Genomic DNA, 57372 nt, shown 5'->3' on the forward strand with positions numbered 1-57372 from the left:
GGAAATAAAGTGGCGCACTTGATCCGCCAGGGTTAAATCACGACCGGACTCTGCCTGTTGCAGCAGTCCGCTGAGCTCGTCACCTGATTCACAAACGATTGCTGAAACAACTCAACCGGCTCAGATCTGTGCAGCAAAACCAAGGAGACTTTCCGGACAGAAACTTAACTGCTGCGCCAGTACAACGCCCGCGATCCGAGCAACAATACAGCCATCGCAGGCTTCGAACGCGGAGTTGAACCCCGAGCGTGGCAACAGCGTGAAGACCGTGGCCAAAAGGCGAAGGCCCAGACTCTTGGGGATAGATAGATGGGGCCGAGAAAGCCGAGCTTGAATGCTCTGAGCAAATGTACCTATCGACCATACGTAAGCATTGCTGTCAAAGCCTCAAACTCCCTCAAATCGTCGGAAGGCCAAGGCAATTAAACCGGCGATGGCCATGTAAACCAAAGCCAACAACAACAGGGGCTCGTAGACCACAAATGTGTCTGCTCGAACCCGGGACGAAACCGCATATATCTCGACCACTGTGATCGTTGCTACGAGTGGCGTTGCTTTGAGCTGCAAGATGGTTTCTCCGCCCAAGGTAGGTAGAACATTGCGTACGGCTTGGGGTAGCCAGATCCGGCGGAACATCGTGAAACGTGGCATCCCGAAAGACTTTGCTGCCTCCAGCTGGCCTTTTGCCACACCGGAAAACGCGCCTCGCATGACCTCGCCTTCATATCCCGCAAAGGACAGTGTCAGTGCCAGGACGGCGTAGGGCCAAGCCTGACGCAGGTAAGGCCAAAGCTCAGACGACCGTATCCAGGGAAACTGCGGAAATAACGAACCAAGCCCGTAGTATAGCAACCAGATCTGCAACAACAGCGGTGTGCCTCGAATAATCGTGCAGAAAACCCGGGCGGGCGTAGCCAAGTACCACGGACCCACTGCCTGCGCCAATCCTAGAGGCACAGCCATTAGAAAGCCTAATACGGTTGTGACCACCAAGAGCCAGATTGTGGTCCAGAGACCTTGCAACGCCAAAGGGGCATATTTTGGAATCCAATCCCAACGCAACGAGAACGCACACCAGATCACCAATGCTGCAAACAGCAACATCATGACGATACGGTGCGGTTGCATAAGAGCTTTTACAGTGATCATGCCGAGCCACCCTTCAACGAAGGTTGACCACGCCGCGCCCATTTCTCGATGCGGGCAAAAACGACCCCTGAGAAAAGGGTCACCATAAGGTACAAGAAACCTGCAGCCAAAAAGAAGGTGAAATAAGCACGGGTACTGCTAGCCGCTTGGCGTGTTTCCAGCGTCAACTCACTGAACCCGACGACAGCAAGCAAGGCCGTGTCTTTGGTGGCGATAAGCCACAGATTGGCCAGCCCGGGCACCGCAAATCCCATCATTGCCGGTATGGTCACCCGACGCATGATCATGAAAGCGGGCATTCCATAGGACTTCGCCGCCTCGATCTGCCCGACGGGCACCGCCTTTATGGCACCTCGCAGAACCTCGGTGGCATAGGCCCCTTGTACAACGCCCAGCACCCAAATACCGGCGGCTACACCGTTGATCTCAACCCGGCCGCCTCCGACCGCTTCAGAGATCTTGTTGATGATATCACTGCCGACATAATACAGGATCAGGATCAGCACCAATTCGGGTACAGCCCTGATCACTGTTGTGTAGATGGCAAGAAGGTCACGCGTGACCTTCCCGCCGTAGAGTTTTCCGTAGGCCCCGAACAGCCCGATAACCAGCCCCATTCCAAATGCGCCGAAGGCGATTTGCAGGGAATTGGCAAGCCCGCGCAACAGGTTGCCACCCCAACTAGACAGCGACAGCAACTCCATGCTGGTGCCAAGGCCCAGTGTCTCTAACAGTCCGGTCACAGCAACGCCTTAGTAGATGCTGGTGGTGAAATAACCCGAGGTGATTTTCTCGTGGGTCCCATCCGCCAAGATCGCAGCGATCCCTTTGTTTAGCGCTTCAAGAAGTTCGGTGTCACCCTTGCGCACACCGGCACCGACGCCACGGCCCAAGATTGCCGGATCATCCGCGACAGCGCCTTTGATCTCGCAACAGCTGCCATTTTCCGAATTCACAAAATCCGCCATGGCAATGCTGTCCGCCTGAGTAGCATCGATGCGACCCGCGAAAAGGTCTTGGTTGGCCTCATCCTGAGTCTGATAGACTTTCAGCTCTGAATCCTTGAAGTACTCCTGCGCATAGGCCTGGTGGATGGTCGAGGCTTGGATCCCGATGATCTTGCCAGCAAGGGACTCTGCGGTGGGTTCGATGTCCATCGACTTGTCCGCCACAATCACTGCGGGTGTGTTGTAATACGCATCACTGAAGTCGATGGTTTTCAGACGCTCTTCGGTGATCGACATCGACGCCATGATCGCGTCGATCTGCTGGCCGGTCAGCGACGGAATGATACCGTCCCAGGCGACAGGGGTGATTACACAGTCAAGCTCGGCTGCGGCGCAGACGGCATTGATCACCTCGATCTCCCATCCGACCCAATTGCCCGAGCTGTCTGGTGACGCAAATGGGGGATAGGGTTCTGCGGCGATACCGATCTTAACTTGTTCAGCTGCGGCCGCGCCTGCAGTTAGAACGGCTGCGGCTGTTGCTGCAGTCAGAAGTGCTTTCAGTTTCATTAGGAGTCTCCCGGTTGGTTTTATTTGGTGTTTTGATGCTATCCGACGGATCTGAGGAATTGCTTCAGCCGTTCTGATTGTGGATTTCCAAAGAGGTCGGCAGGTGGTCCCTGCTCTTCAATGCGCCCCTGGTAGAGGTAGACGACATGGTTCGCCACTTCGCGCGCGAACTTCATCTCATGAGTAACCAATAACATGGTTCGCCCTTCGGCAGCCAGATCACGGATTACCGTCAGCACTTCGCCCACGAGTTCTGGATCCAGTGCGGATGTTGGCTCGTCAAAGAGCATGGCGGAAGGATCAACCGCCAGTGCCCGAGCAATAGCGGCCCTCTGCTGTTGGCCCCCGGATAGATATGCTGGGAAGGTGTCCTCTTTGCCGCCCAGGCCAACCCTGATCAGCAATTCGCGCGCGCGTCCGATCGCCTCGGATTTTGGCACCTTCAAAACATGTACCGGAACCTCGATCACATTCTCCAGCAGAGTGCGGTGGGTCCACAGGTTGAACTGTTGGAACACCATCGCCAGCTTTGTCCGAATGCGCTCTATCTGCTTTTGGCTGGCCGGGCTGCCATCCGCCCGCATGGCCACTTCCTCGCCTCCGATTACGATTTTGCCGGAGGTCGGCGTTTCAAGGAAATTGATGCATCGCAGCATGGTCGACTTGCCAGACCCCGAGCCACCAATGATCGCTACGACATCGCCCTGATGTGCAGTGAGGTCTACGCCTTTTAGCACCTCGAGATTTCCAAAAGACTTATGCAAGTCTTCAACGCGGATCGCCTCTCGGCGCGTATCCGGTCGTTCAGCGACTGCGTCAGCGGCGGCTGTGTCCATTTTTCTTTGACCCCAACTTTCTGATTGCAGTAAGCCGTGAGCATAGTAATTATGCAAGTGTATAATTACGGCATCCGCAAAAAAGGACCAATCGTGAGCGAAGACCGCAAGAAATTTAAGCGTGAGTCGGCCGAAGCCAGACAGCACGCACTGATTCTCGCGACGCTTGATTTGGTGGCAGAACAGGGCGTCCGTGGCGCCACAGTGCGGGGAATCGCAGACCGCGCAGATGTTACGCAGGGGCTCATCCGTCATTATTTCAACTCCAAGGAGGAGCTGATCGTCGCGGCGTATGAGCACCACATGAACTCGATGACAGATCAGACATTCGCACCCGCGAGCCAAGTCGAAGCCAGCGCCCAAGCCAAGTTGGCAGCTTTCGTGAAGGCGTCGTTGACGCCCCCGGTTGTCGACCCCCGTGCTATCGCTCTTTGGGCCAGTTTTTTGAACAAAGTTCAGCAGGACCAGCAAATGAAGGCGACCCACGAACGAACATACGGCTATTTTCGGGACCAGCTTGAAGGGTTGATCGCGGCTTCGCTGAAAGAAGCGAACCGTTCGGCATCGTCTGCCCAATTGCGCCAGCTGGCTATCGCTTGCAACGCGGTCATCGACGGTCTGTGGCTGGAAGGCGGCGCCTTGCCCGATGCCTTTGAGCAGGGCGAACTGGTTGAAATCGGGCTGCAATCCGTTTCTGCCATTATCGATTTGGATCTAACGCAGGAGAGCGAGCCCCTATGAGATTGACAGCAATTACTGACCGGCTGGCCGGATTGGGTGGTGGCAAGTGGGAAGTACACTTGAAGGCGCGCGCCATGGTTGAGGCAGGTGCTGATCTGGTGGAAATGACAATCGGCGAGCCGGACGTGCCAACGCCACAAGAGCTATGCGACGCCGCTGCCTTGGCGTTGCAGGCGGGCCGTACCGGCTATTCCAACGGCCGCGGAGAGGCCGGGCTTTGCGCAGCCTTGGCAGAGTCGTATACAAAAAGCCGCGGCCGGCAGTTCTTGCCCGAGAACATTCTCTGTTTTCCCGGCACACAGACCGCGCTTTATACGGTGATGCAAGGCGTCGCCGAAGCCGGTTCCGAAGTGTTGGTCGGTGACCCGATGTATGCCACATACGAGGGCGTGATCCGCGCATCAGGAGCCGAACCCGTGCCGGTGCCACTCCGCCCTGAAAACGGTTTCCGGTTGCAGGCCGAAGATATTGCCGAGCGCATCACCCCGCGCAGCCGCGCTATACTTCTGACGACTCCGCATAATCCGACAGGCGCGATCCTGACCGCTGAAGATGTACGGATAATTGGCGAACTTGCGATCAAGCACGACCTCTGGATCATCTCGGACGAAGTGTACGAGCATCTGGTGTTTGAAGGAGCAGAATTTGTATCTCCGCTTTCGGACCCGGACCTGGCCGATAGGGTCATCGCCGTGTCGTCGATTTCCAAATCTCACGCAGCCCCTGGCTTCCGCAGCGGTTGGTGCGTTGGCCCAGCCGCGTTCTGTACTGCGTTACTACCGGTCTCGGAAACGATGCTGTTTGGCAACCAGCCCTTTATCGCAGACATGACTGAAAAAGCTGTGCGACACGGATCTTCGGTCGCTGCAGGCATGGCGTCTCGTTTTGCGGCTCGCGCTCGTGTTCTGGAGCGCCGCCTTCATAGTGAAACGCCTCTGACCGTCCACCAACCGGATGCGGGCATGTTTGCGCTGGTCAACGTATCGGGCATTGGAATGGATGGTGACGCCTATGCTTGGGATCTTTTGGAGCATGGCGTTTCAGTGATGCCGGGCTCGGCCTTTGGTGAAAGCCTCAAGGACTGGGTTCGGGTCGCCCTCACCATCGACGACAGCCAATTCGCGACGGCGCTGGACCGCATCGTCGCCCACGCAAACCTCAGCAAACGGAATGTTGCATGACCAAACAAACAGTGGGCGAGGCACTGGTCGCCGAATTGAAGCAACGGGGCGTATCCTGCGTGTTCGGCATTCCCGGCGTGCACACCGTTGAGCTTTATCGCGGGCTTGCCGCCTCGGGCATTCAGCATGTGACCCCAAGGCACGAGCAAGGCGCAGGTTTTATGGCTGACGGCTATGCGCGTGTTTCAGGCAAGCCGGGCGTTGCCTTTGTCATAACAGGACCCGGCCTGACAAATACGCTGACGCCGATGGCGCAGGCCCGGGCGGATTCCGTTCCGATGCTGGTGGTTTCCGGCGTCAACGAGAAGAGCACACTAAACAAGTTTCTTGGCCACTTGCATGAACTGCCCGACCAACATGCGCTTTCCAAGACCGTTGCGCTGGTGTCCGAACATGTGGACCAGCCCAGTGATCTGAGTGCCGCTTTGGATCGCACATTTGCACCCTATTCCGTTGGACGACCAGGCCCCACCCATATCCAAATCCCGCTGGATGTGGCGGGACTCGTCGCTGAAAGCGCCCTGACGTCAGAAGACTATCCCCATCAGGCATTGGACCGCGACTTAATCCAACAAGCCGCAGACCGGCTGTCAGCCGCGCGAAAAGTCGTCATCTTGGCGGGTGGCGGAGCGAAAACGACCGGAGAAGATCTACAAACTCTGGCAGAGCGTCTCGATGCGCCTGTCGTGCAAACCGTAAATGCGCGCGGTCTGATGCATGGGCACCCACTGACTATTCCCGCTAGTCCGAGTTTAAAATCTGTCCGGACATTGATCGAAGAAGCCGATTGCGTCCTCGCTTTGGGGACCGAGTTGGGCGCTACGGACTATGACATGTATGCCACCGGAGATATGGCCTCTATGTCGGGGCTCATACGCGTGGATATTTGCCCGGATCAACTGACCCGTCACGAAGCCGCAATAGCCATAGAGGGTCGCACCGATCAGGTTGTTTCGTCCTTGCTGTCGGCCTTGCCCGGAAAATCCAACCAGCGAGACGGAATGGACCGCGCTGAAAGAACCCGCGCTGCGGCGTTTGAAGAGATAGGGCCGGACTACCGCGCTCACGTCGGGATTCTCGCGGCCATGCGCGCCGCAGTCCCGAATGCGCTCATGATCGGAGATTCCACCCAGCCGATTTATGCGGGCAATCTCTACTATGATCACGACCGTCCCGGTGGTTGGTTCAATGCGGCCACCGGATACGGGGCGCTTGGCTATGGTATTCCGGCCGCCATCGGTGCCGCGATTGCCGACCCTGAAGCGTCCGTGATTTGCATCGCCGGAGACGGTGGTGCCCAATTCTCACTGCCCGAAATCATGGCCGCAGTGGACCAAAACCTGCGCATTACCTTTGTTCTTTGGAACAATCATGGCTATGGCGAAATCGCCACGTCCATGGAGGGCGTGGGGGTCGAGGTGATCGGTTGCGACCCAACCCCACCTGACTTTGCGGCCACTGCTGCCTCGTTTGGCATCCCCTACAAACGCGTCCCCCAAGATCCAACAGCTGTTGCCGCTGCACTGGGAGACGCCGACGCCCAAAACGGCCCCTCTATTCTGGAAATTAATGCTGCCGGGCGTCGCCCGGATCAGGAGTGACTCATGCGAAACCCGACCTTTGAATTTACCCGTGCCATAACGCGCAAGCCTGCCTCGACCATTGCAGACGGCCTGCGTGCCGAAGATATCGGCAATCCCAGCCTCCAGGGTATGCTGGCTGCGCATTCGGCCTATGTCAGCGCGCTGCGGAGCACTGGAGCAGAAGTTATTGAGCTACACCCGCTGGAAGCCTACCCGGACGCCCAGTTCGTCGAGGACACCGCGCTGTGCCTGCCGCAAGGTGCTATCCTGATGCGACCTGGCGCGCCGTCCCGCGTGGGTGAGGTGGCAGAAATTTCGTCGACGATCCGTGCCTGTTACGACGACGTCCGCGAGATCAAAGGCCCGGGCCATGTCGAAGGCGGCGACATCTTGGTGACCGGAAAGGAAATCCTCGTCGGCCGCTCGGATCGAACTGATGCTGCAGGCGTGGCCGAACTGGCAGAAATCGCCAATGAGTGGGACTATGCTTTGCGCGAGGTGTTCACGCCTGAAGGCGTGTTGCATTTCAAGACCGATTGTTCGCTGATGGATGCCGAAACCATCCTTTCAACCAAGCGCCTGGATGCGTCCGGGTGTTTTGAAGGCTACCGGGTTCTGCATGTTGCCGACGGTGAAGAAGCGGCCGCCAATGCAATACGTTTCAACAATCTGGTGCTCATGGCGGCCGGTTTCCCGCGTACTGCAGATGTATTGGACAATGCTGGGTATGAAGTCGTCCAAATCGACAACACCGATTGCGCCAAGTTGGATGGCGGCATGTCATGCCTTTCGCTGAGATTCTGATCGCAAACAAGCTTTCGGGCATAGGGAGAGAGTTCGCTCAGGTCAGAGCACAATGTGCCCGCTTTCCGTTGTAGGGTCAGGACGCAATGAATTCCGCCGGATGACACGATTCACGTTTCGTACAATGAGCGGTGCAAATGTCTGATCTTTTCTGGTTGAGCGACGCACAGATGGCGCGCCTTGAACCTTTCTTTCCAAAGTTGCATGGCAAGCCCGGTGTCGATGATCGACGGGTGTTGAGGGGAGTTGTCTTCCACAATCGCAAAGGTTTGCATTGGCGAGGTGCATTCAGGGAGTAGTGTCCGCAAAAGACGCTATAAAACCGCTGGAAGCGATGAGCGACAAAGGCATCTTTGCACTGATGATGACCGATCGGGATTCTGTTGCGAATTTTTAGTTGTATGACAAAAACGCGCTTTGGCAGCTGGTTTATTCTGACGGCTTACAAGCATAAAATCTAGCGTTTTCATGTGTTTGACGACGACTCGATAGAGGCAAGCCCACGCGTCTTTCACATTGCTGTAGGTCTCGTCTATCCACCAGGAGCGATCACACAATCCATTGCGCCTGCGTGCTACTTCGGCAATTGCACTAGCGTATTTTGTTACCCGGTGGTTCAGCGTCGTGTGATCTACCGCGAAGCCATGCTCGGCCATGATCTCTTCAAGATCACGATATGACACACCATATAGAAAGTAGAAGAATACAGCGAACAGGATAACGTCCTTGGGGTATTGCGCGCCTGCAAATTAGATCATGGTCTGACTTTAAACTTGATATTTTCGATAGTTATTCACCCGCTTGGGGCGAGCGCGTCAATTGCCGATAACTTGCAACAGAGCCCCATCCGCTAAGTGAGCGGCAACTTTGATAGCTCCGTTTCGATCGACCTATGCCTATCGAAAAACTTGGTTGCTGTCGGGATCGGGTCTCTGTCAGGAGTTAGCATGAACCTATTCGGAATGCCGGCGCGATGAGCTGCGATCATATCGCTTTCACTGTCTCCCACGAACACGCTCTGCGACAGGCTGAGAGATAAATCTTCCGCAGCCTGTAAGATCATGCCTGGGTTTGGTTTTCGGCAAAAGCAATCACGCTTGTATCGACCTATTCCATGTTCAGGGTGGTGAGGACAGAAGTAAACGGCGTCAATGTTCGCTCCACGCTTGAGAAACACGCCGCGCATCCACGCCATGTAGCCTTCAAAAACCTCCTCCGAGTAGTACCCGCGCCCAATTCCAGCTTGATTGGTAGCCACAACAACAGCGTAACCCAGGTGGTTCGCACACTTTACAAGTTCGAAAATTCCATCAATGAAATCCGTATCTTCGGCCTTGTGTACATACCCGTGGTTTACGTTGACCACCCCGTCACGATCCAAGAAAAGGGCTGGGCGCGATGAGCCCGTCATGACCTAGACGTTCCCAAACCCTGATTTGCTGATCATACGCAAACCTTTTACAAGCTCTCCCAATCCTGCATCCAAAGACACCTCAGGCTTAAATCCCGAAGCTTCAATTTTTTCGTTTGAAACTATGTAGTTTCGTTGATCCGGGTCTTTGCCGACTTCGGCTTCGATGAATACAAAGTCAGGCACATGCTTTTTGATGCGTTCGCACAATTCCCACTTGGAGACATTGGCGTTCGACAAACCAACGTTGAAGATTTCGCCCTTCATCGCATCGAAATTGGCAATTCCGTGCTGGAAGACTTGGCTTACATCCCGCACATGAACATAGTTTCGTTTGAAGTGACTTTCAAAAAGAACGATAAAACGGTCGTTTAGCGCACGATATGCAAAATCGTTGACCAAGAGGTCGAGCCGCATCCTCGGCGACATGCCAAAAACAGTCGCAAGCCGGAAACTGATCGCATTTGGATGATCCATAAGGCGTTTTTCGATTTCGACTTTGTCTATCGCATATTTGGAGATCGGCCGCAGCGGACTTTCTTCGGTGCAGTAGTTGTTCTCGTCACCGGTTCCGTAGGCACTGTTGGTTGTCGGCATCAATATCCGCTGATCTTTTGATGCCAGTTGGAGCATCAAGTTGATCGCGTCGACGTTAACACTTTGGGCGCCAATTGGATCACGTTTGCACAGGGGGGCCCCCACGTAAGCCGCTAGTGGAATGATTACGTCGGCCTTCTTGATCAATGGGGCGACTGTTTCTTCAAGACGAATATCCCCTTTAACGATATCAAAATCAGGATAACGGCATGCGTGATTTAGGCTGGATTGCCCAAACATGAAATTATCCAGAACAGTCACTTTATGGCCTTTTGCCAGAAGCTCTGGCACCAAGGTCGAACCAATGTACCCGGCACCGCCGGTAACTAGGATATTGTGTGTCACAGTTAGTTTCCCTTATCTCGTCTCTACGGCCCAAAGAGCTCTTGTTCAACGCATTGGCACAAGGAATGAGCAAGAACAATATGCATCTCCTGGATGCGCGCAGTATCACGGCTCGGCACGATTAATGAGTGGTCTGCCAATTCTTTTGCGACGCCACCGTCACCACCCAAAAACGCAATAGTGGCGATGCCGATTTCACGCGCCGCCTTCAGAGCTTGGATGATGTTTGGGGATGTACCCGACGTCGTTATAGCCAGAAGAACATCATTTTTTTGCGCTTTACCGAGCAATTGGCGCGCAAACAATTGTTCAAACCCGTAGTCATTTCCAATGGCAGTCAGAATAGAGCTGTCTGTAGTCATCGCTTCTGCCGGAAGTGGTGCCCGGTCCCGAGCAAGTTTACTGACAAACTCTGCCGCCAGATGCTGTGCATCTGCGGCCGAACCACCGTTCCCAGCGATGTATAAGCGTCCACCCGCCTTGTATCGTGCCACAAGGACCTTCGCGGCGGTCTCAAACTCGGCAAGTTGGCCAAGGTCCGCGACGTACGCAGTTTTAACTTCTGCCGAGGCCGTTGCATTCGTCTTTAGGATGTCTGAATAGCTCATAGTTTTCTGGTCTCGCCCTTCAACAAAAGCCAATATACTCCTGCACTCAAGTTTTCGCGGATTGGATGCCTAGTGATCATCTGACACGTCCGGTAGGAACGTCTGAGCATACTCAAAATCCTTTGGTACGCCGATATCGATGAATCTGCCTTTTTGTTCGAGCCCGAATAGTCGAGCCTTGTTCTGTAAAAGGCTCGGAAATATCTCGGCCTCCAGAGAAACCGGTTGCGTAACCGGAAAGAAGGGGTCCAAAACCGCAGTTTCGATTAAATAGACACCACCGTTTACAAGAAAACTGGAATGCTTTGGGGCGCTTCCGAACGCGGATACCCGACCGTCTTCACTCAACTCGATCGCCATGTAGCGCGCTGAATCATCCGAACGAAAAACAGAAAATGTGACGGAAGCATTGTTTTCTTCGTGCACACTTTCAAGTTTAGGCAGATCGACGTCAAAATATGTATCGCCATTGAGCAGCAGAAACCGCTGCTGATCTTGAGGTGCACTTAGTAGAACCCCCCCGCCGGTGCCCATCAAACTTGGTTCGACATTGTAGGTGATTTCCGCACCTTCAAATTGCGAGCGATAGCGTTCCTGGATCATTTCGTGTTTGTAGCCGACGGACAAAACAAAGTGATTGATACCTTTTTGCCGCCAATGGCTCAGCAGCCGGTCAAGAAACGGTCGGCCGCGAATGGGCGCAAGTGGCTTTGGAACGCCCGGCACGGCCGAACGCAATCGCGTGCCAAGCCCTCCTGCCAAAACAACTGCTGTGCGAACAAGCATCAGTTTACTGCATTCAATACATCACAAATTTGATCTACCTCTGCGAGGCTCAGGTCCGGGAAGTTCCCAATATAGAAGCCAAAGAAGTGAACATGTTCAACTTCAGGATAATCCCGATAATCACCGATATCCAAGTTCTGAAGATAAGGCTGACGCATTTGGTTTCCGCCGCCGGCACTGCCACGACGGAACTCGATGCCTGCGTTTCGCATGGCTTCCATCAAACGTCCGGCCAGATCCATATCCGCCTGTTTCAATACCAGATTGAACGCATAGTTGGAGGAACCTTCCACAGCGAAATCAGTTCGGTAGAGGTTTGGATCAATGCGCTCCAGAAAGTGCAGAAAATTCTCGGTTCTGCGCGCATTGTTCGCATCCAACCGCTTTAGTTGCGAGCGCCCCAAAATGCCGCCCAACTCATTGTTGCGCGCATTGTAGGCTGGAACGGCGAAAATGAAGTCGGGGTTGAGTTCCGGATTGTCAGCTACGTATCGCGCTTTCATGTCTGGATCTGTCAGTTCGCGCACCATCCCGTGGGAGCGGAACATCCTTGCAGCCTGATATGTCTCGGGATCGTTGGTGCACACCATTCCGCCTTCGATCGTGCTCATGTGATGTGCATAATAAAAGGAAAAATTGGACATCCACCCAAAAGAGCCGAGAAGCTGTCCGTTGTGTCGCGCCCCGTGGCTTTCACAAACATCTTCGATCAACGGAATTCCGCGTGCTTCCAACTCTTGCAGAACGGTGTCATCCAATCCGCTGAAACCCTGGCAATGAGTCACGAATACTGCACGGGTGTCATCAGTCATTTTGTCCAGTGTCTGCTTTGGATCCATTGAAAGGGTTCGTGGATCGATATCCACGAAAACGGGTTTGAACCCATGAGCCAATACGGCCGAAACATCTGAAACCCAGGTTAGAGGCGGCAATAGCACCTCGCCGCCCTCAGGGTGGCGCTGCTTCAGGATCGCGAGGCTGATCATGTTTGCCGAAGACCCGGAGTTCACAAAGACTGAGTATTTGACGCCTAGCCACTCAGACCACTCTTTTTCGAACTCCCGGCAGTTGGCCCCATTGGTCAGAATGGGATCATCTCCCTTAAGGTGCTCAATGACCGCATCCAGATCTTCGCGGGAGAAATTGTTGCGCATTAGTGGGAATTTCATGTCTTTCTCTCTCGATATGTGCAGTTGTCTGGATCGACAGTCCGTATTAGCACGTCGTCAAAAAGCCGTTTATCTGGTTCAGGACGGAGTGTTCACCTATACCGACCTCTTCATGCAATTCTTGACGCGTGCCAAGCTCAAATCTGTAGCCGCCGGTTACGCCCAGGTTGAGATGTGGTTTGCCAGGTAAATTCTCGCGCAGGATATCTGCTATCAACGCGTCCAAACCGCCGCGCGCGCGAAAGCCTTCTTCAAGTGTGGCGACGCTTTTTGCAGGCTCTAGGATTTCCTTCAACGCCGACACGTCAAGGCCAGAAAAATCGACCAGATCGATCAAGCCCACGGACCGCCCTTGCTCATTTAGATTTTGCGCCACCTTTTGGGCCGTGTGGACCATATATCCGGTTGCAACCAAAACGATATCGGTACCTTCCCCGAGGACCCTGAACCCTTTAGTTGGATCATAGGGTCTGTCCGCATCCACGATAGGCAGAACCTGTGCATCCAGCCGTAGGTATTTTATTCCGTTTCCTTGAATACATCGATCAAACAAAGCGGCAGAACTTGTGTGATCCGCAGGGGATAAAACCTGCATGTTCGGCATCGCCCGCATGACGGTCAGGTCTTCATAGCATTGGTGAGTAGGACCAGACACTACGTAACTATAGCCTGCACCCACACCGATTAGATTGACATTCATGGGCCTGACTTCACTCAGCAGTGCAAGACTGACACGCACTTGTTCCAAGCAGCGCATGGTGATGAACGGTGCAATTGCGTAAGAAAACACCTTGAACCCCTCGAGCGCGAGCCCTGCCGTAACATTGATAAGGTTCTGTTCAGCGACACCAACATTCATAAAACGTGTTGGATGATCAGCTCGTATCTTGTCCAGAACTGGTGAACCAAAATCTGCGGTTACAAAGTAGATGTCATCTTGCGTGCCCATGGCTTGCCAGATGCGTTCGAGCAGTGCATCCCGCATAGCCCTCGGTTTCTCGGTCATTTTGCTTTTCCCAGAAGAGAATCAACCGTTTCAGGCTTTGGGTTTAGAATATGGCTGAGGGGTTCACCCTCCAGCCCCGGTACTCCGCGTCCCTTAATCGTGTGCGCTATGAGCGCTTTGGGTTTGCCGGATTTTTGCGACTTCTTTTTGATGAGTGCTTTTCGAACGGCGATCACATCATGCCCATCAACTTCATCTACATCGAAATCGAACGCAGAAAGCCTTGGATTCAAATTTGCCATGGACAAGATATTGTCGGTGAAATCCAGCATTGAGGTGGCATTGTTGTCGACAATCAGCGTCAGATTGTCCAAGCCATGTTGCGAAGCAAGCATGATCGCTTCCCAGTTGGCGCCTTCGTGAAGTTCCCCGTCTCCGCACACTACAAAGACGTCCCGCTGGACACCCTTGCTTTTTAGTGCCAACGCCATTCCAGTCGCCACACCTAAACCATGCCCCAAGGAACCGTTCATGGTTTCGTATCCCGGGATAACCGGATCCGGAATCCCACCCAAAATTCCACCAGCCCGACAAACGCGATCAAGCTCATCTTTGGGAAAGAAGCCCAGATCTGCCAGGATCGGATACATGCAGATCGAACCATGGCCTTTTGAAATCACGCACCGATCACGCTCTGGGTGAAGAGGTTCGTCAGGAGCAAACCGCAATACACCCCCGTAGTAGAAAGCGACAAAGATCTCGATAGAAGACAGGGACGATGCAAGGCGTACCTCGGGAGCGCCCCGAAACACTCCCAGGGTCTCTCGCCACACCCAATCGGCTTTGTCCACAAGGGCATTGTCACCTAAGGATAGACTGTTTGCCATAAGGTCTCCTGTCCGTCAAAAGCCTTTGGGTTGATAAACCACGACTTTGCTGCCGGTGTTGTCGAAACGGAATTGCACGGGCACAAAGTCCCGCAGTCGATCTTTAATTGCCGCGTGGTGTTGCGGTTGAGCGAAGACCAGTAAAAAACCTCCGCCGCCTGCACCTAGGATTTTACCGCCGATCGCACCAGCATCATGCGCGGCTTCCATCGCGGTATCGATATCCTCGGTAGATACTCTGTCCGACAACTCACGCTTCAACAGCCAGCTATCATGCAACAAGTTCCCGAATTCCTCTATTGGAGTCGAGTCTGATGCGAGTATTTGGATGGCCTCATCGACCATTTCGCGCATGCGGAACAAACTGTCCTGCTTCTTTTTGAGGTTCGCAATCTTAGACTTTGCGATGTCGGCAGCAATTCGAGATTTGCCTGTGTAAAACAAGATCAAATGATCATTCAGGCTTGCCAAACGCTCTGGCGGAGCGATCAAGGGTGCGACTGTCAGGCTGTCATCCCGGTGAAACTCGATTTTGTTGAAGCCCCCAAAAGCAGCTGTTGTCTGATCCTGAGCCCCCACTGCTTCCTTAATGACGTTTTGCTCTACATGAATCGCACTTTCAGCCAGTTCTTGTTTGGAACTGTACCGACCTTCCAAAGCACGCAGGGCGTGTATCAAACCAACTGTAAACGAAGAACTGGAGCCCAGCCCGGACCGCGCCGGCAAGTCACCGTCATGGTGTATTTCGAGCCCTTCGTTAACCCCTGCCCATGCCAAAACCTCGCGTACTGCAGGATGCGCAATTTCGCTGATTTCCCGCACGTTTTCGATGGCCGAGTAAACGATCCGAAATCGGTGGTCAAAAAAGGGAGGCAAATGACGGCAAGAGATGTAACAGTACTTGTCAATCGCAGTTGCAAGAACCGCACCGCCGTGCTCGCGGTACCAAGCGGGATAGTCCGTGCCTCCTCCGAAAAAGGAAATTCTAAAAGGCGTGCGCGTGATGATCATTTAGTCCCCCAAAAGCTTACGTTTCAGGCGCACTTTGGACATTTCCTCGACGTTCTGACGCTCCTGCTTGCCAAAACTCTCTTCGACTAACGCGAGGTACTTGGGATTGGTGAAATAGGTCTGCCATGCCTCGTCCCGAAACCGCAGCACATCTGCAGAAGACAAGGTCTTTGTCGGCAGAGGCTTCGATTCGTACGATAGAAATGCAAACTCTTCCGCAGTTGTCGGAAGATCTTCACCACGTTTAACTGCATTAGTATACATAGGCGATCCTGGCAGTGCCTGACAGGGGTACATGTTTGCCATTTCTGTATTCAGCTCGAGCGCTAGATCCAGCGTCTGCTGCATAGTTTCAAGCGTATCGTCTGGAAAACCGAATATGTAGTTTGAGATTATCTTGATGTCCGCTTCGCGCACGGTATCACATATCTCTCGAATGTTTACATCTCGGAAGCTACCTTTTGAAACCTCCTGCCGGACATCCTGATTTCCAGCTTCAATGCCAAGCGCCAGCCAATTGATTCCCGCTTTCTTGAACAAAGCCAGCTGGTCTTCGCGGACAGTATCAACCCGTGAGTAGGCCCACATATTCAGGTCGAGACCTCTGTCGATAATCCCTTCCAGCAAAGGTTTGTAATACTTGCGATTCAGGAAAAACATCTCATCGCTGATGCGTAGGGTCTGAACCCCCATTTCCGCCAGTTTTTCCATTTCCCGCAGAACCCAATCCGGGCTCCAGAACCGCATTCCCTTGCTGTCGGCTGCGCTGATAAAATCATCGTTGTTGTTGCGGTTGACAATGTTGATCATGCAAAAATCGCAAGCAAACTGGCATCCCAAAGATGTGTAGATCGCCGCAAAGGGTGTGCGTTTTGCATGGTCGAAATCAGCATGCCAAAAATGGGCGCGGTACAGATCCAACGGCTTTTTGTCATACGGCAAAAGATCCCAGGCATAGCCTGGCAAGTCGCTGTCCATAAGGGCGAGCGGAACCACACGCTGTGGGGCATTCAAAACCAAGTTCGCTTCGCCGCCGGGCCCACGTTCCTTGTATCCAATGCCCTTGATCGTCGCTAAATCGCTGGACAAGTTGCTGTCAGACAATTCGTGCAACGCATACACACCTTCGTTCAGCAGAACGATATCGACACAATCCTTGGCCAGAACCTCTTTTGGGAGCGCTGACACGTGCGAACCCACAAAACAGATTTTTGTGTCAATTGCTGCCTCTCGTACCGCATCGGCCAGCGCGTAGGCACCGATCATTCCTGTAGTCCCGGAGTTGGGATTTTGCCCATAAACAACCATTACGACCAGGCGCGCTTTGCTGTCTGCGATGCGTTGAGTGGCGGCGTCGATATCCAGACGTTCTGCGTCAACATCAAGAATACCAACATCTTTCCCGCGGGACCGGCACGATTGCGCCAATAGCAACGCCCAGGTCGGGGGTTCAATCGCAGCGAAAGTTTTTGCGAGATCCTGATACGCCTTGGCTGCGGAGCTTGGGTTTACAAAAAGAACATCCATTGAAGCTACCTGCCGAATTTGTTTCCACTTACTGGCATGAATCAGAATTTCGATTCAATCGAAAATCGCAGTCTTCGCAGCTTCTTGCCAAAGTTCTCTTTAATGACATTGACGGCCCACGAAAATGCGACTGAACCTACTTTAGGTACAGTGATGATTTCACTTTGTGGCGCGACATTGTGCATACGGCGGCGGAACGACTTCACCTCACTTACCACAAGTCCAAAGTGTCGGGTTCTGTACTTGGACAGCCTGCCAAGTAGTGACGCCAATTGGTATGACTTAGGCAAAAGTAACTCGTTTTCTCGCCTTTTTGCATGTGCCAGCTTCTCTGTTATTTCGCGCATTTGCTCAGAGTCCTCAAACTTGGCGCAAGCCAGCTGCAAACGCAAAGCATGCTCTTGGCGTAGGTTTTCGTTGGCTTGGTACTTTCTGATCAATGCTACCAGTTCTTGGGTTGTCCTGAACATCGGCACCTCACCATCCGGAAACAGCAATTCCAGTGCAGGTGTATACTCGGACACACACAGTGTTCCGCATAATCCAGCTTCTATCACGCGGCCCTTGAACTGTAACAAATACGGTGCACCGCTTTGGTCAACGGGTGAGCCTGACTTTGCAAAGTTTAGGACGATTTTTGAACGCCCGATCAGCTTAGTTAGATCCTCGTAGCTCAGAAACCCATCTTCGCGGGACGTCATGTCCACATGCAGATCTGCTTTGACCAGAGCATCGACAAAGGATTGGCGATCTGCCTTCGTGATATGCCCAAAATGAAATAGGTTATAGTTGCGGTCCAATTGACGATCGAAAAGCAACGTCTTGCTCGCCTCCAACGCCAAAAAACAGCTTGGGATGTCGCGCTCTAGGTATTTTAGAACAGAAATGGGATCTGAACTAAGTACAAAGTCGCATGCTGAAGCGGTAACCCGATTGAAATCGTGCTGAACAAGGTCGTCAAACGTAACCATGACTCGAAGGCGTGCTGCTGTTGCGCTTTCGCGTATCAACGAGGCGTCAACGGCTCGGTCGAAGTCAACGTCAAAAAAAACGATCTCGCAGTTGTGTTCACGAATGCTTCGCTGAATTTCATCAACGACCTTATTTGTTCCTCCCGCCTTGAAGAGAGGGTGCGTTTCCAGAAAGTGCGTGTCGTAAGAGACATTCAACTTCCGAATGAAATGGTCGTGACGGATCCCTTGGGCGGATGCGACCAAAAGAATTGACGGTTTCTTGGCCATATGCGCTCCCGCTGGATGCAATTTAGACACTGCGTTCAGCCAATAGATTTAATGGCCCAACACGCGTTGTAAGCCAAGCGCGTATCATCTTTTTGGGCTTTGTTGTCAACCTGAGGCGTTGTCGCGCCCGTTGTTTGAAAAGTTGTGAAGTGCGAATCCGACTGAGTATTGATTTGAGTTGTTTCTGACTGTAGAGCCAGCAGTGTTTCACAGCAAAAGGTATCGCAATGACCAAGGTTTTTGTTGCCGGTCATCGGGGGATGGTTGGCTCTGCGATCGTCCGAAAATTGCAGACAACCGGAGAGTGTGAGCTTGTCACTCGAAACCGCGATCAGTTGGACTTGACGGACCAATCAGCTGTTCGTGCGTTCATGCAAAAAGAGCGTCCGGACCATGTTATTCTGGCTGCTGCAAAGGTAGGCGGGATACATGCGAACAACACATATCCTGCCAACTTTATCTACGAAAACCTGATGATTGAATGCAACATTATACATCAAGCATTTGATGCAGGAGTACAGCGTTTGTTGCAGCTGGGATCAAGTTGCATCTATCCCCGCCTTGCCGACCAGCCTATGTCAGAAGAGGCACTGCTGACCGGTACTCTGGAGCCTACCAACGAGCCTTATGCTGTTGCAAAAATTGCCGGAATTAAACTTTGTGAGAGTTACAACAGGCAATATGGCGTGGACTACCGCTCTGTAATGCCGACCAACCTTTACGGACCAGGTGACAATTTTCACCTTGAGAACAGCCACGTACTGCCCGCCTTGATCCGCCGCTTTCACGAGGCAAAAATGCACGGGGCTGAACGTGTTACCATTTGGGGTAGCGGTCGTCCCAAACGCGAGTTTTTGCACGTGGATGATATGGCAGACGCAAGTTTATTCGTTCTGAACTTAGATACTGCAAAATACAAAGCGAACACTTCTCCGATGCTAAGCCATGTGAACGTTGGTTGTGGTGAGGACATCAGCATTTTAGACGTAGCCAAACTCGTCGCTGAAGTAGTTGGATTTGACGGCCAAATTGATACAGATCCGACAAAACCCGACGGTGCTCCTAGAAAGTTGCTGAACGTCCAAAGACTGAAGGCGATGGGTTGGGAAGCGCAGATCTCGCTCGAAGATGGTCTGCAGGATGCCTACTCGTGGTTCCTCAAGCATCATGTGAATTCGACTGAAAAGGACTGAACCATAGACAGCGAGTGCTCTGCCCTGCCGCCGATCCGCAGATCTGCCATCGGGGTGAAGACGTTGTGACAGGGTCTTTGGGCGGATCGGCTATCAGAGGGCGATGAGATTCGACAACGGCGGCAAATTTTTCTCTCGCGAATTCGATCTTTAAGCCTATACCAATGGGTTCGATGCGAAGTTTCTTGCTGAGTGCGAATGGGTTCTATTGAAGTCTTGTGACCCTTGACCTTCGTAGCTTTAGCGCCTGTGTGGCGACCGGCCAAATCCAGTTGAAAGCCATCCGCCTGCAGCATCTGCCCTCGTCAATGGCCAAAAGTTTACGAAAGATCCTGAAAATACTAGGCGTCGGTACACTAGGATCAACTTGTAGGCGCGGGGGTCAAGGATCGATAGTCCCAAAAGTGACTGCATCCCCCAAGGCGAAAGGGAAGGACCTTCCGGGTGAACCTGCGATGAACGTGAGCTGCATACCAGTTAGTTGCGTTGTCTAAATCCAGCAACAGCTCGATATTCAACTAAGACCGGAAGTTCGCTCAGTGACCCTTTGCCCTACTGAACCAAATTCAGGGTGAAACAGGGAATAAGATCCCGTGTTTGTTCGATTTACCGTAACTGAAGTTTCCTTATGCTTTTGCAACTATTTCGACGCTGCAATTTTTCGATCTATTCCGATACCTAGACTGATCATGCCCTCAGTCAGCGGAACTTCGCAATTCTGATGCAGTCGCGCAAAATTTGTTCCGGTGAAAGTTGTTCAAAACATTTCCCGAATTTATTTCAGAACCAATACGTCCTTCAGTCACCACTCGGCGCCTTCTTGAGAACATCTTGAACGCAGCTTAACATCCTGACCAACAATATGTTTGAACAAATTTGATCATTAAGGGTGGGAATACATGCTGTTTGGGTCAAGGCGCTTTAACGTGTTGCTTGTTTCATTTGTTTTTCTTGTGTCGATAGCGCTTTTATTGCGGCGTCTGATTTATTTGACCAAAGCTGGTGGTGGCGAGTTTCAGCACGCGGATTGGTTGGTGAACTTTTCAAGTGGTATCGTTCGACGGGGCATTTCGGGTGAGTTCTTTCTGAAACTTTCCGAACTGTCGAATGTCAGTCCCCTGGTGTTGGTAAGCCTGGTACAAGCGGCTTTGACAATTCTGATAATTGTGGTGCTTTTCTGCAAAGGCCTTTCACTAAAAATGCCGGATGTGGTTGTGATCCTTTTGGTCAGCCCTGCACTCGTATTATTCTGGGTCAACGATACTACGTCCGCGTATCGCAAAGAGCTGATTGGTTTAGCCGCGTTCCTTCCATTGCTATTTGCCAGAAGTAGCGGCTTTATCGGAAGTATGACCGCCTTAATTCTCTATGGCGTATCTGTCTTTTTTCATGAAGGAAATCTAGTCTTGGCTCCGGGCTTGAGCGTCGCGTTTTATTTGCGTCACGGAAAACAAGCGTCGCTTGGTCCGATTGCATGCCTATGCATAATCTCGCTGACAGCAGCCGTGTTCTCCACAGTTTATGTCAGCGTTCCGGATACCGACGCTATGTGCTCGCGTCTGTTGGCCGCCGGGCTGTCGGACCGGTTGTGCGGCGGGATATTTCCATGGCTTGTAGACGGATTTGGAGGTACGACCTCGGCGGTCAAGATCATAGTGTTGGATCGTGTGAATGTTCCTGTTGTAGTGTTGATGACTATACTGTTAATGCTGCCTTGTTTGTGGACAGCGACCCGGGTGTTAAGTGGCGGCTTTGAATGGAGTCTGTTTCTGTTGAGTGCTTGCACTCCATTTCTGCTTTATCCGATCGCCACTGACTGGAGCCGTTGGTTGTCGATGCAGGTATTTGTAATGACCTTTTTACTTTTGATCCTTGCAGAGACCCGGGATGGCCTGAAACTTCCAATGCACAAGTTGCCCTATGCTTTGGTTTTGTGTTTTTGCTTATTGATCGGGATCAACCAGATTGCGCCTGAACCAATTGAAGGCTTTGCCTTTAATTTCGTTCATGCCCTGTTGGTTGTACTGTGATGGGGATTTGCGTTGAAATACGGGTTGCAGCGGTAGTTACTTTTTTGTGGACTTAGCGTTGGACTTCGTGACGGCCTAACGAAGTATGCGCGATCTTTGCTTTACCGCTGCTCAAGTTGGTCGTGTTGTAAGTTTTGGAACCCGACCGCCCCTAAAAGAAAGAGTGGACTGGCTGTTCAGTCAACACGGTTTCGCATCTGGCCGGCTCTAAGGCGCCATCTGACGAACGGCTATGCTCCATCAATCCTGGTTTCCGGCAATGTTACAATAAGGCTGCCTTTGTCTTACGCCGACCAAGATGCGAAGGTCAGACTTGGACTTACGATGTCATTCCAGAGACTTGTGGTCTGTAGACTACTATTCAGGGGAGGTCTGTCACTCGTTTGCAGCAATCAAACTCTGGCCTTTTCGAACTCTGCCCATGCGGTTTCAAAGGTTTCAAAATCAAACCCGGATTGGCGTGCGGCATCCAGGACGATACGCTCTGTCACAAGCAGTTTCTGGATTGCCGCTTCCAGTTGCACCGTGATATCCTCTGGTATCACCAGTGCTCCGTGACGGTCAGCATGTACCAAATCACCTGGGCTTACCGTCAGGCCAAACACGGAAACCGGGGTATCAATCTCGCGTATGTGGACGAAGCCATGGCTCGGGCCGACCGAACCGGCGACAACCGGAAATCCTACGGGTAGGTCCCCAAGATCGCGCATCACGCCATTGGTGACGACCCCCGACATACCGAACCCTTTGTGGACCGATGTGTTGATCTCACCCCAATAGGCGCCGATACAGTCCGGGTAGTCTACATCCTCAATCACCGCGACAGATGGCTCTAGTGCCTCAGCCATATATTTGTAATAGGCCATGCGCCGCGCCCGGATCACATCTGCTGGCTCGGTTGGTGGATGAATAGCAGCGATCTTGGCGGTGCGTGCATAGCCGACAATTGCTGGCTCATCGGGGGCAGAGCACAGCATGGTGCCCCGTGTGAACTGATCAAAGCCTCGTTTGCCCTGCGCCACTTCAATGGCGTTGCATACGGTGGGCGTGTCGACCTTGCGAAGCAGAGACAGAAGCGATGGGTTCATGTGTCCTCCAGCCAGCGGATCAGGGCCGCTGTGGTTTCTTGTGGTTGTTCCAGTGTGGGCAGGTGCCCTGCGTCTTCAATGATCGTCAGCGCGCTATTAGGCAGAAGATCGTGCATGAGTTGGTGGCGTTCGACAGGGCAAAGACCGTCGGCACGCCCGCACAGAACCAGCGTTTTGCCGGTATAGGCCGACAGGGTCGCGCGTTGGTCGATGCGATCCATCAGCGCTTGCGACTGACGTAGAAAGACGTCCGGCCCCAGATCCGTGGCCATAGCCATGCAAAGATCCAAAATAGCGCCCTGTCGTGGACCGTCCGCCAGATAGTTGGGTTTCATCTCATCGCGCATAACCTGCCGCAAGCGCCCCTCGCGCACGGTGGCCATCTGCGGTGCACGGCGGGCTTTGACCTCGGACGCCTCTGCCAGCGGATTGGTATCCAGCAAAGCCAGCCGTTCCACCCGGGCCGGGGCTTGACGCAGCACTTCCATCGCAACAATTCCGCCCATAGACAGCCCCGCCAAAGCGAAGCGGGGAGGGGCATTTTTCAGAATCTCGGCGGCCATGGCCCCGACGCTGTCCTGCTGGCTTAACGGAAAGCTCATCAACGGCACCCTGTTTGACATCGCGTCGATCTGCGGACCAAAGAGGCGCGCATCGCACATCATGCCAGGCAACAAGATCAAAGGCGTCATGACGCAGCCAGCTTTGCCCCTGCCGACAGCGCCGCCAATTTGGCATAGGCTATCTGCGGATCAACCGCGCCGAAGCCTGCGAAAGTGCCAAAACCGCAATCGCTGCCTGCAATCACCCGATCCGCCCCAACGATGCCCGAGAACCGGTCGATACGCTGCGCCACAAGCTCAGGGTGTTCGATGAAGTTGGTGGTGGTGTCAACAACGCCGGGCACCAGTACCTTGTCATCGGGTATCTCATCTTTCCGGTCGCGGAACACAGTCCATTCATGGGCGTGTCGCGGGTTCGAAGTTTCAAACAGCACATAGCGCGATTTGGTCGCCATCAGAGTGGAGAACACCTTGTCCATTGCGATGTCACAGCAATGCGGGCCCTCGTAATTGCCCCAACAGATATGCACGCGCACACGGTCTTGCGGGACGTTCTGCAGAGCATGATTCAGGGCCTCGACATGCATATTGGCGATCTTTACGAACGCGTCGTCCGACAGATCGGTGAACAACATATGGCGCGAAAGGGCCAGATCGGGGCAATCCAGTTGCAGGTCCAGACCGGCGGCCACGATGGTTTCGTATTCTTCTTTCATCGCATCGGCCAGCGCGGCCAGATACGCCTCGCGCGTTGGGTAGTGGTCATTCTGCAGAAACAGCGAAATCACCCCTGGCGACGCGGCATTCATGAAGCCTCGGTCGATCCCATGTTGGGACATCGCCGACTTAAGGTTTTCGATGTCCTTTTGTAGCTCGCCTTGCCCTTTTGAACGCACCTCGCCTGTACACATGGGTCGCGCATATTTCGGGGTGCCGCCATCATCAGCCAGGCGCTGCAAAAAGCTGGGAAACATCTTCAGATCCGCAGGTGCATTGCGCGGGCTGTCACCGGAAAAACCGGTATAGCGGTCCTTGACGTAAGTGGCGTAGGAAATCTTCGAGGTCTCGCCATCGCTGACGATATCCACCCCGGCTTCGACCTGTTTGCGCACCGTCTCGGAGACCGCTTCGGTCATGCAGCCATCAAAACCCGCGGCATCATAGGGCTTGCCGTTTTCACGGGCGAAGATGTAATCCACCACGTCCTGCGAGCGGGGCAGGGATCCAACATGCGTGGTCTTTACGGTCATCGGGGCCTCCTCAGATTTTGCGAGCCATCAGGATTGTGTGGCTTTGGGTTTCAGGGTCTTCGGCCAGAAACCCGGTCAATTGCAGCCGGTTCTCTTCAAGGCAAACAGCATAACCTGCCGGAGACAGCGACGCGTGATAGACACGTTCCGATCCAACGGTACCACTGTCCTCTCCTGCGCGGGGACCGACGGTCAGCATCAGCATTCCACCGGGCCGCAAGTGACGGGACATACGGGCGATGCAATCCCTTTGCTCGTCCGCTGTCAGATGGAAAAAGCTGTTCCAGGCAATGATACCGTCGAATGTCTGATCCAGTTCGAAATCGCGCATATCGCCATGACGCCAATCACCATCGGGCCAGCGGGTCCGGGCAATGGCCAGCATCGCCTCGGAGAAATCGACACCCGTGACGTCAAAGCCTTCGGCCTTGAACCACCGCGCAATGGGATCGCCTGTCCCGCAACCTAAATCCAGAACGCGATCGCCGGGCTTCAGGCTGGCAGTGAAGCGCGCCAGCCAGCGCGCTTCGAACAAGGCCTTTGAGCGGCGCTTGTCATAGTCAGTCGCCTGCCGTTCATAGATTGCGTGCGTGTCGTTTGGATCTGCGGTCATCCTGTCCAGGTGGCTCCTGCCGGGTCATCGGTCGCTGTAATCCGGTACAGACCCGCCTGTCCGGTCATCGACGGTTCAACGCTATAGCGTTCCCCTGGCAGAACCAAGGCAGTGTCTCCATTCGACAGAGTGGTCTCATACCCATCAATCGAGATGCGCCAGTGACCGCTGGCGGGCATTAGAACAACTGGCTTTTCAGCGACAATCGGATCATTGACACTCGACCCGCGCCCGAGGAAGTCGACCTCGAACCCCGGTTTATCTTTGATCAGAGCGTTTTCGCCAATCACCGGCGCTGGTTTATTGGCCGACAATGCCATCAGATCCCAGTAGCGGGCAACGTATTTGCCCACCACATCCTCGACCGGCACCTCGGGGTAGTCTTTCAACTGTTCCTCGGTCAGCAGCGGCATCGGGCGCACGTTGTGGGGCAGCTCTTGGCCTTTCTTGCTGTCATACAGAACGCCATTGTCACCCAGCATCAGCCCGTGGGCCTGCGCGTCCTGAATGACTTGCGGTGCCCATGTCACGCCACCCCCGGCATCGTCACCGCCGAGGATCGACATGATCATCCCATAATCCTGACCGACATTTTCGAACCCGCGAAAAATGCCGGTTGGAATGTTGAAGATGTCGCCTTCTTCGGCAATGAACTCACCCGCAGTGCCATAGCGACCCCAGAAGAACCGCCAGCGGCCCTTGGCGACAAAGAACACTTCGGCCGTGGTGTGGCTGTGCAGAGAGTTCCGGCATTTTGGAGGCTGGCCCGCAGCGCCGATGTTAAAGCCGATCTTGTCGGTGATGTGGACGTGCTGGTCGGGCGATTCCGAGACGCCGCCGCCGATAATGGTGAAGTTCTCTTTCTGGTCACTGCCCGGCGTATGGGCGTCGATAAAGGCGGTTTTGCAGGGCTGCAGCTCGCCGTAGCGGACGATGCGTTGTTGGATTGTGCTCATGATGGTCTCCTTGAAAATGGGGGTGATGGGATCAATCCCGTCCCCCGGGAGGTCGATTATTCAAACGCCGAGCGCGCAGCGAGGCGCGATGCGTGTGAAAGCGCCGCGCCGCCTGACTGGCGTTCAGGGAGAGGCCCATCGCAGCCACTCAGCTCTCCTGGTCTTGTAGCAGGATCTGTTTCCAGACCGAGGTCTCGTCGAACAGGGTATATTCCCGGCGCAGCTGCGGCTGGCCGCTGATCAACTCGCCGAACTCGCCGTGGCTGATGCCCAGAACATAGACCTGCGCACCGGTTGGCGCGCCAAAGACACCCCAGCCATCATGCTTGCCCCATAGGCTCCAGCGGATCGCGGCGCGAGGGGGCATGTTCGGGTCGTCGCGGCCAATCTGGTGTTCGATCTTGAACTCGGCGTTCGGAAAGCTGGCGCGCAAGCCCATCCAGAACCGATCCACCGAGTCCCAGCCGTGACCGGTGATCCCGCCTACATATTCGGACTGAACAGCGCGATCATATTCGGTTTCGATTGCGCCCATATCGGCATTCATGATCCGGGTCAGGATATCGGCGTAACGCTGCCCCCATTCATTGTCGTTGCCGGTGCCCTTGTAGGGGCCGGGCTGGTCGATCTTGGGTGTCAGCGGTTTGACGCAGTTCTCAGGTCCACCTTCGCGCGCAATTAAATCGGCGGCGTATTCCTTGGGGTCCCAACCCATCTGACGCACGATCGCCCCCTGATCGCGGATCAGCCATTCGTCGTTGATCTGATTGTCGATGGCGTGGCAGTCGGCGAGAATCCGATAGCGCAATTTGGTTCCGGTCGCTTTTCCATAAACTCCCTCGGCCAAATGTGTTGCGGTCGAGATGATCCGGTGCGAACTCAGCATCCCCTCTTCCGGCGTACCGGACCAGATAACATCCTCGCCAAGCAATTGACGGTCGGGAAACTCGGCCAGCGTCGCCATGGTCGCGCCGATGACGTTCTGGTTGCCCAGCACCACCGACCCGGGCGAGCGCACGACGATATCCTTGCTGTAATAGTCATGCAGCGTGGCGATGCCACGATCTTCCCAGATCTCTTTGGTGATCCCGATGATGTAATCCGGGAAGTCCCGGAATTTCGGATCAAAGCCCTTCATGTCTCAGTCCTTTGTGGTTTCCACCCCTTCGGCAAACGCGCCGAGGTCCGCACGATCAGCGGCCCGTCAATGGCCACTTTACGCGGTTCGGCCGTGGCCGGGGTGTCGATATGGTCAAGCAATGCGGTGACGGTTTCAGCCACCATCAGATTTGCGCGCTGGCGGATTGTCGTCAGGTTGTAGGCAGGCCACCCGGCGGGCGGCACGTCGTCATAGCCGATGACCGAAACATCCTCGGGCACACGCAGACCCAATTCGAAGCGGATCACGTCCATCACGGCCAAAGCCATGTGATCATTGGCCACAAATACCGCGTCGGGCCGTTTGCCGGGTGCCACATCAAACATCCGGCGGGCGGCGGCCCGGGCGTTTTCGGTGTGGAAATCTCCGACATCATGGGCGAACACATCCTGCCCGCCTTCTGCCAATGCCGCACGGAACCCGGCCTCGCGGTCGCGCTGGGTCGAGGCGCCCTGCCAACCCGCGATATAGGCGATACGCTTATGCCCTCCGGCCAGCAGAAACTCGGCCACTTTGCGCCCGCCCGCATAGTTGTCCGAGGCCACCGTTGTGATCCCGTCCAGATCTTGCGTACGGTTGAACAATACAACCGGAACACCGGCCTGCTGGCAGCGCGTGGCAATATCCGAGGACATCGGAACCGAGGCCAGTATAACCCCGTCAACCTGATAATCCAGAATCTCGTCCATCACGTCGTCAATATTCCCGGCTGAGCGTGAGGCCATGAAAATCAGCACGTGATAGCCCTGTTCCTGCAGCGCGTTGGAGAGCTTTTCCAACGCCTCGGGGTAGAAGTAATTCTCGAGATACCCCACCACCAGACCGATGATCCGGCTTTTGCCCGACACCATCGCGCGGGCCAGAACATTGGGCCTGTACCCCAGTTCGGCGGCCGCCTTGCGCACTTTGTCTTCGGTCTTTTTGCTGACCGAGGCACCGGGCGTGAACACTCGGCTAACCGCCGACTGGCTGACACCGGCCAGTTGCGCAACCTGCAGGGATGTGACCTTTTCAGCCATCAGGTTTCTCTCTGAACAGTGCAGCCAGCAGTTTCATCCCAGCATCTAGACCCATCGTCGGCATACCGCGCGGTACGGTCGGGTCGTGAATGCTCAGCCATGCATTGCCATCGTGGTATTGATTCAGGGATTGCAATGCCGCCATTGAACCTTCGGTTTTTGCTATGTCCCGAAGACCGTCTATGGCATGCATCGGAGCTGTTTTTACAAACGCACGACCGCGCTGTTCACGTTGCTCACGAAATTCGGAAACCATAGCCTGGCTTTCGTCCTGCTTGGACACACCTTCATGGTCCCAACGTTTTGCGTCACGCATGACGGGGGCAACCCGCTCGGTCCAACGAAAACCGCGCGAGATCGTCGGAACCGCAAAGGTCAAATCGCAACAGGCATCCATTACCCCGCGCAGACTATCCGGTATTTGGAAGTCACCCCGGGTGTCCGGCAGTTGGCTTCCGGGGCGCTCGCCCAGAAACTGAACAAATAGCTGATGCACCGTATCGGCATCGGGTTCGTTCAGTTTACCGATCAGTTGCTGCGCATCTTCCCGAACAGAGTCTTTGTCGATCTGTTTCAATCCGTATTCGTCCAAGATCGGGCCAAAACGCCCCCAAAAGTGATGCGGTTCCTCATTCTCCATCCCGGCTGAGGGTCGATAGATCATCGTTTTGCCTTCTTCCACGATAGCATCAAGGATCGCATCCCGTAGTCTGCGTTGAATGCTGATATCCTTGTCGTCATAGCGCATCAGTCCGCCGTCCACCCGCCGTCAATCAGCATCGAAGTGCCCGTCACCAGCGCTGAGGCGTCTGAGGCCAGATAGGTGACCGCGCCCATGATGTCTTCGACTTCGCCCACGCGGTCCAGCTTGATCTTGTCCATGATCCACGCGGCGCGTTCTGGGTTGTCGAAGGTGGATTGTGTCAGCGGTGTGCGGATGAAAGTCGGGCAGACCGTGTTGATGCGGATGCGCTGTTTGCCCCATTCGATCGCCATCGCTTTGACCATACCCTCAAGCCCGTGTTTGGTGGCGCAGTACAGCGCCCGGTCCACACCGCCCACATGGCCCATCTGGCTTGAGATATGGATGATCGATCCTGGCCGCCCCGCCGCCAGCAGCGCCTTGGCCGCGTAGGATGACAGGAAATAGGCCGAGCGCAGGTTGATATCGGTCACTGCGTCGAAATCCTCGGGCGTGGTGTCGATTGCCGAGCTGTGGCGGGCGGTCCCGGCGGAGTTGACCACCACGTCAAAAGGGCGGACTTCGAACAGTTGTTTCAGCGCCTGCAAGTCACCCTGATCCACCACCACAGCCTCGGCCGACCAGCCCTGCGCCTGCAGCGCGGCGACAGTCTCAGCCAGTCGATCTGCCCCGCGCGCCGCACAAACCACATGCGCCCCGGCTTCGGCAAGCGCGACGGCACAGCCCTGACCGATACCCGAGGAGGCACCGGTAACCAGCGCGGTTTTACCGCTCAGCGAAAAAGAGGGGGTGCGGGGCAGATCAGTCATCAGCTCATTCCATCCGGTATTTCAATTCGGCCCATATTCCGGGCCTTGTTGAATTCCCGCAGACGGGCGAACACGTCAACGCCAAGTTGGCGATAAGCGTCCAGAAGATCGACCAGAACCCAGTTTTCGCGGATCAGGCCATTCTCGAGCCGCCAGAAATCAAGGCTGCGCATGGTGATCCGCTGGCCCGAGGGCGCAATCCCCATCCAGCCGTCATGGGTTACCGTCTGGATCATGTTCGGCCAGCCGGTGACGGCGGCATATTCGCCATCGCCGAAGAAGTGATAGGTGATGTCATCCACATACTGCCCGCGATCCGGCATCCCGTTCAGGAACGGAATCTGGTGCCAGTTACGAAACCCAGCATAGCCGCGCCCGGTGCCGATCCCCGCCGGACCGTACCAGTTCATGCGGGGGTGCCAGAACTTCTCCATCTCCATCACCTCTGGCCCGCCTTCCGAAGGGTGTTTCTTGAGGTGATCCAGCATGTCGATGATGTGCTGGCATGTCTGCTGGCCTTTGGCGGCATCATATGGCCCCGGCACCAGACCATCCTGCGTGGCGGGACCCGGCACATGCCATTCGAGCCCCAGACTTGGGGCCATGGGCCAGGCGTTGGCCTGCATCATCACTTCGGGGATGTCCCACAGCGCCTGCATCTCGACGATCTTGCCGTCGCTGAAGCGATAGAATTCATGGAACCGCATCGTCACCTGATGGCCGGTCGGCGGGATATCCAGCCACGGTCCGGTGAAGGTACCGGTATAGTAGCCGCCGCAACCGACCCAATCCGCGCCGTGTTCATCCGGCCCGGCTGTGACGATGTAGTCGCGCCGTTCCAGATCAGGCCACGCGTTCAGCAAACCTTTGTAAGCGGTGTCATAAAACGCATCACTACCGTTGCTGTCGCCGAACGGGTGGCACAACCGAAACAGGGCATCCGGAGCGCTGACATTTGCCAGCGCCTGCCGCACACCCGTTTCTGTGAAGTCATACATAGCCGCCCTGATTTGCGCGATCAGCGCTTTGTGCTGCGTATGGATGTCACTCATTCCGCGGCGTCCCGATAGGGGGCTGCCTCGCCATAGGGGACGTTGATCCCGCCATAGCGGCGGACGCGGACGTTGCATTGCTCGGCATGGCCCACGAAGCCTTCCAGCATACACAGGCGCGAGCCATATTCGCCGATCAGCGTCGCCGCTTCATCGGTCAGAACCTTCTGATAGCTGTGGGTTTTCAGGTATTTCCCTACCCATAGCCCGCCGGTGTAGCGCCCAGCCTTTTTGGTCGGCAGCGTGTGGTTGGTGCCAATCACCTTGTCGCCATTCGACACATTGGTGCGCGGGCCAAGGAACAGCGCACCGTAGCAGGTCATGTTCTCAAGGAACCAGTCATCGCGATCGGTCATCACCTGCACATGCTCGGAAGCGATGTCGTCGGCGACTTTCAGCATTTCGTCATAGGTGTCGCAGACAATCACCTCGCCATACTCGGCCCAGGACACTTTCGCAGTGTCGGCGGTGGGCAGGATGCCCAGCAGGCGGTCGACCTCGGCCAGAGTATCCTCGGCCAGTTTGCGCGAATTGGTCAGCAACACGCAGGGGCTGTTATAGCCATGCTCGGCCTGACCCAACAGGTCGGTTGCGCAGAGTTCCGCGTCTGCTGCGGTCTCGTCGGCGATCACCATGGTCTCGGTCGGACCGGCGAACAGGTCGATGCCCACGCGGCCAAACAGCTGGCGCTTGGCTTCGGCCACAAAGGCGTTGCCGGGGCCAACCAGCATGTGGACGGGATCAATGGTTTCGGTTCCCAGCGCCATCGCGCCGATGGCCTGAATGCCGCCCATCACATAGATCTCATGCGCGCCGCCCAGATGCATGGCTGCGATCACCGCCGGGTTCGGCTTGCCCTGAAACGGAGGTGTGCAGGCGATAATGCGCGGCACGCCCGCCACGCTGGCCGTCGCCACCGACATATGGGCCGAGGCCACCATAGGGAACTTGCCGCCGGGCACGTAACAGCCCACCGATTGCACGGGGATATTTTTGTGGCCTAAAATGACGCCGGGCAGGGTTTCAACCTCTATATCCAGCATCGAGTCCCGCTGCGCCTGTGCAAAGTTGCGCACCTGTTCCTGGGCGAATTTGATATCGTCCAGCTCGCGCTCGGTGAGTTGGCCGATCAGATCGTCGATCTGCTCCTGCGACAAGCGGAACGAGGCGGGGGAATAGTTGTCGAACTTCTCGCTCAGCTCGCGCACGGCGGCATCACCGCGGGTTTCGATGTCTTTCAGCGTGGCCTCGACCACGGCTCGGGTCTTTGCGTCATCTTCGGCCCGGTCAGCGTCGGATTTGCCGCGTTTCAGATACTCGATTGCCATAATCCTGATCCTTACTTGTCGGGGCGGGGCGCGGTTTTGTCACCCCGGTCATAGGCTTCCCAGCCCTCACCGTTAAACAGATCGACCCCCAGCTGCGCGGCCACATGGGCGAAATCCACATTCACCCAGTTATCGACGATCTTGCCGTCGACAACTTTCCAGAAATCCATGTAACGGATTTCAACCCGCTTTCCGGTGGGGGCGATGCCCAGAAACTCGCCGGAATGGGTGGCTTCTTGTCGGCCAAAGGCGGCGGCCCATTCGCCCATATAGAGGCGTGCCTCATCGATGCAGGTTTTGTCCGAAAACGCGGCCTGGAAGGGGCGCTGCCAGTTGTCTTGAAACTCCTTCAGGCCGGTCTTGGTGCCACAGCCCTGATTGCCCATCCAGCGGAACCCCTTTGAGAAGAACTCGCCGATATCGTCAATACGGTGGTCGTTCAGACCGTCCACCATGGTTTCGATCACGCGGCGCGTGTCTTCGGTTTTGCTCAGATCCGTATCACGGGTCAGAACGGCTTGTTCCGGGCGGGAACCCTTCATTTCTTTATCCTTTTACTGCGCCAGCGGTCAGTCCGCTTACGATTTGGCGTTGGAAGATCATCACAAGGAAGAACAGCGGGGCGATGATCGACACCGCAGCGGCTACCGCGACCACCTGATCGGTTGTCGTCGTCTCGCGGTTGAACATGCCCGCAATGGCGGGGACCATCGTCTGGTTCTGCGCATCGAGTAGCAGCGAGGTCACCAGAAAGTCGTTATAGGCCAGCAAGAAGCTGAACAGCCCGGTCGTGATCACCCCCGGCCACATCACCGGCATGATCACGCGACGGAACGCCTGAAAGTGGTTGCAGCCATCAACCCGCGCGGCCTCGTCCAGTTCGGCCGGGATGTTCTGGAAGAACGAGCGCAGCATCCAGATCGTGAACGGCTGGTTGATCGCCACCAACACCGCGATCACAGCGAAAGGCTTGCCATATAGCGTCGGTGCATTCTCACCCAGAATGGGCGCCAGCCATTCGGCTGAGTTGATGAAGACCGGCAGATAGCCTGCCACCAGAACCGAATGCGGCAGCGCGCGGAAGATTAGCGCGATCAGCAGAATCCAGAAGGCCAGTGTCGAGCCCGACCGCGCCAGCCCATAACCCGCCAGCGTGCCTACGGTAAGCGATACAGTCACAACCCCGGCGGTCACGATCAGCGAGTTTTTGAAGTTGTTGGAAAAACCCCGGTCAACCCAGACGGTTTTGTAATGCTCGGTCGTCACGCCCAGCACGTCGCGACCCAGAGGGCCGAATAGCGGGTTCAGCACGTTCAGAACCGCAGGCAAAACCACAAAGAACACCAGCAGGAAGGCGATCAGGGCGACAAGCACTCCGACCACCCAACCGAACCACGCCTGACCCGGCGCGGTGTATTCCTTGATCTTCGCAGGCAGCACCTTGGTTACGACCATGGCCGCACCCCAGATCACCGCGATCCCGAGAATGATATCCAGAACCGACAACCCGTTCCCTGTGGCCAGCGTCGCCGGGCCAAAGATCACGTTCAGCGCGTTGCTGTCATAGGCGTCAACGGGGGATTTGACGCTCATGATCGCAATCCAGACGATCGGGAAGGCGGCGACAAGGCACCAGAACGCCAGGAAGATGTTCGAGGTCAGCCGCAGGCTGAGAGGTTGGCGAAGCGCGCGCGAGGACATATTAGTGGCCTCCTTTATGGTCGCGCCAGGTGCGGCGCAGCGGCAGGATCAGCAGAATGACGATCCCGATCATGGTCAGCATCGCGCTGGCCGAGGCCCGGCTGATCGACCGGTTGCCCGCCTGATCCGGCACGAGGAAGTCGAAGGTCAGCCATTGCAGCGAGATGACATAAGCCTGGCTGGAGAAACCGACGATCTCTTCGAACACCCGGTAGGCGTCCATCAGGTGGATCATCGACACGAAGATGATCAGCGGCATCAGATGCGGAATGACGATGTATTTCATCCGCTGCCAACGCGTCGCCCCATCGATCACGGCGCTTTCTAGACTGTCTTGATTGACGGTCTGCAGCCCGGCATAGAACACAACGGCCGCAAACGGGGCCACGTGCCAGACGCGGTAGAACATCATCAGGATTTCAATCGTCCAGGCCTGCGCGAACAGGGCGATGTCTCGGTTCAACCACCATTCCAGCAGTGCCGTCAGGATGCCGTCCCCACGGAACAACCAGTTGATCGATAGCGCACCAATCACCGGCGTGATGATGAAGGGCAGCAGCGAGATGAAGATGACCGGCCCGCGGATCGACCCCGCGGCGTTGTTGATGAGAACCGCGATGCCCAACCCGAACCCAATGACCAGAGGCAGTGTGATCAGCGTGAAAGTCAGCGTGAATCGCAGCGCCTTCCAAAAGTTGATGGTGGACAGCACGGACCAGTTGCCCTCGGTGATCGCGCGCCAGGCCCGCTCGGGTTCCAGCACATTGCGATAGCTTTGCAGGCCGACATATTCGGTCTGGGTGATCACCTCGCCATGTTCATCCAGCTTTGGCTGCGATTTCTGCTCGGTCACACAGGTCTGGGTCAGGAAGCCAGGGGTACAGGTTTCGACCTCGACCATCTCATAGACGGGTTGGGTGATGTAAAAGCTCTGCTTGAACACGCTGACCAACGGGAAAGCGATAAAGAGAAGCATCATAAAGACAGAGGGGCCAACAAAGGCGGCAAATGTCCTGAAATTCATGGCTCTGCCTTTCTCATGGTTCTCGGGTGGGGAAATAGGGAGGGCACGGGACCCTCCCCGGGGAGGATCAGTTGCTGATCAAACCAGCTTCTTTCGCGGCGGTGATGTAGTCCGCCTCGATATCGGCCAGCGCAGTCTGTGCGTCCTTGGCGCCGGTCAGGTAGTCGGCCAGACCGTTACCCAGGGCGCTGTGCAGAACACCCATGGCGGCGCTGGCCGGGTAGGCCCCCGCACCGTTTTCCGCCGAGGCGGCAGCGCCTGCAGCCAGTTCGCCAGGCTGGTAGGCCGCGTTCAGCCAGACGGCAGTGTCATTGTTGGCACTGACCATGTCACCGTCGATCCCTTCCATGACCAGACGGAAGGCGGCATCGGCCTCCTCATCGCTCATGTTCGAGGCCAGAACGATGCCGTCCCACCAGATCGTGGTCGAGGGACGCTCGGATCCCATCGGAGCCGAGGCCATGGTGACCTTGCCGACCACTTGGCTTTCGGCCTCGTCATTCATGGCAGCGGCGCGGCTGGCCCACAGGTTCGCCATGGCGATCTTGCCCTGTTGGAACTGCTGCTGGACATAGGTGGAATCGGAGACAAGGTATTCGGGATCCATGAACTCGGTCATGGCCTTCATCGTCTCAAGCGCTTTGACGCCTTTTTCGTTGTTGATCGCGGGCATGTTGCCCTCGCCGATGAACGTGCCGCCTTCGCCCATATACATGTTGACGAATTCCTGAGCCAGGTTCCAACCGGTTTTGAACGTGCCGCCGATTGGGTATTCCATCACGCCGGCCTCTTTGATCTTGGCTGCGGCAGCCAGAACGTCGTCATAGGTCTTGGGTTCTTCGATGCCCAGCTCGGCCAGAACATCATTGCGATACATCAGGTGCTGCGCGTTCACCATCATAGCGATCGCCATCACCTTGCCATCCACCTTGATCAGCTGGTTGGGCAGCAGGTCTTGCCCGTATTTCGCGACAAGATCATCCAGCGGGCGGATCGTGCCCGCGTTCAGAAGCGGGATCATGGTTTCGTTCGCCACGCCGCCGATCTGATAGAGCGAGGGGTTGGCAGCGAAAGCTTCGGGCTGCTTCTCGCGGAATTCCTGATCCAGCGAGGCGCTGAAATTGCCGCACTCGGCCATCGCATCCGTCACTGCTTTCCAGGCTTCGAACCCTGCCGACAGCGATTTCAGCGGCACTTCGTTTTCATAGGAACAGGCTGCCGATGCACCGCTTGCCGCGATGGCCATGGCTCCTGCCATTAGGATCGTCTTGAGTTTCATGCGTTTCTCCCTGTCAGGATGGGTCCGTCGTCGACGCCCGGACCGCTGTTGTGCCCCGAAGGGCTGTTGGCGGGGTTACTCCCCGATCCGCGCACCGCTTCCAGCTTCGAAGAGGTGACAGATTTCTGTTGGCACCGAGAATGAGACGTCATCCCCTATCTCGGCGCGGAAAGATTTATCGGCCTTGACCGACACCAAAGCCCCACCGACCCGGACCGAGATCATGGTCGCGTCGCCCAGAAGCTCCAGCGTGTAGATCGGTGCGGTGATCTGGCCCGCGCCTTCGGCAAGACTGGCATCCTCGGCCCGGAAACCCAGTGTCATGGGGCCATCGGGGGCGTTGACCGGGATCTCGACATGTTCCGCACGGAACACGCCGCCCGCGACCTCACCCTCCATCAGGTTCATGGCGGGTGAGCCGATAAAGCTGGCCACAAAGGTATTCGCTGGTCGGTCATAGATTTCGGTCGGGCTACCGACCTGCTGCACCACGCCCTGTTTCATCACCACAACGCGGTCAGCCAGTGTCATCGCCTCGATCTGGTCGTGGGTCACATAGATCGTGGTCACCGCCAGCTCATGGCTGAGGTTCTTGATTTGCGCCCGAGTCGAAACCCGCAGCTTGGCATCCAGGTTCGACAGAGGCTCGTCCATCAGGAACACGTTCGGTTCACGTACGATGGCGCGGGCCAGGGCCACGCGCTGCCGCTGACCGCCCGACAGTTCGGCGGGTTTGCGATGTAGGAATTCGTCCAGCTCGACCATCGCGCTGGCGCGACGAACCTTGTCGTCATGGGTCGCCGGGTCGATACCGCGCACCTTTAGCGGGAAGCGGATGTTCTCATAGACGTTCATGTTGGGGTAGAGCGCATAGCTTTGGAACACCATCGCTACATCGCGGTCCTTGGGCTCCAGATCGTTGACGACCTTGCCGTCGATCAGGATATCGCCCTCAGTCACGTCCTCAAGCCCGGCGATCATCCGCATCGTGGTGGTTTTGCCGCAACCCGATGGTCCCAGCAGCACCAGAAACTCGCGATCTGCAATGGTTAGGTCAAAATTGTGGACCCCAACAAACGAACCCCATCGTTTGCCGACGTTACGCAGTTGAATTTCCGCCATGGTGCCCCCAACTAGGATTCGTTTTGCATACGTTTGCAAAACTGTAGTTCGCATATATCAAATCAGGCAAGACTTTTTTGCATACGTATGCAAGAATGTGGAAAATACCCGATTCATTCCAGCGACACAAAACGCGCAACACCCTGACACAAATGGAAAATACCGTGACCTTCCAGAAAGAGAAAAAAGTTATCTCTGACTTTCATTCCGCATTGGATTCAGCGACGCCCCAAGACGTTCCTAGCGTCATGAGTCGTTTCTGTACGCCTGATTCACTGTGGCGCGGTTTTCACCCGTTCAACTTGATCAATGATGCAGAACAGGTGGGCCAGCAATTCTGGATGCCCCTGAAATCCAGTCTGACACGATTGCAAAATCGGGTGGATATCATGTTCGCCGGGCAGAATTCGCTGCGTGATGAATCAGATGTGTGGGTCGTCACTATGGGGCATTTGATGGGCCTGTTCGACCATCCCTGGTTGGGCATTCGCCCGACCGGAAAGCTTGCGTTTCTGCGCTATTGCGCCTTCTACAAGGTCGCCGACGGCAAGATCACGGAAACGGCGATGTATTTCGACATACCACACCTGATGGTGCAGGCCGGGCAGAACCCGTTTCCTCCGCAAACAGCGGCGCATCTGGTGCAACCCGGCCCAATGCCACATGACGGCCTGCTGCTCACGGAACAGCCGGTTGCAGAGGGTGAGAAAACACTGGCATTGATCAATGCGATGATCTCGGACCTTGGCCAGTGGCAAGGCGGGTTACCGCTTGAGGAAGAGTTGGCCAGAACCTGGCATCAAGACATGATCTGGTGGGGGCCCGAGGGAATTGGCGCGACCTACACGATCGAACGCTACGCCAAGCAACATTCAGGACCGTTCCGTGCGGGTTTCAAAGACCGATCAAAGACCAAGCATATCTGCCGTCTGGCCGAAGGGCATTATGGCGGCTTCTTTGGCTGGCCCAACTTCACCGCAACGCCCTCAGGAGGGTTCATGGGTATGCCGGCCACTGGCAAACCGGGCGAGTTCAGGGTGATCGACATATATCGCCGTGCCGAGGACAAACTGGCCGAAAACTGGATTTTCATAGACCTGCTGCATTTCTGGAAACAACAGGGGGTTGACGTACTGGGTCGCACCGCTGGGATCGAAACACCATGAAGATAGACGCACATCACCATCTGTGGGATCTGAACGCGGTCGAGTATCCTTGGTTGATGGAAAAGGGCGCCGTTCGGTTTTTTGGCGACCCCACGCCGATCCAGCGTGACTATTTATTACCAGAATTTCGTGCAGATGCGTCGGCACAGGGCTTCTCGGCCTCGGTTCATATCCAGGTCGGCGCCGCCGATCCTTGGGCCGAGGCGCAGTGGGTACAATCCGTGGCCGACCAAAATCCGGACTGGCCGCTGCTTCAGGTCGTGTTTTGCGATCTGACGGCCGATGATCTGGAATACCAGCTGGACCGCTTTCAATCGCTACCCTCGGTCCGGGGTGTTCGCCAGATCGTCGGGCGCGCGCCCGGCGAAGATGCCAAGACGGGTACAAACAGATTACTTGAAAACCGGGATTTCCTGACCGGCCTGAAAGCCGTGGGCGAGCGAGGCCTTTCCTTTGACCTGCAATTGCTTCCCGAACTGATGGAGCAAACTTCCGAAGTGCTTTCTCGGGCACCAGGTACACCTGTTGCTCTTTGCCACGCAGGCTCACCACATGACCGCAGTGCTGATGGGTTAAGTCACTGGCAAGAGGCGCTTAGTTCCCTGTCTAAACTGCCGCAGGTCCATTGCAAACTATCTGGGCTTGGCATGTTTGATCACAATTGGAGCGCCCAAAACGTCGCGCCAATCGTTTCAACCTGCTTGTCGCAATTCGGCGCAGATCGTTGCATGTTCGGATCGAACTTTCCGGTCGACAGTCTTTCTTCGACTTACCTTGAGCTGGTTTCGCGCCTTCAAGAACTGATCCCTGACCAGCATCAGAACAGCGTGTTCCACGACACTGCAAAGAGGTTCTACCGTTTTGAATGAGGTTGGAAACTGTAGTCGAAGTTGATCGGCCCGTTGCAACTGAGGGTGCCGCGTGGGGCGATACGCTTTGATCAGTGCACGCCCGGATTCATTCGGTTTCAACATATCAGGCAATCACAGCCAGACTTTCGATTTCAATTTCAAAATGAGCCAGTCAGATTGACACCTCTCAAGGAGAATTTGGTGCATAGGCCAGGTAGTTTTCCTGAATAGAGATCTGGTCCGCGATGAACTTTGCGTCATGCCAAACGCCCCAGATAAACGATGATCCGCGGCGGGATTGCCACGGCAGCCCGACAAAATAGAGCCCCGGCACCGGAGAGACGCCGCGTTGATGGATCGGTCTGCCTCGGTCGTCCAGCGTGTCTGCCTCCAGCCAGTCATAGTCAAACTGGAACCCGGTTGCCCAGATCACGGAGCGTATATTGTTACGCTCAAGGTCCAGCTCGCGAATGGGGTCCGACACACAAGCGGGATCGTCCGCTATGACCCAGGCCTCGGGCTCTTCTGGCAGGTCCATGCCGGTGCGCGCGACATAGGCATCGGCGGCTTCGAGCAAGGACAACATGTTTGCGTCGCCCGCATCAAGATTGGCTTTGAGGTCATCTGCAATGTGGAGAACGCCGTTTTCATATCCCGACGACATCCCCAGCAAAGTGATGCCGCGCTGGGCAAGTTTCCTGAAATCTACGGTTTTGCCGCCATGCGCACCACTTACCGCGATTGTGACATGCTCAGTGCCGGGCGCCGGTGTATCCAAGTTCCAAATGCCGAGAACGCCCAGCCACCAGACATTGTCGCGCCCACGATAGCGACGTGGAGGTCGGTCATGGGGGCCAATGGAGAAGAAAACATCGCGCTCAGCATCATGCAACTCGGCCGCGATCTGCGATCCGGAGGAACCTCCGCCGATGACCAGAACGGCGCCCTCAGGCAAAGCCTCGGGATTGCGATAAGCTGTGGAATGCATCTGCAGAACGTCAGAGGATTCGGGGATGATCGGCGGAATCACCGGTTTCTGAAACGGCCCTGTGGCACAGACGAGGTGGCGCGCTTCTATGGGGCCTTGCGAGGTTTCGATCAAAAAACCCGCGCGGTTTTCATGCGGCCGCGCACGCGTCACCGTGACGCCGGTGCGCACGGGCGCGTCGATCATTTTGGCATAGTCTTCAAAATACTGTGCCACGCATTCCTTTCGTGGAAAGGCGTCGCGGTCGCCGGAAAACTCCAGGCCCGGGAAGCGATCATGCCATGCCGGACCATTTGCAACGAGTGAATCCCATCGCTCGGATCGCCAACGTTCGGCAATGCGGCCCCGCTCCAAGAGGACGTGGTCAATGCCTTGGGCGCGGAGATGCTCGCTTGTGGCAATGCCCGCCTGACCTGCGCCAATCACCACCGTGTCGAAATTTTCCATCGCGTCACCTTTTTTGCCGTGCTGGGTATCTGTTGGCCCGGCTGCTTCTTTTGCTTGTGCAACCCTAATTTTGTATCGTCTTATGTCGATTAGATTTTATCTAATCACCGGTAAGATAGACTTTTGGTTTGTTTCCGGCAAAAGCCGTCTCAGTATGTGAATGCGGTGGCCGCCCGCGACTCAGGCAAAGAGGTTCGTTCATGCCCAAAGACCACGTTGATCCTATAGCCGCTCTGCGCGCGAATACCTCGGTCCCATTTGAACGTGCGCGGGCCATGCCGACCGAGGTCTATACCGAGCAGAGCTTTGTCGATGCAGAGCTGGAGCACATCTTCCGCAAGGACTGGTATTGTGTGGGCCGGGCCGACGCCTTGTCGTCTGTCGGGGACTATGTGGCCTGCGAGCTGGCTGGGCAGCCAATCGTTGTATTGCGTGACAGAGACGGCGATCTGCGCGCGATGAGCAATGTGTGCCTGCACCGCATGTCAACGCTTTTGCATGGGCGCGGGAATGCCAAGACGATCGTTTGCCCCTATCACGCCTGGACCTATAACCTCGACGGCAAGCTGCGTGGCGCGCCCGCGATGAAGCAGAACGAGGGGTTTTGCAAAGACAACTACGCGCTGCCTCAGGTCCGCTGCGAGGAATGGCTGGGCTGGGTCTTTGTCTGCCTTGATCCAAATGCAGCCCCCGTGGCCGAGCAACTGTCCGAAGTGGCGACCATGATCGAAGGTTATGACATGGCCAACTATTCCGAGGCGTTCTACGAAGAACACGTCTGGGATACCAACTGGAAGGTGTTGGCCGAGAATTTCATGGAAAGCTACCATTTGCCGGTGTGCCACGCGGGCACGATTGGTGGATTGTCGCGGCTGGAGGATATGATTTGCCCACCCGGGAGTGCGGCCTTCAACTACCACACGATTCTGAAGGATGAATCCCTGCGCATTGCCATGGCGCATCCCAGCAATGATCGGCTGAAAGGAGATGAACGCCGCACGACCTTTCTTCTGGCGCTTTATCCAAGCCTGATGATCACGCTGACGCCAGGGTATTTCTGGTATCTGTCCTTGCACCCCAAAGGACCGGGTCAGGTGCATATCCGCTTTGGTGGTGGCATGTCGAATGACTTTGCGGATGACCCGGATGCGCAAGACAATTTCACCGCGCTCAAGGCGCTTCTGGATGACGTGAATGTCGAAGATCGCGGCTGTACCGAAAAAGTGTTTCGGGGTCTTTGTTCAGAAGCAGCAACGCCTGGGCACCTGAGCCATCTGGAACGCCCGAACTATGACTTTGCGCAGTATCTGATGGCAAAGATCGACGCAGGAGGCGCGTCCTAAATATGGCTCACACCCGCATCCGCCCTTTCAATACCGGCGATACCTACCCTGAACAGTCGCTCGACAATGACTTGTGCCAAGCCGTTGTCACACGCGGCGGGAGTACTGTCTGGATGCGCGGGCAGTGCCCGCAGAACCTGGATGATGCCAAGAACATCGACAGCCACGACCCGGCAGAGCAGACCCACAAGGTGATGCAGAACATCAAGCAATTGATCGAAGAAGCAGGCGGCGAAATGGAGCATCTCGTCAAGGTGGTCGTCTATATCACCGATGTCCGCCACCGTGAGGCTGTGTATCGGACCATGGGCGAATACATCAAAGGCGTGCATCCTGTTTCGACCGGGCTTGTGGTGCAGGCTCTGGCACGGCCCGAATGGCTGGTGGAGATTGACGCCACCGCCGTGATCCCGGACTAGCCCCGTGACTTTCTCTCTTGTGGCCCGCTGCGCGCAGACCGGCATGTTTGGCATGGCGATCTCGTCTTCTTCTCCGGCAGTTGCAGCCCGTTGCGCCTATGCGCGTGCAGGCGTTGGTGCGGTGGCCAGCCAGAATGTCACCGATCCGAGCCTTGGCCCAAAAACGCTTGATCTGATGGAACAGGGCGCCTCGGCTGAGGTGGCGGTGCGCCAAATCACTGGTGAGGCCGCGCACATCGCGTACAGGCAGCTTCTGGCAATTGACGGAAACGGAACCACAGCCATCCACTCTGGCCAAAATGTACTGGGCAACTGGAACGAGGCTCAGGGCAGGGATGTTGCATCTGGGGGCAATCTTCTGGCCCATGATGGTGTGCCCTCCGCCATCGTGTCCGCATTCGAAGATGCGACAGGTCACTTGGGTGACCGGCTGATTGCTGCACTGCGCGCTGGGCTTGTTGCCGGGGGCGAGGCCGGGCCCGTGCATTCCGCGGGTCTGATGTTGGTCGACAAAGTCAGCTGGCCCGTGGCCGACCTGCGCTGCGACTGGACCGAGGATTGCCCCATTGAAGCGGTTGCAACCGCCTGGGACGTCTACAAACCACAACTGGACGATTACGTGCGCCGCGCACTCGATCCCTCCGCCGCGCCCTCCTATGGCGTGCCAGGGGACGCGTAAGACATAACAACAAGGGAGGCCGGGATGACCCATTTGCGAACGAAACTTCAAGACTTGGCCGCCTTGCCCGCGGATCGCCCGATGGGTATGCCCGGCGCGTTCTATACCTCACAGGAGCAATTCGACCACGAGGCGCAGACTGTGCTGCGCAGCGGGTGGCACTGTTTGGGTCGGGTCGACGAAATCCCGGAACCCGGTGATTTCTTTACCGTCCAGCTTCTGAATGAACCCTTGCTTGTCGTGCGCGGCGATGAGGGTGAAATCCGTGCCCTTGCGAATGTGTGTCGGCATCGCGGAATGCCACTGGCAGAAGGAAGCGGTAATACAAAGCGGTTTGTTTGCTCGTATCACGCTTGGGCCTATGGGCGAGACGGTGCCTTGCTGCGTGCCCCACGGATGGAGAATGCAGGCTTTGACCCAAAATCCTGCAGGCTGCCGGAACACCAGGTGCAGCTTTGGAACGGGTTCATTTACGTGAACCTGACGCCAGACGCCCCGCCGTTTGAGCACCCCGAGCTTGATGCAATGCTGGCACCTTATGAGACAGAGGACTTCCGCCTTGTGCATGTGGCTGAAGAGAACTGGCAGACCAACTGGAAATGCCTGGTTGAGAACTTCATGGAAGGCTACCACCTGAGTGTGGTCCATCCGCAAACCCTGCACGGCTACACCCCGTCAGGGCTGTCGCGCAAGCTGGTCAGCGGGGATGGCTACACCTCCTACGCTGCCAATTATCCGGACAATATCACGCCGCGCGGAGACGGCGCGACGGGCCTGAGCGAGGCAGAACGAAAACGGTCGTCCCTCTTTGCCAAATTTCCCACGCAGGTGGCCAGCCAAGCCGCCAGCCTGCTCGTATCGCTGTCTATTTTCCCGATCAACGCGAACCTGATCCGCGTCAAATGGACGATGTCCGTCTATCGCGATAACCTCGATCACGACACGATCCAGGGGCGAATCGCGCTCTGGGAAGAGGTCAACCGCGAGGATCGCGAAAAGCTTGAGCGCATGCAGGTCGCGCTGCATTCTGCCCACGCGATCGAAGGGCCGCTGGCAGGGGATGACTATGAAGGCACGATCCGTGATTTCCAGATCTGGCTGGCCCAACAGGATAGTGCCCCTGATCTGGCCTGAGACTATGCGAGCCGCTAAGACCTCTGACAACATCTCTAAAATAGGAGCGTCTGCGTGCCGCGTCTGACCCTCCGGCAGTTGGAGTACCTTGTTACGGTTGGCGAAACAGGCAGTATAGCGCGGGCTGCAGACCGGTTGAACGTCTCGTCGCCGTCGATCTCATCTGCCATCACCCAGCTTGAAGAAGAGTTGGCGATTTCGCTGTTTGTGCGGCAACACGCGCAGGGCCTGTCACTGACACAAGGTGGGCAAAGGGTGTTTGAAAAAGCCCGCCAGGTCCTGAACGACGCGAGAGAGATCGCAAACATTGCCGCCGATATTTCAGGTACGGCGCGCGGCCCTCTCGCAGTGGGCTGCCTCCTGACCTTTGCGCAACTTGTCTTACCGCGGTTGCGGCGCGGGTTTGAAACCGGATTTCCCGATGTCAGGATCGCCCAGAAAGAACTGAACCAGGCAGAGATATTCAACGCGTTGCAACGGTCCGAGATCGACATTGCGCTGACCTATGACATGGATATTCCAACCGACTTGAATTTCATCGGGCTGGTGCGCCTGAACCCATTTGCATTGCTACATGCCGGGCACGAATTGGCGACACGGACATCCGTATCCATTGATGATCTGGCGGACCTGCCAATGATCCTTCTCGATTTGCCGATCAGCACCGACTACTTCCTGTCGCTGTTTACGGCATCCTCGCGCCAGCCTCGCATCGTGGAGTTGACAAGAGACATGGCCGTGATGCGTTCGATGGTCGGTAACGCCTTTGGCTATTCCATCGCCAATGTGCGCCCGCAAAGCAATACATCACCGGACGGCAATCCGCTTGTTTGCGTGCCGATTACCGGGCCGGTTCGGTCCTTGAGAATGGGCCTTTTGACCACCCACGGTGCGGAAAAGTCGCGCACGGTGTCTGCGTTCATAGACTATGCGCAGGCTCAGGCCCGCGCGGGCGCCTTCCGCGCCATCGGAGGAGAAGCGCTTTCATGAGTGTCTCGCTAGAGGTTCTGGAGCGTCTGGTTGCCTTTGAAACCGTCAGTGCCCGATCCAACCTCGATATGATCGCCTATATCGAAGACTTTCTGCGCAATCGCGGCTTTCGGGTCCAGCGCATCGTGGATCCTGACGAACCTAAGGCAGGGCTTTTTGCAGAAATCGGGCCATCTGTTGAAGGTGGGCTGTTACTCTCTGCGCATTCCGACGTGGTGCCAGTTGAGGGGCAGGATTGGAGCGTAAGCCCCTTCAAACTTACCCGACAAGAAGGCCGATTGTACGGGCGTGGAACGACCGATATGAAAGGCTTTCTGGCTGAGATGTTGGCCCTCGCCGATGCCGTGCACGGTCGGGAGCTGAAAACGCCCCTAAAGCTCTTGGTGTCTTACGACGAAGAGATCGGCTGCGTCGGGATTTCACGCATGAAAAAGCAGCTGCCGTCGCTGTTGGAGCGTCCCAGACTGGCCATTGTAGGCGAGCCGACCGAGATGAAGGTCGCTATCGGCCATAAAGGCAAGCGTGCCTACCGCGCCGACATTAAAGGAGAGGCCGGACATTCCGCGCTCGCCCCGCAATTTGTCAACGCACTCCATGTTGCCGTCGATTTCGTCGCAAAGTTGCGCCAGATGCAGCAGAAGGCCCAACAAACCGGGATCCGCAACGACGCCTACGATGTTCCCTATACGACCTTCCATGTTGGCCAGCTGTCCGGCGGCACAGCTCTCAACCTTGTACCCGACAAGGCGACGCTTGTGTTTGAGTTCCGGCATCTGGCGGAAGATGACCCCGACGAGATCGAAGCCGAGCTTCAGCAGGCAGCAGACGCGGTTTTGGCCAAGTTTCCAACGGCTGCCCAAATCTCGCTTCGGGCGTTGGCGGGATACCCCGGGTTGTCAGTCTCCAGCTCTGAGCCAGAGGTCTCACTTGTCAAATCCTCTGGCGGCGGCGAAACAACCCACGTTGCATTCGGAACTGAGGCTGGCGTTCTGTCAGACCTTGGCATCGCGACAGTGGTGTGCGGCCCAGGGTCTATGGCGGAACAAGGCCACAAGCCTGATGAGTACGTTTCCGAGGAACAATTGGTTGCTTGTTCCCTCATGCTTGGAAAAGTCGCGAATGAGGTGTTGTTTGGCCTCTAGGGCAGATGTGTTTTTTGTGAGGTCAGTTGCGAAGCTTCCGACAATTGACGTCCACACTTGATGCGTATGAATGCCGTCTGCTCCGGTAAGGGGCGGTCCTGGATTGGCGTATTGTGGTAAGCGTTGTCCATTCTAATGGATCGGTCGCGTATCGTCAGAGATTGTTGCGGAGTCTAATGTGCCACAAACTTGCTACTGAACGACTTTGACGCAGCGTTGGCGAGATAGTTTGACCATTCAAATGTTTCGAATCGATTGAGAAGTGGTATGCTGCACTGCAGAAATCGAGGCGCCACGATGTTCCACTTGAACAGGTCAAAAGCTGTCGTCATCGGAGTGGCAAGCGATCGGTCGATCGCGTGGGGTTATGCACGCGCGCTGCAGTCGCAAAGCGAAGATGTCGCCAGGCCTTCTGAAAACCCGCGTCGTCACCGGGATAGCCAATATTGGTGCGCTGCAGCAAAGCATGCACCCACACATCACTTCGCGACCATCGAAGATGTCGACCTGTGCATCGTTTCTTGCAAGCAGCGAGGCGTTCAATTTGACCGGGGGCATACTCCCCATCGACGGTGAAACCAACATCGTCCGAGGAAGGATAGATCAATGGCTCGGAATTCATTCGCGAATGAAAAGGCATCGAACCTTGCAAATGGCGAAAACGTAACGGCCGTGAACAGCAAATTGTTCGACGCGATTTCCAACGTGCTTGATCAATCTGGTGTTCAGTATGAAATTCTGTCTCGTGCCGCTACCATTCAGGCTCAGAAAATAACTGAGCACCATTCGGATCGGGTTCTGAACCTGACAAGCGATCTGCGAGATCTTGCGGTGCAATTCACGCAGACGAAATCCGTTGGCTCTGCCTGGGCGGACTACGTCAAGGATGCTGGTCAGCGCGTGGCCTTGACGATGGACGCCTTGCGTGAGCGTGGTGATGTTTTCCTTGAACATGAAGCGGCCGGATGCCCGCCGGTGCTTGCTTATGACTACGAAGTGATCGTTGATGGGGCGGAGCTCGACCGGCCCTGCAACTATCACCTATTGCGCATCGTCCCCCCGCAAGGGATCGAGGTAGACGATCACAAACGCCCCTACATCATCATCGACCCGCGTGCTGGGCACGGTGGAGGTATTGGTGGTTTCAAGTCCGACAGCCAGGTCGGCGTGGCGCTGGCCAAGGGCCATCCGGTCTATTTTGTGAGCTTCGGCCGTGATCCGGTTGAAGGTCAGACATTGGCGGACGTTATGCATGCCGAGGCTGGATTTGTTCGCACAGTCGGCGCGCGTCATCCCAAAAGCCCGCAACCTGTTGTGACGGGAAACTGCCAGGGCGGTTGGGCGACATTGCTGATGGCGGCCTGCAACCCCGATCTGACCGGGCCGTTGGTGCTCAACGGAGCGCCGGTTGCACCTTGGTCGGGTGAGGTTGGTGAAAACCCCATGCGCTACAATGGTGGTATGCTTGGCGGTACCTGGCAGCCGATGTTCTGGTCAGATTTGGGGAATGGCAAGTTCGACGGCGCCAATCTGGTGATGAATTTCGAGCAGCTAAACCCCAGCCGAAACTACTTTGGCAAATATTTCGATCTGTATCGCGATCCCGAAGGTGGCCGGCAACGCTTTGTCGATTTTGAGCGCTGGTGGGGTGGGTTCTTTCTTCTGAACGAGGCCGAAATTCGATGGATTGTAGAACAGCTGTTCGTTGGAAACCGGTTGGTCAAGAATACTGCGCAACTGGAACCCGGAGTTCCCGTTGATCTCAAGGCGATCAAAGCGCCGATTTTTGTCTTTGCAAGCCATGGCGACAATATCACGCCGCCTCAACAGGCTTTGAACTGGATTGCAGAAACCTATGCGGACGAAGAAGAGATACGGGTACGCGGCCAGCGCATCATCTACATGCTTCATGAAGAAGTGGGACATCTGGGCATCTTTGTTTCTTCCAAGGTCGCGCGCAAAGAGCACGCAGGCCTGGCCTCTACACTTGAGACGGTCGAGGCAATGGCGCCCGGTCTCTATGAAATGATCATTGACAACATCGAAGGGGACGGGGTCGATAAATCCTTCGAAGTTCGTTTCGTCGAACGCTCGCTGTTGGATGTCGCGGCATTGGATGACGGTCGGCAGGATGAAACCAGCTTTGCCGCAGTGGCGCAAATGTCCGAAGTGCAAGCAGGGGCTTATGAAACCTTCGGTCGCCCGGCGGTGCAAGCCCTGTCGTCACCGGTGATGGCCCAAGCTTTGCGCGATGCACATCCATTGCGTGCACAGCGCGCTTCGATGTCTTCAGGCACAGTTTTGGGGAAAGGAATCGAAACTCTGGCGCAGAATGCAAGAGCGCAGCGCGCTCCCGCCGATGCTGAAAATCCGTTTCTGAAATGGGAAAAACTCACCGGTGAATGGATTGAGCAGTCGATGGATTTTGGCCGTGATCTGCGCGACGCCTGGTATGAGGCGTCATTCTTCGCCATTTGGGGTGGGCCGTTTGCCTCTTGGTTCGGGCAAAGGAATGCAGCTCGCCGTACCCTGCCGGATCCGGCGACTTTGCGCGATCTGCCCGAGGTCAGCGCGGTGCTTGCTCATATGCGACAAGGGGGTCTGCCCGAAGCGGTTATTCGTATGCTTGTTCTATTGGCTGACAGTCACAAAGGCTTTCGCGCCGAGATTTTGCACCGGTGGGCGCATATCTTTCACCACGAAGCGCCGTTCAAGTGCCTTTCGGTCACCGACCGTCAACGTATTCTGCATGAGCAATCTCTGGTCGCCACTTTCGATCCGAAGGGTGCGGTCGACACGTTGCCTTATCTATTGCCGGACAAAGCGCGGCGCACTGAAGCCGTCGATCTCGTCAAACACATCATAGGTGAAGTCCGAACGCCCTCTAAAGAACTAGAAGAGATGGCCAATCTGCTTGTACAGGTTTTGGACTACAGTGGGGATGCTGGAACTGAGGCAAAGCCAGCGTCAGAGTCATCACCAGCAAGAAATAGAAAGCGAAAAGTAACGACAAAATCCAGTCTGAATTAAAACGATTTCATTGCTTTAGGCCGGAAACGTCTATTAACTTAACGGCAACCAGATTTGCCAGATCAATATAATTCCCTCCGGCGCTGATGCTTTGGTGGGCAGCACGAAGGTGGAAAGAATTTAAACTCTCAAACATGCGACTTAGGGTAGGCGATGTCTCAGAGTCTTTTGAAGTATACACGTGTTTTGGAAATTGTCGGCGACACGATCAAGGTTCGTGTGCCGGTTGACGATGGTGGCGCACCGGCTGTTCGGTTCAATGATCTGGCGGTGATCGAAACGGTCGATGGGCATAAAACGTTGGCCCAAGCGATCTTTATCGACCGGGATGTGGTGACGCTGCAAGTGTTCTCGGGCACCAAGGGCATCTCGACCGAGGCGACAGCGACCTTCCTGGGTCACCCGATGCAGACGCCGTATTCGGCCAATATTCTGGGACGCGTTTTTGACGGCGCGGGAGAGCCGATTGACGGCGGCCCTGACCTGTCTGCCGAGCCGCGGATCGACATTGGCGGACCGACAGTGAACCCGGCCGAACGGGCCGTGCCCAACAAGATGATCCGCACCGACGTGCCAATGATCGACGTGTTCAATACGCTGGTCGAAAGTCAGAAGATACCGATCTTTTCAGTCTCGGGTGAACCGTTCAACGCCTTCCTCAGCCGCATCGGCATACAGGCGGACGCGGATATCGTGGTCTTCGGCGGCTTGGGGCTGATCTTCGATGACTATCACACGTTTCGGACTTCGTTTGAGGATGCCGGGGTGTTCTCGCGCACCGTGATGTTCGTCAATCAGGCCATGGACCCTCTGGTGGAACGCCTTCTGGTGCCAGACATGGTGCTGGCCGTGGCCGAGAAATTCGCGGTGGAAGAGGGTAAGCGCGTTCTTGTGCTTCTGACCGACATGACCGCCTATGCAGATGCGATGAAAGAGGTGGGCATAAGTCAGGAGCGCGTCCCTTCGCAGCGTGGATATATGGGTGATCTCTATTCGCAGCTCGCGCGGCGCTATGAGAAAGCTTGTGATTATGCCAAGGGGGGCTCGGTGACTGTTTTGACCGTCACGACGATGCCCGGCAACGATGTGACCCACCCTGTGCCGGACAACACGGGCTACATCACCGAGGGGCAGTTCTACCTGCATTCGGGCGTGATTGACCCGTTCGGCAGCCTCTCGCGTCTGAAGCAGAACGTCATAGGCAAAACCACACGTGAGGATCACGGGCAGATCATGAACACGATGATCCGCTTCTATTCGGAAAGCCGGGACGCCGCGCAGAAACAGGCGATGGCCTTTGATCTGTCGGACTACGATCATCAACTCCTGAAATTCGGTGCGCTGTTCCGAAAACGGTTCATGGATATCAATGTCTCGATCCCGTTGGAGGACGCGCTGGATCTGGGCTGGAAAACACTGGCCGAATGTTTTGCGCCCGAACAATTGCTGATGAAGCAAGCTCTGATCGACAAGTATTTCCCAAAGGATGGTGATGGCGCGGTTGCAGCTGAATAAGTCGTCGCTCGCCCGCGAGCAGACACAGCTGAAAAGCTATGAACGGTTCCTGCCGTCGCTGGACCTGAAGCGCCAGCAATTGATGGCCGAACGCGCCAAAGCACGCGACGACGTAAAGCGTCTCGAAGACGAAGTGAGCGAATTGGCGCAACAGGTCGGCGCGAAGCTCCCGATGCTGGCGCAGAAGGGCATTGATCTGGAAGGGTTGGTCCAGCTGACAGACTACAAGGTCAAAGAAGTGAATGTCGTGGGCGTAAAGATGCCCGCCCTTGACCGGATTGAGGTCTCGGTACGGCCATACTCGCGGCTGGCCAAGCCCCATTGGGTCGACGCCGCCGCGCAATTGCTGCACGACATGATCGAGGCGCGCCTGCGGGTCAAAGTGGCGGAAGAGCGGGTTAAGATATTCGACAAGGCCGTCGCCACGATCACGCAGCGGGTCAATCTGTTCGAAAAGGTTCTGATCCCGCGCGCCAAGGCCAATATCAAGAAGATCCGCATCTATCTGAGTGATGAGCAGATGCAGGCCGTCGTGCGCTCGAAGATCTCCAAGCGCAAACATGCGCAGGAGGCCGTGTCATGAGTGTTGCACGGCTTAAGAAGCTGTCTTTGGTGGGACGGGCGGCGCAGAAGATCGAAACGCTTGAGGCGCTGCAGGCGCTGGGCTGTATGCATGTTCTGCCCCTGGCCCCTCCGCCAGCTGAGCCGGAAAAGGTAAACGAACGGGGCGCGCATGAAGCATACAAGGCACTGCGTTTTCTAACTGATGTCCCCGAGCCTCGCAGGCAAATACAACGCGATCCTGAGTTCCAGATGGATCAGTTCGTCAAAGACGTGCTGGACCTGATGCAGCGTACGCGTGACATGTCAGACCGAAGGGATTTTCTGGCCCATCGGATTGCTCAGGTACAGCCTTGGGGGGATTTGGATTTCCCGCCCGACGATGTGCTAGCGGGCAACCGGTTGTGGTTCTACCAACTGCCCCTAAAGCACCGGGATGCGTTGGAAGGTCTGGCGCTGCCTTGGGCCATACTCGAACAGGATCACCGCTTCATCTATGCCGTCCTGATCGCGCCGGACGAACCGGCAGACGATATCCTGCCGGTCCCGCGCACGCATACCGGCTCTTTGCCGATTCACGAGTTGGAGGCACAGCTGGAAGAGGCAGAGATCGCGATCGAAGCGCTTGAGGCGGAACGGGTTGCGCAGACCCGATATCTAACGCTGATGCGGCGCAACCTGTCCGTTGCAGAAAGCGCGGCAGAGCTAGCCCACGCCACCCAGAAGGTCCGCGACGAAGAGGCGATGTTTGCCCTGCAGGGCTGGGTGCCCGAAGATCGGATTGATGCGGTTCTGGAGATGGCGGAGGCGAAAGATGCCGCCGTTCTGATCGAAGACCCGGGCGCCGATGACACCCCGCCCACATTGCTGGAGCAGCCGGAACAGCGCAATGCTGCTGTGGACTTGGCGCTGTTTTACCAAGTGCCGGGCTACAAGGACTGGGACCCGAGTGTGATCGTCGCTGCGTCTTTCGCGTTCTTCTTTGCGATGATCGTGGCAGATGCAGGATATGGGGCCGTCATTCTGCTGGGCCTGTTGTTGTTCTGGAAGCGTTTGGGCGGGACAGTCAGCCAACAATCCTGGAGGCGCTACGGCGTGATCGTCTCGGCGGCGACAGTCATTTATGGCGTGCTGGTTGGCAGCTATTTCGGGGTCGCGCCGCCTGATGGATCCCTTCTGGCAAAGGCCAAACTGTTGGATCTGAATAACTTCGCTGCGATGATGATGATCTCGATTGTTGTCGGTGTCTTGCATCTTGTGCTGGCCAACGCTTTAGCCGCGCGTGCGGCATGGGGGCAGCGCAAGGCGGTTGCCAACCTGGGTTGGATAGCGGCGCTGATCGGTGGGTTTGTTTTGTGGCTCAGCTACATGAAAGGCCAATCAGCAACGCCGGGCGCGGTGATATTGGGCGCGGGTCTTTTGGCGATCCTGCTGTTTACCAGCGAGAGGCAGATCAAAAAACCAATCGACTGGCTCTGGCGACTTATTGACGGTGTGCAGGGTCTTGCCGGGGCCATGGGCGCATTCGGAGATGTCCTTAGCTACATGCGTCTCTTTGCGCTCGGGTTGGCATCGGCTTCACTTGCGATCACCTTCAACGATCTGGCCGTCTCGGTGATCCACGCACTGAAAGGGCCGGGCATTTTGTTCGGCCTGCTGATCCTGATCATCGGCCATATCCTGAACTTCGCCCTCGCGATGATGAGCGGCGTCGTCCACGGGTTACGTCTCAATTACATCGAATTCTTTAAATGGGGTCTGCCGGACGAAGGCATTGTCTTTCGTCCGTTCGCCCGCAAGGAGGTTCAGGAATGAATGAGCTTGTTCTGACATTGGGTTGGCTGGGCATCTACGCCCCCATGGCGCTGGGCGCGGCGGCCAGTGCGATTGGCTGTTCGATAGCGGGCATGGCCAGTATTGGTGCGATGACTGAGACCGAGGGCGGCTATGGCCGCTTCGTCGGCGTCTCGGCCTTTCCGTCAACGATGGTGATCTACGGGATCGTCATCATGTTCACGCTCAACCGCGATGTGACGCCGGAAAACGCGGGCGGGTTGTTCGGGATTGGCATCCTGTCCGGCATCGCGCTGATGTATTGCGGCATCTGGCAGGGGCGTGCCTGTGCCGCCGCGATTAATGCGACCAAAGAGAAGCCCGAGATATTCGGGCTGTCATTGGCTCCGGCAGCTATTATCGAAGGCTTTGGCGTCTTCGCCTTCGTCTTCGCCCTTGTGATCAGCGCGGGGATCAGTTGATGGCACAGGATGGCATGATCTCGCATGGCGTTGACGCGCTGATCGACAAACTGCGCAATGATGGGGTGGCCGCCGGGCAAGCGGATGCCGAGAAGCTGAGGGCGGATGCCAAGGCCGAGGCGGCCAAGATTCTGGCGGACGCCAAGCGTGAGGCGGATGCGTACCAGAAAAAAGCCCGCAGCGACTCCGACAGCTATCGCGCGGCAGGCGAAGAGGCATTGAACACCGCCATGCGGGACGCGGTTCTGACCATGAAAGCGGGCTTGACGGATCGGTTTCGAGAGGACGTGGCGCGCCTCGTCACCAAGGAAATGGCAGACCCGGACCTGCTGAAACAGATGATCCTGGAGGTTGTCGGGCGCGCTGCTGAGGGGGCCAATCTCGAGGGCAAGGTTCAGGTCATCCTGCCAGCAAAGGTCGCCACGCAAGAGGATATCAAGCAAAACGCTGATGACATCCAGTCCGGTAAGCTGACGAAATACGTGCTTGGCCTGACCGCCGAAATGCTGCGCGAACAGGTTGAATTGCATGCTGCAGACGACGCGCAGGGCGGTATCCGAGTTCGGGCCGAAGATCAGGGCGTGGTTCTGGACCTGACCGACAAAGCCGTGGCTTCGCTGCTGATGCAGCATCTGCAACCTCGTTTCCGCGCCGTGCTGGAAGGGGTGATCCGGTAACATGTCGGACCCCGACGCCTATATCGCTTTGATCAGCAGCCTGCCGGGCTCGGAACGGTTGTTTGTAGCCAAACAGCCACCCTTGTCGCGCCTCCGCCTTGAACGGCGTTTGACGGCGCTGACATCCGAGGACGCGCGCGTTTTGAAGGCGTTGGAGCGTGCTCTGAACTGGGGCGGCTATGACATGGACGTGACGGATGCTCAGGCGATCAAACGATGTAAAGAAGCATTAGAAGATACGCCGCAACCAACTTTGCGGAAGATCCTTGTGGAGCGCATGGATCTGCGAACTGCCGTTGCCGCACTGCGCCTGCGTAAGCAAGGCGGCAGCCCCCCGTCAGGGGTGTTCGGAATGGGGCGTTGGAGCCGACACATTCCCGAGAATTGGGGCGACCCGCATTTCCGTCTTGAAGGGGCGATGCCGTGGATCAAGGACGCGAAACAGCTATTGGAGGCCGAAGATCCACTGGGCCTGGAACGGTTGCTCTTGTCCGTCAGTCACAAGCAACTGAAACGGCACGCATCTCGTCATTATTTCGATTTCGAAGCGGTGGCGATCTATGTGCTGAAATGGAACATTTTCGACCGCTGGGCGCAAAGCAACGCGCAGGACGCAGCCAAGAGATTTGAGCATCTGGCACAACAGGCCATGGCCGATGTCGCCGATATTGATTTTGAGGGAGCATACGCATGACCGCCCCAACACCCGCCACGCAGACCGCCACCGCCCGCGTCGTTTCGGTGCAGGAGGGGCTGGTGCAGATCCAAGCCAACGCCGACGCCTCGGGCCAGCCCGGACAGCTGGTCAAGAACGAAGTCGTGTTCATCCTTCCCACGCGCCCTGGCCCGGGCGGTAGGCAAGAGCGGCTGAAGGCCGAAGTGTTGCGCGTACGCGGTGATACAGCGGACGTGCAGGTCTATGAGAGCACCGACGGTGTAGCCGTCGGCGATCCGGTAGAACAATCGGGCCAGTTGCTGTCGGTCGAACTCGGGCCGGGCTTGCTGGGGCAGGTGTTTGATGGCCTGCAATCGCCGCTGCCCAAGGTGGCCAGCGAGTTTGGAACATTCCTGCCGCGCGGGGCAGATGTTGCCCCTCTGGATGATCAGGCAAAATGGTCGTTCACGCCGTCGGTCAAGGTCGGGGATACGGTCACAGCAGGCGACAGCATCGGTACTGTTCCCGAGGGTCATTTCAGCCACAAGATCATGCTACCTTTCAATTGGACAGGCGACTACAAGGTCGTTTGGGTCCAGAAGGGCGCGGCCACGATCCACGACATCGTTGCCCGGCTGGAGGATGAGCAGGGCGGTGAACACACACTCACCCTGTCGCAGAAATGGCCAGTACGGCGCCCCTTGCCAGAGAGCATCCTTAAACGCGCCCTGTCCGAACGCCTCTATCCGACCGAGCCGGTTCTGACCTCGCAGCGCCTGATTGATACCTTCTTTCCCATCGCTCGCGGCGGAACGGCCTGCATTCCCGGCCCGTTCGGAGCTGGCAAGACGGTGCTGCAAAACCTGATCGCGCGGAACGCCAAGGTAGATATCGTCATTGTCGTGGCCTGTGGCGAACGCGCCGGTGAGGTGGTCGAGACGATCCACGAATTCCCCAAGATGACCGACCCGACCACTGGCGGCAGCTTGATGGATCGTACGATCATCATCTGTAACACCTCCTCAATGCCAGTCGCCGCGCGCGAGGCCTCAATCTTTACCGGCATTACGCTGGGTGAGTACTATCGACAAATGGGCTATGACGTTCTGCTGATCGCCGACAGCACCAGTCGTTGGGCGCAGGCGATGCGCGAAACCTCTGGCAAGCTTGAGGAAATTCCAGGCGAAGAGGGCTTTCCGGCCTATTTGGAAAGTTCGATCAAGGGTTTGTACGAACGCGCGGGCGCGTTGAAAACCAATGATGACGATCTGGGCAGCCTGACCCTGATCGGGACGGTGTCACCGGCTGGGGGAAACTTTGATGAGCCGGTCACCCAGTCCACTTTGTCTACGGTGAAATGCTTCCTCGGCCTGTCCTCGGAGCGGGCCTATAAGCGATTCTATCCGGCCGTTGATCCGATGCTCAGCTGGTCGCGCTACACGGATCAGCTTTCGGACTGGTACGACAAAAACGCGGAACCCGGATGGACAGGTAAGGTCCGGGACCTGCTGGCGCTAATCGAAAAAGGTGAGCAGGTCGACCAGATGATGCAGGTCACCGGCGAAGAGGGTGTCACCATCGAGGACTTTGTCACCCAACAAAAGGCGCTGTTTGTGGACATGGTCTACCTGCAGCAGGATGCTTTTGACCAGGTGGACGCAACCGTGCCGCTGGAGCGGCAAAAGATTACCTTCAAACTGGTCTACGATGTCACCCAGTCGAGTGCCGATTTCGCCGACAAAGCCGAGGTGCGGCAGGTGTTCACGCAACTCACCGGATTGATGAAAAACTTTCACTACGCAGCCGAGAACACGCCGGAATTCAAATCAATCTGGCAACAGATCACCGATCTCTGTCATGAAAAATTCGGGGTCTGAGGAGTTGCTTGCCATTGAGCACATAACTCGGACTTGTGAGGACAATGCATGTGAGGTTTCTGGTCGGGCGAGTCATCGTTTCTAGAGCTGTTACAAACTTTTGACAACCCAAAGTGTCTAGGTTAACCGGAGCATGACTTTCGATGTCATCGCGCTGAGAACCAATCCAAGGTTCCGTCAAAAGTAATCGATATCCGAAGGATGCTATGCGCGATGGCCACATCGCAAGCGCGTTATTTTTTCTTTGAAATCGACCAATTTACAGGCAGATGAATCGATAAACCTCGGGATGGTGCGCAGCTGGAATTGGACTCGTTTGACAGATCTACCGCTCTGGCGAACAATTGGCATTTGACGAAGCCGAGCCAAGCACAACGACCATGAGCCAGAATTTCTCCCGGCGACTGACGGATCT

Annotated in this window: 54 protein-coding genes and 2 pseudogenes (1 of these 56 only partly in view); 24 read left to right on the forward strand and 32 right to left on the reverse strand. The window is 56.0% G+C overall.

Annotated elements, in window-relative coordinates:
* Positions 1 to 387: 387 nt before the first annotated feature.
* The 4 genes from ACR0I8_RS20310 to ACR0I8_RS20325 are packed head-to-tail and all read right to left on the reverse strand — an operon-like array spanning position 388 to position 3502.
* Positions 388 to 1149, reverse strand: coding sequence for an ABC transporter permease (locus ACR0I8_RS20310; RefSeq protein ID WP_170660777.1), 762 nt, complete (start codon positions 1147 to 1149; stop codon positions 388 to 390).
* Positions 1146 to 1892 (reverse strand): ABC transporter permease subunit, encoded by a 747-nt coding sequence (locus tag ACR0I8_RS20315; protein WP_170552217.1) that lies wholly within the window; start codon positions 1890 to 1892, stop codon positions 1146 to 1148. Before ACR0I8_RS20315 ends, ACR0I8_RS20310 begins: the two co-directional genes overlap by 4 nt.
* Positions 1893 to 1901: 9 nt before the next feature.
* Complete coding sequence (locus ACR0I8_RS20320) at positions 1902 to 2666, reverse strand: transporter substrate-binding domain-containing protein (RefSeq protein WP_170552214.1); 765 nt, start codon at positions 2664 to 2666, stop codon at positions 1902 to 1904.
* Positions 2667 to 2704: 38 nt separating this feature from the next.
* A complete protein-coding gene (locus ACR0I8_RS20325) occupies positions 2705 to 3502 on the reverse strand; it encodes an ATP-binding cassette domain-containing protein (RefSeq protein WP_170692558.1) in 798 nt (265 codons plus the stop codon).
* Positions 3503 to 3595: 93 nt separating this feature from the next.
* Here ACR0I8_RS20325 and ACR0I8_RS20330 point away from each other — a divergent pair, with 93 nt between their 5' ends.
* From ACR0I8_RS20330 to ACR0I8_RS20350, 5 genes and pseudogenes are all read left to right on the forward strand, one after another.
* Positions 3596 to 4243, forward strand: coding sequence for a TetR/AcrR family transcriptional regulator (locus ACR0I8_RS20330; RefSeq protein WP_480703557.1), 648 nt, complete (start codon positions 3596 to 3598; stop codon positions 4241 to 4243).
* The gene (locus ACR0I8_RS20335; protein WP_480703559.1) at positions 4240 to 5424 is read left to right on the forward strand and encodes a pyridoxal phosphate-dependent aminotransferase; all 1185 of its coding nucleotides are present in this window, start codon (positions 4240 to 4242) and stop codon (positions 5422 to 5424) included. Before ACR0I8_RS20330 ends, ACR0I8_RS20335 begins: the two co-directional genes overlap by 4 nt.
* Positions 5421 to 7025, forward strand: a complete 1605-nt coding sequence (locus ACR0I8_RS20340) for a 5-guanidino-2-oxopentanoate decarboxylase (RefSeq protein WP_170692566.1) — start codon at positions 5421 to 5423, stop codon at positions 7023 to 7025. The genes ACR0I8_RS20335 and ACR0I8_RS20340 overlap by 4 nt, the downstream gene beginning before the upstream one ends.
* 3 nt (positions 7026 to 7028) lie before the next feature.
* Entirely contained in the window at positions 7029 to 7811 is a 783-nt protein-coding gene (locus ACR0I8_RS20345) for an arginine deiminase family protein (RefSeq protein WP_170692569.1), read from the forward strand.
* Positions 7812 to 7948: 137 nt separating this feature from the next.
* Positions 7949 to 8128, forward strand: a pseudogene (locus tag ACR0I8_RS20350) (transposase); the annotation flags it as partial.
* Positions 8129 to 8223: 95 nt separating this feature from the next.
* Here the strand turns inward: ACR0I8_RS20350 and ACR0I8_RS20355 are convergent.
* From ACR0I8_RS20355 to ACR0I8_RS20405, 11 genes and pseudogenes are all read right to left on the reverse strand, one after another.
* A pseudogene (locus ACR0I8_RS20355) lies at positions 8224 to 8530 on the reverse strand (DDE-type integrase/transposase/recombinase); the annotation flags it as partial.
* A gap of 131 nt (positions 8531 to 8661) precedes the next feature.
* Positions 8662 to 9222 (reverse strand): HAD family hydrolase, encoded by a 561-nt coding sequence (locus tag ACR0I8_RS20360; RefSeq protein WP_170692572.1) that lies wholly within the window; start codon positions 9220 to 9222, stop codon positions 8662 to 8664.
* A gap of 3 nt (positions 9223 to 9225) precedes the next feature.
* Entirely contained in the window at positions 9226 to 10164 is a 939-nt protein-coding gene (locus ACR0I8_RS20365) for an NAD-dependent epimerase/dehydratase (protein ID WP_170692575.1), read from the reverse strand.
* A gap of 23 nt (positions 10165 to 10187) precedes the next feature.
* Positions 10188 to 10772 (reverse strand): D-sedoheptulose 7-phosphate isomerase, encoded by a 585-nt coding sequence (locus ACR0I8_RS20370; RefSeq protein WP_170692577.1) that lies wholly within the window; start codon positions 10770 to 10772, stop codon positions 10188 to 10190.
* Between the two features lie 69 nt (positions 10773 to 10841).
* On the reverse strand, positions 10842 to 11558 hold the full coding sequence (locus ACR0I8_RS20375) for a sugar phosphate nucleotidyltransferase (RefSeq protein WP_170692580.1): 717 nt from the start codon (positions 11556 to 11558) through the stop codon (positions 10842 to 10844).
* Entirely contained in the window at positions 11558 to 12727 is a 1170-nt protein-coding gene (locus ACR0I8_RS20380; protein ID WP_480703561.1) for a DegT/DnrJ/EryC1/StrS family aminotransferase, read from the reverse strand. The genes ACR0I8_RS20375 and ACR0I8_RS20380 overlap by 1 nt, the downstream gene beginning before the upstream one ends.
* 46 nt (positions 12728 to 12773) lie before the next feature.
* Positions 12774 to 13733, reverse strand: a complete 960-nt coding sequence (locus ACR0I8_RS20385) for a transketolase C-terminal domain-containing protein (RefSeq protein WP_170692583.1) — start codon at positions 13731 to 13733, stop codon at positions 12774 to 12776.
* A complete protein-coding gene (locus ACR0I8_RS20390; RefSeq protein ID WP_170692586.1) occupies positions 13730 to 14560 on the reverse strand; it encodes a transketolase in 831 nt (276 codons plus the stop codon). Before ACR0I8_RS20390 ends, ACR0I8_RS20385 begins: the two co-directional genes overlap by 4 nt.
* Positions 14561 to 14575: 15 nt before the next feature.
* The gene (locus ACR0I8_RS20395; RefSeq protein ID WP_170692589.1) at positions 14576 to 15571 is read right to left on the reverse strand and encodes a GHMP family kinase ATP-binding protein; all 996 of its coding nucleotides are present in this window, start codon (positions 15569 to 15571) and stop codon (positions 14576 to 14578) included.
* Entirely contained in the window at positions 15572 to 17098 is a 1527-nt protein-coding gene (locus ACR0I8_RS20400) for a B12-binding domain-containing radical SAM protein (RefSeq protein ID WP_170692592.1), read from the reverse strand.
* A gap of 41 nt (positions 17099 to 17139) precedes the next feature.
* The gene (locus tag ACR0I8_RS20405; RefSeq protein WP_170692594.1) at positions 17140 to 18339 is read right to left on the reverse strand and encodes a glycosyltransferase; all 1200 of its coding nucleotides are present in this window, start codon (positions 18337 to 18339) and stop codon (positions 17140 to 17142) included.
* 227 nt (positions 18340 to 18566) lie between these two features.
* On the opposite strand from ACR0I8_RS20405, the gene fcl reads away from it, so the two are divergent.
* A complete protein-coding gene (gene fcl, locus ACR0I8_RS20410) occupies positions 18567 to 19532 on the forward strand; it encodes a GDP-L-fucose synthase (protein ID WP_480703564.1) in 966 nt (321 codons plus the stop codon).
* Positions 19533 to 20431: 899 nt separating this feature from the next.
* Complete coding sequence (locus ACR0I8_RS20415; RefSeq protein WP_170692597.1) at positions 20432 to 21562, forward strand: hypothetical protein; 1131 nt, start codon at positions 20432 to 20434, stop codon at positions 21560 to 21562.
* 392 nt (positions 21563 to 21954) lie between these two features.
* Here the strand turns inward: ACR0I8_RS20415 and ACR0I8_RS20420 are convergent, their stop codons facing one another.
* The 16 genes from ACR0I8_RS20420 to ACR0I8_RS20495 all read right to left on the reverse strand — a co-directional run bounded on the left by ACR0I8_RS20420 (position 21955) and on the right by ACR0I8_RS20495 (position 37228).
* Entirely contained in the window at positions 21955 to 22650 is a 696-nt protein-coding gene (locus tag ACR0I8_RS20420) for an RraA family protein (protein WP_170692600.1), read from the reverse strand.
* Positions 22647 to 23342, reverse strand: coding sequence for an alpha/beta fold hydrolase (locus ACR0I8_RS20425; protein ID WP_170692602.1), 696 nt, complete (start codon positions 23340 to 23342; stop codon positions 22647 to 22649). The genes ACR0I8_RS20420 and ACR0I8_RS20425 overlap by 4 nt, the downstream gene beginning before the upstream one ends.
* On the reverse strand, positions 23339 to 24463 hold the full coding sequence (locus tag ACR0I8_RS20430) for a cobalamin-independent methionine synthase II family protein (protein WP_170692605.1): 1125 nt from the start codon (positions 24461 to 24463) through the stop codon (positions 23339 to 23341). The genes ACR0I8_RS20425 and ACR0I8_RS20430 overlap by 4 nt, the downstream gene beginning before the upstream one ends.
* A 10-nt stretch (positions 24464 to 24473) precedes the next feature.
* On the reverse strand, positions 24474 to 25076 hold the full coding sequence (locus ACR0I8_RS20435; protein WP_170692608.1) for a class I SAM-dependent methyltransferase: 603 nt from the start codon (positions 25074 to 25076) through the stop codon (positions 24474 to 24476).
* Positions 25073 to 26032 (reverse strand): cupin domain-containing protein, encoded by a 960-nt coding sequence (locus ACR0I8_RS20440; protein WP_170641186.1) that lies wholly within the window; start codon positions 26030 to 26032, stop codon positions 25073 to 25075. The genes ACR0I8_RS20435 and ACR0I8_RS20440 overlap by 4 nt, the downstream gene beginning before the upstream one ends.
* Positions 26033 to 26180: 148 nt before the next feature.
* Positions 26181 to 27170: a nuclear transport factor 2 family protein gene (locus ACR0I8_RS20445; protein ID WP_170692611.1), complete on the reverse strand. Its 990-nt coding sequence runs from the start codon at positions 27168 to 27170 to the stop codon at positions 26181 to 26183.
* Positions 27167 to 28210, reverse strand: a complete 1044-nt coding sequence (locus tag ACR0I8_RS20450; protein WP_425084655.1) for a LacI family DNA-binding transcriptional regulator — start codon at positions 28208 to 28210, stop codon at positions 27167 to 27169. Before ACR0I8_RS20450 ends, ACR0I8_RS20445 begins: the two co-directional genes overlap by 4 nt.
* Positions 28203 to 28958 (reverse strand): hypothetical protein, encoded by a 756-nt coding sequence (locus tag ACR0I8_RS20455; RefSeq protein ID WP_170661409.1) that lies wholly within the window; start codon positions 28956 to 28958, stop codon positions 28203 to 28205. Before ACR0I8_RS20455 ends, ACR0I8_RS20450 begins: the two co-directional genes overlap by 8 nt.
* Positions 28958 to 29722 (reverse strand): SDR family oxidoreductase, encoded by a 765-nt coding sequence (locus tag ACR0I8_RS20460; protein ID WP_170692614.1) that lies wholly within the window; start codon positions 29720 to 29722, stop codon positions 28958 to 28960. Before ACR0I8_RS20460 ends, ACR0I8_RS20455 begins: the two co-directional genes overlap by 1 nt.
* On the reverse strand, positions 29722 to 30774 hold the full coding sequence (locus ACR0I8_RS20465; RefSeq protein ID WP_170692616.1) for an ester cyclase: 1053 nt from the start codon (positions 30772 to 30774) through the stop codon (positions 29722 to 29724). Before ACR0I8_RS20465 ends, ACR0I8_RS20460 begins: the two co-directional genes overlap by 1 nt.
* Complete coding sequence (hisD, locus tag ACR0I8_RS20470) at positions 30771 to 32102, reverse strand: histidinol dehydrogenase (protein ID WP_170380319.1); 1332 nt, start codon at positions 32100 to 32102, stop codon at positions 30771 to 30773. Before hisD ends, ACR0I8_RS20465 begins: the two co-directional genes overlap by 4 nt.
* A gap of 11 nt (positions 32103 to 32113) precedes the next feature.
* Positions 32114 to 32644 (reverse strand): ester cyclase, encoded by a 531-nt coding sequence (locus ACR0I8_RS20475; protein WP_170692619.1) that lies wholly within the window; start codon positions 32642 to 32644, stop codon positions 32114 to 32116.
* Between the two features lie 4 nt (positions 32645 to 32648).
* Complete coding sequence (locus tag ACR0I8_RS20480; protein WP_170692622.1) at positions 32649 to 33803, reverse strand: carbohydrate ABC transporter permease; 1155 nt, start codon at positions 33801 to 33803, stop codon at positions 32649 to 32651.
* A 1-nt stretch (position 33804) separates the two neighbouring features.
* Positions 33805 to 34827 carry a carbohydrate ABC transporter permease gene (locus tag ACR0I8_RS20485; RefSeq protein ID WP_170380322.1) on the reverse strand — a complete coding sequence of 341 codons (1023 nt, stop codon included), beginning with the start codon at positions 34825 to 34827 and terminating at the stop codon, positions 33805 to 33807.
* A gap of 67 nt (positions 34828 to 34894) precedes the next feature.
* Positions 34895 to 36106: an extracellular solute-binding protein gene (locus ACR0I8_RS20490; protein WP_170641198.1), complete on the reverse strand. Its 1212-nt coding sequence runs from the start codon at positions 36104 to 36106 to the stop codon at positions 34895 to 34897.
* Between the two features lie 75 nt (positions 36107 to 36181).
* Entirely contained in the window at positions 36182 to 37228 is a 1047-nt protein-coding gene (locus ACR0I8_RS20495) for a sn-glycerol-3-phosphate ABC transporter ATP-binding protein UgpC (protein WP_170692625.1), read from the reverse strand.
* 152 nt (positions 37229 to 37380) lie between these two features.
* On the opposite strand from ACR0I8_RS20495, the gene ACR0I8_RS20500 reads away from it, so the two are divergent.
* Both ACR0I8_RS20500 and ACR0I8_RS20505 read left to right on the forward strand, forming a co-directional pair.
* Complete coding sequence (locus ACR0I8_RS20500; RefSeq protein ID WP_170692627.1) at positions 37381 to 38394, forward strand: ester cyclase; 1014 nt, start codon at positions 37381 to 37383, stop codon at positions 38392 to 38394.
* Positions 38391 to 39263, forward strand: coding sequence for an amidohydrolase family protein (locus ACR0I8_RS20505; protein ID WP_170692629.1), 873 nt, complete (start codon positions 38391 to 38393; stop codon positions 39261 to 39263). Before ACR0I8_RS20500 ends, ACR0I8_RS20505 begins: the two co-directional genes overlap by 4 nt.
* Positions 39264 to 39432: 169 nt before the next feature.
* Here the strand turns inward: ACR0I8_RS20505 and ACR0I8_RS20510 are convergent, their stop codons facing one another.
* Positions 39433 to 40680, reverse strand: coding sequence for a flavin-containing monooxygenase (locus ACR0I8_RS20510; protein ID WP_170692632.1), 1248 nt, complete (start codon positions 40678 to 40680; stop codon positions 39433 to 39435).
* Between the two features lie 200 nt (positions 40681 to 40880).
* Here ACR0I8_RS20510 and ACR0I8_RS20515 point away from each other — a divergent pair, with 200 nt between their 5' ends.
* From ACR0I8_RS20515 to ACR0I8_RS20585, 15 genes are all read left to right on the forward strand, one after another.
* Positions 40881 to 42023 carry an SRPBCC family protein gene (locus ACR0I8_RS20515; protein ID WP_170692635.1) on the forward strand — a complete coding sequence of 381 codons (1143 nt, stop codon included), beginning with the start codon at positions 40881 to 40883 and terminating at the stop codon, positions 42021 to 42023.
* 2 nt (positions 42024 to 42025) lie between these two features.
* Entirely contained in the window at positions 42026 to 42442 is a 417-nt protein-coding gene (locus ACR0I8_RS20520) for a RidA family protein (protein ID WP_170473868.1), read from the forward strand.
* Between the two features lie 4 nt (positions 42443 to 42446).
* On the forward strand, positions 42447 to 43121 hold the full coding sequence (locus ACR0I8_RS20525) for a DUF1028 domain-containing protein (RefSeq protein WP_170692638.1): 675 nt from the start codon (positions 42447 to 42449) through the stop codon (positions 43119 to 43121).
* A gap of 24 nt (positions 43122 to 43145) precedes the next feature.
* Positions 43146 to 44255 (forward strand): Rieske 2Fe-2S domain-containing protein, encoded by a 1110-nt coding sequence (locus ACR0I8_RS20530; protein ID WP_170692641.1) that lies wholly within the window; start codon positions 43146 to 43148, stop codon positions 44253 to 44255.
* A 54-nt stretch (positions 44256 to 44309) separates the two neighbouring features.
* Positions 44310 to 45245, forward strand: a complete 936-nt coding sequence (locus ACR0I8_RS20535) for a LysR family transcriptional regulator (protein ID WP_170680104.1) — start codon at positions 44310 to 44312, stop codon at positions 45243 to 45245.
* On the forward strand, positions 45242 to 46387 hold the full coding sequence (gene argE / locus ACR0I8_RS20540) for an acetylornithine deacetylase (RefSeq protein ID WP_170692644.1): 1146 nt from the start codon (positions 45242 to 45244) through the stop codon (positions 46385 to 46387). Before ACR0I8_RS20535 ends, argE begins: the two co-directional genes overlap by 4 nt.
* 606 nt (positions 46388 to 46993) lie before the next feature.
* A complete protein-coding gene (locus tag ACR0I8_RS20545; protein ID WP_170692647.1) occupies positions 46994 to 49417 on the forward strand; it encodes a DUF3141 domain-containing protein in 2424 nt (807 codons plus the stop codon).
* Between the two features lie 153 nt (positions 49418 to 49570).
* A complete protein-coding gene (locus tag ACR0I8_RS20550) occupies positions 49571 to 50932 on the forward strand; it encodes a V-type ATP synthase subunit B (RefSeq protein WP_170692650.1) in 1362 nt (453 codons plus the stop codon).
* Positions 50910 to 51515, forward strand: coding sequence for a V-type ATP synthase subunit D (locus ACR0I8_RS20555; RefSeq protein WP_170692653.1), 606 nt, complete (start codon positions 50910 to 50912; stop codon positions 51513 to 51515). Before ACR0I8_RS20550 ends, ACR0I8_RS20555 begins: the two co-directional genes overlap by 23 nt.
* Positions 51512 to 53308, forward strand: coding sequence for a V-type ATP synthase subunit I domain-containing protein (locus ACR0I8_RS20560; protein ID WP_170692655.1), 1797 nt, complete (start codon positions 51512 to 51514; stop codon positions 53306 to 53308). The genes ACR0I8_RS20555 and ACR0I8_RS20560 overlap by 4 nt, the downstream gene beginning before the upstream one ends.
* The gene (locus tag ACR0I8_RS20565) at positions 53305 to 53748 is read left to right on the forward strand and encodes an ATP synthase subunit C (protein WP_170324458.1); all 444 of its coding nucleotides are present in this window, start codon (positions 53305 to 53307) and stop codon (positions 53746 to 53748) included. Before ACR0I8_RS20560 ends, ACR0I8_RS20565 begins: the two co-directional genes overlap by 4 nt.
* Positions 53748 to 54425 carry a hypothetical protein gene (locus tag ACR0I8_RS20570; RefSeq protein WP_170380338.1) on the forward strand — a complete coding sequence of 226 codons (678 nt, stop codon included), beginning with the start codon at positions 53748 to 53750 and terminating at the stop codon, positions 54423 to 54425. The genes ACR0I8_RS20565 and ACR0I8_RS20570 overlap by 1 nt, the downstream gene beginning before the upstream one ends.
* A 1-nt stretch (position 54426) precedes the next feature.
* Positions 54427 to 55119, forward strand: a complete 693-nt coding sequence (locus ACR0I8_RS20575) for a hypothetical protein (RefSeq protein WP_170692659.1) — start codon at positions 54427 to 54429, stop codon at positions 55117 to 55119.
* Positions 55116 to 56957 carry a V-type ATP synthase subunit A gene (locus ACR0I8_RS20580; RefSeq protein ID WP_170556009.1) on the forward strand — a complete coding sequence of 614 codons (1842 nt, stop codon included), beginning with the start codon at positions 55116 to 55118 and terminating at the stop codon, positions 56955 to 56957. The genes ACR0I8_RS20575 and ACR0I8_RS20580 overlap by 4 nt, the downstream gene beginning before the upstream one ends.
* Positions 56958 to 57337: 380 nt before the next feature.
* On the forward strand, positions 57338 to 57372 hold the 5' end (the start) of the coding sequence (locus tag ACR0I8_RS20585; protein ID WP_170380341.1) for a sugar phosphorylase. Its footprint extends 1708 nt past the window's final position; the window shows 35 of its 1743 coding nt (coding positions 1-35); its start codon is at positions 57338 to 57340; its stop codon lies off the right edge, out of view.

It is taken from the genome of Ruegeria sp. BG9 (assembly GCF_056538305.1).

Excerpts from the sequence above, each read along its gene's own strand:
- ACR0I8_RS20310 (WP_170660777.1), bottom strand. The coding sequence starts at position 1,149 with ATGATCACTGTAAAAGCTCTTATGCAACCGCACCGTATCGTCATGATG.
- ACR0I8_RS20320 (WP_170552214.1), bottom strand. The coding sequence starts at position 2,666 with ATGAAACTGAAAGCACTTCTGACTGCAGCAACAGCCGCAGCCGTTCTA.
- ACR0I8_RS20325 (WP_170692558.1), bottom strand. The coding sequence starts at position 3,502 with ATGGACACAGCCGCCGCTGACGCAGTCGCTGAACGACCGGATACGCGC.
- ACR0I8_RS20335 (WP_480703559.1), top strand. The coding sequence starts at position 4,240 with ATGAGATTGACAGCAATTACTGACCGGCTGGCCGGATTGGGTGGTGGC.
- ACR0I8_RS20340 (WP_170692566.1), top strand. The coding sequence starts at position 5,421 with ATGACCAAACAAACAGTGGGCGAGGCACTGGTCGCCGAATTGAAGCAA.
- ACR0I8_RS20345 (WP_170692569.1), top strand. The coding sequence starts at position 7,029 with ATGCGAAACCCGACCTTTGAATTTACCCGTGCCATAACGCGCAAGCCT.
- ACR0I8_RS20360 (WP_170692572.1), bottom strand. The coding sequence starts at position 9,222 with ATGACGGGCTCATCGCGCCCAGCCCTTTTCTTGGATCGTGACGGGGTG.
- ACR0I8_RS20370 (WP_170692577.1), bottom strand. The coding sequence starts at position 10,772 with ATGAGCTATTCAGACATCCTAAAGACGAATGCAACGGCCTCGGCAGAA.
- ACR0I8_RS20375 (WP_170692580.1), bottom strand. The coding sequence starts at position 11,558 with ATGCTTGTTCGCACAGCAGTTGTTTTGGCAGGAGGGCTTGGCACGCGA.
- ACR0I8_RS20380 (WP_480703561.1), bottom strand. The coding sequence starts at position 12,727 with ATGAAATTCCCACTAATGCGCAACAATTTCTCCCGCGAAGATCTGGAT.
- ACR0I8_RS20385 (WP_170692583.1), bottom strand. The coding sequence starts at position 13,733 with ATGACCGAGAAACCGAGGGCTATGCGGGATGCACTGCTCGAACGCATC.
- ACR0I8_RS20390 (WP_170692586.1), bottom strand. The coding sequence starts at position 14,560 with ATGGCAAACAGTCTATCCTTAGGTGACAATGCCCTTGTGGACAAAGCC.
- ACR0I8_RS20395 (WP_170692589.1), bottom strand. The coding sequence starts at position 15,571 with ATGATCATCACGCGCACGCCTTTTAGAATTTCCTTTTTCGGAGGAGGC.
- ACR0I8_RS20400 (WP_170692592.1), bottom strand. The coding sequence starts at position 17,098 with ATGGATGTTCTTTTTGTAAACCCAAGCTCCGCAGCCAAGGCGTATCAG.
- ACR0I8_RS20405 (WP_170692594.1), bottom strand. The coding sequence starts at position 18,339 with ATGGCCAAGAAACCGTCAATTCTTTTGGTCGCATCCGCCCAAGGGATC.
- fcl (WP_480703564.1), top strand. The coding sequence starts at position 18,567 with ATGACCAAGGTTTTTGTTGCCGGTCATCGGGGGATGGTTGGCTCTGCG.
- ACR0I8_RS20415 (WP_170692597.1), top strand. The coding sequence starts at position 20,432 with ATGCTGTTTGGGTCAAGGCGCTTTAACGTGTTGCTTGTTTCATTTGTT.
- ACR0I8_RS20420 (WP_170692600.1), bottom strand. The coding sequence starts at position 22,650 with ATGAACCCATCGCTTCTGTCTCTGCTTCGCAAGGTCGACACGCCCACC.
- ACR0I8_RS20425 (WP_170692602.1), bottom strand. The coding sequence starts at position 23,342 with ATGACGCCTTTGATCTTGTTGCCTGGCATGATGTGCGATGCGCGCCTC.
- ACR0I8_RS20430 (WP_170692605.1), bottom strand. The coding sequence starts at position 24,463 with ATGACCGTAAAGACCACGCATGTTGGATCCCTGCCCCGCTCGCAGGAC.
- ACR0I8_RS20435 (WP_170692608.1), bottom strand. The coding sequence starts at position 25,076 with ATGACCGCAGATCCAAACGACACGCACGCAATCTATGAACGGCAGGCG.
- ACR0I8_RS20440 (WP_170641186.1), bottom strand. The coding sequence starts at position 26,032 with ATGAGCACAATCCAACAACGCATCGTCCGCTACGGCGAGCTGCAGCCC.
- ACR0I8_RS20445 (WP_170692611.1), bottom strand. The coding sequence starts at position 27,170 with ATGAAGGGCTTTGATCCGAAATTCCGGGACTTCCCGGATTACATCATC.
- ACR0I8_RS20450 (WP_425084655.1), bottom strand. The coding sequence starts at position 28,210 with ATGGCTGAAAAGGTCACATCCCTGCAGGTTGCGCAACTGGCCGGTGTC.
- ACR0I8_RS20455 (WP_170661409.1), bottom strand. The coding sequence starts at position 28,958 with ATGCGCTATGACGACAAGGATATCAGCATTCAACGCAGACTACGGGAT.
- ACR0I8_RS20460 (WP_170692614.1), bottom strand. The coding sequence starts at position 29,722 with ATGACTGATCTGCCCCGCACCCCCTCTTTTTCGCTGAGCGGTAAAACC.
- ACR0I8_RS20465 (WP_170692616.1), bottom strand. The coding sequence starts at position 30,774 with ATGAGTGACATCCATACGCAGCACAAAGCGCTGATCGCGCAAATCAGG.
- hisD (WP_170380319.1), bottom strand. The coding sequence starts at position 32,102 with ATGGCAATCGAGTATCTGAAACGCGGCAAATCCGACGCTGACCGGGCC.
- ACR0I8_RS20475 (WP_170692619.1), bottom strand. The coding sequence starts at position 32,644 with ATGAAGGGTTCCCGCCCGGAACAAGCCGTTCTGACCCGTGATACGGAT.
- ACR0I8_RS20480 (WP_170692622.1), bottom strand. The coding sequence starts at position 33,803 with ATGTCCTCGCGCGCGCTTCGCCAACCTCTCAGCCTGCGGCTGACCTCG.
- ACR0I8_RS20485 (WP_170380322.1), bottom strand. The coding sequence starts at position 34,827 with ATGAATTTCAGGACATTTGCCGCCTTTGTTGGCCCCTCTGTCTTTATG.
- ACR0I8_RS20490 (WP_170641198.1), bottom strand. The coding sequence starts at position 36,106 with ATGAAACTCAAGACGATCCTAATGGCAGGAGCCATGGCCATCGCGGCA.
- ACR0I8_RS20495 (WP_170692625.1), bottom strand. The coding sequence starts at position 37,228 with ATGGCGGAAATTCAACTGCGTAACGTCGGCAAACGATGGGGTTCGTTT.
- ACR0I8_RS20500 (WP_170692627.1), top strand. The coding sequence starts at position 37,381 with ATGGAAAATACCGTGACCTTCCAGAAAGAGAAAAAAGTTATCTCTGAC.
- ACR0I8_RS20505 (WP_170692629.1), top strand. The coding sequence starts at position 38,391 with ATGAAGATAGACGCACATCACCATCTGTGGGATCTGAACGCGGTCGAG.
- ACR0I8_RS20510 (WP_170692632.1), bottom strand. The coding sequence starts at position 40,680 with ATGGAAAATTTCGACACGGTGGTGATTGGCGCAGGTCAGGCGGGCATT.
- ACR0I8_RS20515 (WP_170692635.1), top strand. The coding sequence starts at position 40,881 with ATGCCCAAAGACCACGTTGATCCTATAGCCGCTCTGCGCGCGAATACC.
- ACR0I8_RS20520 (WP_170473868.1), top strand. The coding sequence starts at position 42,026 with ATGGCTCACACCCGCATCCGCCCTTTCAATACCGGCGATACCTACCCT.
- ACR0I8_RS20530 (WP_170692641.1), top strand. The coding sequence starts at position 43,146 with ATGACCCATTTGCGAACGAAACTTCAAGACTTGGCCGCCTTGCCCGCG.
- argE (WP_170692644.1), top strand. The coding sequence starts at position 45,242 with ATGAGTGTCTCGCTAGAGGTTCTGGAGCGTCTGGTTGCCTTTGAAACC.
- ACR0I8_RS20545 (WP_170692647.1), top strand. The coding sequence starts at position 46,994 with ATGGCTCGGAATTCATTCGCGAATGAAAAGGCATCGAACCTTGCAAAT.
- ACR0I8_RS20550 (WP_170692650.1), top strand. The coding sequence starts at position 49,571 with ATGTCTCAGAGTCTTTTGAAGTATACACGTGTTTTGGAAATTGTCGGC.
- ACR0I8_RS20555 (WP_170692653.1), top strand. The coding sequence starts at position 50,910 with ATGGCGCGGTTGCAGCTGAATAAGTCGTCGCTCGCCCGCGAGCAGACA.
- ACR0I8_RS20560 (WP_170692655.1), top strand. The coding sequence starts at position 51,512 with ATGAGTGTTGCACGGCTTAAGAAGCTGTCTTTGGTGGGACGGGCGGCG.
- ACR0I8_RS20565 (WP_170324458.1), top strand. The coding sequence starts at position 53,305 with ATGAATGAGCTTGTTCTGACATTGGGTTGGCTGGGCATCTACGCCCCC.
- ACR0I8_RS20570 (WP_170380338.1), top strand. The coding sequence starts at position 53,748 with ATGGCACAGGATGGCATGATCTCGCATGGCGTTGACGCGCTGATCGAC.
- ACR0I8_RS20575 (WP_170692659.1), top strand. The coding sequence starts at position 54,427 with ATGTCGGACCCCGACGCCTATATCGCTTTGATCAGCAGCCTGCCGGGC.
- ACR0I8_RS20580 (WP_170556009.1), top strand. The coding sequence starts at position 55,116 with ATGACCGCCCCAACACCCGCCACGCAGACCGCCACCGCCCGCGTCGTT.